General features: G+C 66.7%; 45 protein-coding genes and 1 tRNA gene. 24 read left to right on the top strand and 22 right to left on the bottom strand.

The window, feature by feature from the left end:
- The first annotated feature begins 26 nt into the window (after nucleotides 1-26).
- Complete coding sequence (locus LL06_RS24940; protein ID WP_280114142.1) at nucleotides 27-12140, top strand: tandem-95 repeat protein; 12114 nt, start codon at nucleotides 27-29, stop codon at nucleotides 12138-12140.
- A 158-nt stretch (nucleotides 12141-12298) separates the two neighbouring features.
- Here LL06_RS24940 and LL06_RS24935 read toward each other — a convergent pair whose 3' ends face one another.
- Complete coding sequence (locus LL06_RS24935; protein ID WP_035533442.1) at nucleotides 12299-13051, bottom strand: NYN domain-containing protein; 753 nt, start codon at nucleotides 13049-13051, stop codon at nucleotides 12299-12301.
- 328 nt (nucleotides 13052-13379) lie between these two features.
- On the opposite strand from LL06_RS24935, the gene LL06_RS24930 reads away from it, so the two are divergent.
- Nucleotides 13380-14273, top strand: a complete 894-nt coding sequence (locus tag LL06_RS24930) for a DMT family transporter (RefSeq protein ID WP_035533441.1) — start codon at nucleotides 13380-13382, stop codon at nucleotides 14271-14273.
- 66 nt (nucleotides 14274-14339) lie between these two features.
- Here the strand turns inward: LL06_RS24930 and LL06_RS24925 are convergent, their stop codons facing one another.
- Entirely contained in the window at nucleotides 14340-15275 is a 936-nt protein-coding gene (locus tag LL06_RS24925) for a LysR family transcriptional regulator (RefSeq protein WP_052161899.1), read from the bottom strand.
- A gap of 147 nt (nucleotides 15276-15422) precedes the next feature.
- Here LL06_RS24925 and LL06_RS24920 point away from each other — a divergent pair, with 147 nt between their 5' ends.
- Together LL06_RS24920 and LL06_RS24915 are read left to right on the top strand one after the other, a co-directional pair.
- The gene (locus LL06_RS24920) at nucleotides 15423-15830 is read left to right on the top strand and encodes a cupin domain-containing protein (protein ID WP_345775694.1); all 408 of its coding nucleotides are present in this window, start codon (nucleotides 15423-15425) and stop codon (nucleotides 15828-15830) included.
- A gap of 62 nt (nucleotides 15831-15892) precedes the next feature.
- Nucleotides 15893-16309, top strand: a complete 417-nt coding sequence (locus tag LL06_RS24915; protein ID WP_035533437.1) for a hypothetical protein — start codon at nucleotides 15893-15895, stop codon at nucleotides 16307-16309.
- Between the two features lie 108 nt (nucleotides 16310-16417).
- On the opposite strand, the gene LL06_RS24910 is transcribed toward LL06_RS24915, so the two are convergent.
- A tRNA-Ser gene (locus LL06_RS24910) sits at nucleotides 16418-16507 on the bottom strand.
- A gap of 368 nt (nucleotides 16508-16875) precedes the next feature.
- Here LL06_RS24910 and LL06_RS24905 point away from each other — a divergent pair.
- The 9 genes from LL06_RS24905 to LL06_RS24865 all read left to right on the top strand — a co-directional run bounded on the left by LL06_RS24905 (nucleotide 16876) and on the right by LL06_RS24865 (nucleotide 25362).
- Nucleotides 16876-17271: a hypothetical protein gene (locus LL06_RS24905; RefSeq protein WP_035533454.1), complete on the top strand. Its 396-nt coding sequence runs from the start codon at nucleotides 16876-16878 to the stop codon at nucleotides 17269-17271.
- Between the two features lie 189 nt (nucleotides 17272-17460).
- Entirely contained in the window at nucleotides 17461-18480 is a 1020-nt protein-coding gene (locus LL06_RS24900) for a septal ring lytic transglycosylase RlpA family protein (protein ID WP_244447220.1), read from the top strand.
- A gap of 138 nt (nucleotides 18481-18618) precedes the next feature.
- A complete protein-coding gene (locus tag LL06_RS24895) occupies nucleotides 18619-19776 on the top strand; it encodes a D-alanyl-D-alanine carboxypeptidase family protein (protein WP_081964186.1) in 1158 nt (385 codons plus the stop codon).
- Nucleotides 19777-19901: 125 nt separating this feature from the next.
- Nucleotides 19902-20582, top strand: coding sequence for a dTMP kinase (tmk, locus tag LL06_RS24890; protein ID WP_035533435.1), 681 nt, complete (start codon nucleotides 19902-19904; stop codon nucleotides 20580-20582).
- Nucleotides 20579-21598 carry a DNA polymerase III subunit delta' gene (locus tag LL06_RS24885; protein WP_035533433.1) on the top strand — a complete coding sequence of 340 codons (1020 nt, stop codon included), beginning with the start codon at nucleotides 20579-20581 and terminating at the stop codon, nucleotides 21596-21598. The genes tmk and LL06_RS24885 overlap by 4 nt, the downstream gene beginning before the upstream one ends.
- A gap of 97 nt (nucleotides 21599-21695) precedes the next feature.
- Nucleotides 21696-23240, top strand: coding sequence for a methionine--tRNA ligase (metG, locus tag LL06_RS24880; RefSeq protein WP_035533431.1), 1545 nt, complete (start codon nucleotides 21696-21698; stop codon nucleotides 23238-23240).
- Between the two features lie 3 nt (nucleotides 23241-23243).
- Nucleotides 23244-24026 (top strand): TatD family hydrolase, encoded by a 783-nt coding sequence (locus LL06_RS27535; RefSeq protein ID WP_035533429.1) that lies wholly within the window; start codon nucleotides 23244-23246, stop codon nucleotides 24024-24026.
- Nucleotides 24023-24847 (top strand): MBL fold metallo-hydrolase, encoded by an 825-nt coding sequence (locus LL06_RS24870; protein ID WP_035533427.1) that lies wholly within the window; start codon nucleotides 24023-24025, stop codon nucleotides 24845-24847. Before LL06_RS27535 ends, LL06_RS24870 begins: the two co-directional genes overlap by 4 nt.
- Nucleotides 24844-25362: a YbaK/EbsC family protein gene (locus tag LL06_RS24865; protein WP_035533425.1), complete on the top strand. Its 519-nt coding sequence runs from the start codon at nucleotides 24844-24846 to the stop codon at nucleotides 25360-25362. Before LL06_RS24870 ends, LL06_RS24865 begins: the two co-directional genes overlap by 4 nt.
- Nucleotides 25363-25470: 108 nt before the next feature.
- On the opposite strand, the gene LL06_RS24860 is transcribed toward LL06_RS24865, so the two are convergent.
- Nucleotides 25471-26562: a CaiB/BaiF CoA-transferase family protein gene (locus LL06_RS24860; protein WP_035533423.1), complete on the bottom strand. Its 1092-nt coding sequence runs from the start codon at nucleotides 26560-26562 to the stop codon at nucleotides 25471-25473.
- 370 nt (nucleotides 26563-26932) lie between these two features.
- On the opposite strand from LL06_RS24860, the gene LL06_RS24855 reads away from it, so the two are divergent.
- The gene (locus tag LL06_RS24855; RefSeq protein WP_035533420.1) at nucleotides 26933-28420 is read left to right on the top strand and encodes a carboxypeptidase M32; all 1488 of its coding nucleotides are present in this window, start codon (nucleotides 26933-26935) and stop codon (nucleotides 28418-28420) included.
- Nucleotides 28421-28463: 43 nt separating this feature from the next.
- Here LL06_RS24855 and LL06_RS24850 read toward each other — a convergent pair whose 3' ends face one another.
- Together LL06_RS24850 and LL06_RS24845 are read right to left on the bottom strand one after the other, a co-directional pair.
- Nucleotides 28464-29372 (bottom strand): DMT family transporter, encoded by a 909-nt coding sequence (locus tag LL06_RS24850; protein ID WP_035533418.1) that lies wholly within the window; start codon nucleotides 29370-29372, stop codon nucleotides 28464-28466.
- 124 nt (nucleotides 29373-29496) lie between these two features.
- Complete coding sequence (locus tag LL06_RS24845) at nucleotides 29497-29946, bottom strand: MarR family transcriptional regulator (RefSeq protein ID WP_035533416.1); 450 nt, start codon at nucleotides 29944-29946, stop codon at nucleotides 29497-29499.
- 239 nt (nucleotides 29947-30185) lie between these two features.
- Between LL06_RS24845 and LL06_RS24840 the strand changes: the two genes are divergently transcribed.
- From LL06_RS24840 to LL06_RS24825, 4 genes are all read left to right on the top strand, one after another.
- A complete protein-coding gene (locus LL06_RS24840; protein ID WP_035533414.1) occupies nucleotides 30186-30503 on the top strand; it encodes a helix-turn-helix domain-containing protein in 318 nt (105 codons plus the stop codon).
- Nucleotide 30504: 1 nt separating this feature from the next.
- Complete coding sequence (locus LL06_RS24835) at nucleotides 30505-30969, top strand: SRPBCC family protein (RefSeq protein ID WP_035533412.1); 465 nt, start codon at nucleotides 30505-30507, stop codon at nucleotides 30967-30969.
- 39 nt (nucleotides 30970-31008) lie between these two features.
- Nucleotides 31009-31422, top strand: a complete 414-nt coding sequence (locus LL06_RS24830) for a GFA family protein (protein WP_035533410.1) — start codon at nucleotides 31009-31011, stop codon at nucleotides 31420-31422.
- A 105-nt stretch (nucleotides 31423-31527) separates the two neighbouring features.
- Nucleotides 31528-31965 carry a YqaA family protein gene (locus tag LL06_RS24825; protein WP_035533408.1) on the top strand — a complete coding sequence of 146 codons (438 nt, stop codon included), beginning with the start codon at nucleotides 31528-31530 and terminating at the stop codon, nucleotides 31963-31965.
- Nucleotides 31966-32009: 44 nt separating this feature from the next.
- Here the strand turns inward: LL06_RS24825 and LL06_RS24820 are convergent, their stop codons facing one another.
- Nucleotides 32010-32639 carry a DUF1062 domain-containing protein gene (locus tag LL06_RS24820; RefSeq protein ID WP_035533406.1) on the bottom strand — a complete coding sequence of 210 codons (630 nt, stop codon included), beginning with the start codon at nucleotides 32637-32639 and terminating at the stop codon, nucleotides 32010-32012.
- A 511-nt stretch (nucleotides 32640-33150) separates the two neighbouring features.
- Between LL06_RS24820 and LL06_RS24815 the strand changes: the two genes are divergently transcribed.
- The 3 genes from LL06_RS24815 to tmpT are packed head-to-tail and all read left to right on the top strand — an operon-like array spanning nucleotide 33151 to nucleotide 34875.
- Nucleotides 33151-33519 carry a CidA/LrgA family protein gene (locus LL06_RS24815; protein WP_035533404.1) on the top strand — a complete coding sequence of 123 codons (369 nt, stop codon included), beginning with the start codon at nucleotides 33151-33153 and terminating at the stop codon, nucleotides 33517-33519.
- Nucleotides 33512-34228, top strand: coding sequence for an LrgB family protein (locus LL06_RS24810; RefSeq protein ID WP_035533402.1), 717 nt, complete (start codon nucleotides 33512-33514; stop codon nucleotides 34226-34228). Before LL06_RS24815 ends, LL06_RS24810 begins: the two co-directional genes overlap by 8 nt.
- A gap of 11 nt (nucleotides 34229-34239) precedes the next feature.
- Nucleotides 34240-34875 carry a thiopurine S-methyltransferase gene (gene tmpT / locus LL06_RS24805; RefSeq protein ID WP_035533400.1) on the top strand — a complete coding sequence of 212 codons (636 nt, stop codon included), beginning with the start codon at nucleotides 34240-34242 and terminating at the stop codon, nucleotides 34873-34875.
- A 101-nt stretch (nucleotides 34876-34976) separates the two neighbouring features.
- Here the strand turns inward: tmpT and bdcA are convergent, their stop codons facing one another.
- The gene (gene bdcA / locus LL06_RS24800; protein WP_035533398.1) at nucleotides 34977-35690 is read right to left on the bottom strand and encodes an SDR family oxidoreductase; all 714 of its coding nucleotides are present in this window, start codon (nucleotides 35688-35690) and stop codon (nucleotides 34977-34979) included.
- Nucleotides 35691-35764: 74 nt separating this feature from the next.
- On the opposite strand from bdcA, the gene LL06_RS24795 reads away from it, so the two are divergent.
- Nucleotides 35765-36358, top strand: coding sequence for a TetR/AcrR family transcriptional regulator (locus tag LL06_RS24795; protein WP_035533396.1), 594 nt, complete (start codon nucleotides 35765-35767; stop codon nucleotides 36356-36358).
- 24 nt (nucleotides 36359-36382) lie between these two features.
- On the opposite strand, the gene LL06_RS24790 is transcribed toward LL06_RS24795, so the two are convergent.
- From LL06_RS24790 to cysG, 12 genes are all read right to left on the bottom strand, one after another.
- Entirely contained in the window at nucleotides 36383-36610 is a 228-nt protein-coding gene (locus tag LL06_RS24790) for a formate dehydrogenase subunit delta (RefSeq protein WP_035533394.1), read from the bottom strand.
- Nucleotides 36600-37430: a formate dehydrogenase accessory sulfurtransferase FdhD gene (gene fdhD, locus LL06_RS24785; RefSeq protein WP_052161897.1), complete on the bottom strand. Its 831-nt coding sequence runs from the start codon at nucleotides 37428-37430 to the stop codon at nucleotides 36600-36602. The genes LL06_RS24790 and fdhD overlap by 11 nt, the downstream gene beginning before the upstream one ends.
- Before the next feature lie 25 nt (nucleotides 37431-37455).
- The gene (gene fdhF / locus LL06_RS24780; protein WP_035533392.1) at nucleotides 37456-40341 is read right to left on the bottom strand and encodes a formate dehydrogenase subunit alpha; all 2886 of its coding nucleotides are present in this window, start codon (nucleotides 40339-40341) and stop codon (nucleotides 37456-37458) included.
- 62 nt (nucleotides 40342-40403) lie between these two features.
- Nucleotides 40404-40619 (bottom strand): DUF4287 domain-containing protein, encoded by a 216-nt coding sequence (locus tag LL06_RS24775; RefSeq protein ID WP_035533390.1) that lies wholly within the window; start codon nucleotides 40617-40619, stop codon nucleotides 40404-40406.
- Nucleotides 40616-42172 carry an NADH-quinone oxidoreductase subunit NuoF gene (locus LL06_RS24770; protein ID WP_035533388.1) on the bottom strand — a complete coding sequence of 519 codons (1557 nt, stop codon included), beginning with the start codon at nucleotides 42170-42172 and terminating at the stop codon, nucleotides 40616-40618. The genes LL06_RS24775 and LL06_RS24770 overlap by 4 nt, the downstream gene beginning before the upstream one ends.
- Complete coding sequence (locus LL06_RS24765; RefSeq protein WP_035533449.1) at nucleotides 42169-42648, bottom strand: formate dehydrogenase subunit gamma; 480 nt, start codon at nucleotides 42646-42648, stop codon at nucleotides 42169-42171. The genes LL06_RS24770 and LL06_RS24765 overlap by 4 nt, the downstream gene beginning before the upstream one ends.
- Before the next feature lie 93 nt (nucleotides 42649-42741).
- Nucleotides 42742-43638, bottom strand: a complete 897-nt coding sequence (locus LL06_RS24760) for a LysR family transcriptional regulator (protein WP_035533386.1) — start codon at nucleotides 43636-43638, stop codon at nucleotides 42742-42744.
- An 85-nt stretch (nucleotides 43639-43723) separates the two neighbouring features.
- On the bottom strand, nucleotides 43724-44059 hold the full coding sequence (locus LL06_RS24755; RefSeq protein WP_035533384.1) for a 2Fe-2S iron-sulfur cluster-binding protein: 336 nt from the start codon (nucleotides 44057-44059) through the stop codon (nucleotides 43724-43726).
- A 16-nt stretch (nucleotides 44060-44075) separates the two neighbouring features.
- Nucleotides 44076-44567: a DUF934 domain-containing protein gene (locus tag LL06_RS24750; protein WP_035533382.1), complete on the bottom strand. Its 492-nt coding sequence runs from the start codon at nucleotides 44565-44567 to the stop codon at nucleotides 44076-44078.
- 24 nt (nucleotides 44568-44591) lie between these two features.
- Nucleotides 44592-46262: a nitrite/sulfite reductase gene (locus tag LL06_RS24745; protein WP_035533380.1), complete on the bottom strand. Its 1671-nt coding sequence runs from the start codon at nucleotides 46260-46262 to the stop codon at nucleotides 44592-44594.
- A gap of 10 nt (nucleotides 46263-46272) precedes the next feature.
- Nucleotides 46273-46596 carry a DUF2849 domain-containing protein gene (locus LL06_RS24740; RefSeq protein ID WP_035533378.1) on the bottom strand — a complete coding sequence of 108 codons (324 nt, stop codon included), beginning with the start codon at nucleotides 46594-46596 and terminating at the stop codon, nucleotides 46273-46275.
- Between the two features lie 10 nt (nucleotides 46597-46606).
- Nucleotides 46607-48064, bottom strand: coding sequence for a siroheme synthase CysG (cysG, locus tag LL06_RS24735; RefSeq protein WP_035533376.1), 1458 nt, complete (start codon nucleotides 48062-48064; stop codon nucleotides 46607-46609).
- Between the two features lie 180 nt (nucleotides 48065-48244).
- On the opposite strand from cysG, the gene LL06_RS24730 reads away from it, so the two are divergent.
- Nucleotides 48245-48847, top strand: a complete 603-nt coding sequence (locus LL06_RS24730) for a nucleoside deaminase (protein WP_035533447.1) — start codon at nucleotides 48245-48247, stop codon at nucleotides 48845-48847.
- 30 nt (nucleotides 48848-48877) lie between these two features.
- On the opposite strand, the gene LL06_RS24725 is transcribed toward LL06_RS24730, so the two are convergent.
- Nucleotides 48878-49204 (bottom strand): hypothetical protein, encoded by a 327-nt coding sequence (locus LL06_RS24725; protein WP_035533374.1) that lies wholly within the window; start codon nucleotides 49202-49204, stop codon nucleotides 48878-48880.
- 196 nt (nucleotides 49205-49400) lie between these two features.
- Between LL06_RS24725 and mazG the strand changes: the two genes are divergently transcribed.
- The gene (mazG, locus tag LL06_RS24720) at nucleotides 49401-50231 is read left to right on the top strand and encodes a nucleoside triphosphate pyrophosphohydrolase (RefSeq protein ID WP_035533372.1); all 831 of its coding nucleotides are present in this window, start codon (nucleotides 49401-49403) and stop codon (nucleotides 50229-50231) included.
- A gap of 14 nt (nucleotides 50232-50245) precedes the next feature.
- Here mazG and LL06_RS24715 read toward each other — a convergent pair whose 3' ends face one another.
- Nucleotides 50246-50914 (bottom strand): NnrU family protein, encoded by a 669-nt coding sequence (locus LL06_RS24715; RefSeq protein ID WP_035533370.1) that lies wholly within the window; start codon nucleotides 50912-50914, stop codon nucleotides 50246-50248.
- Between the last annotated feature and the right edge of the window lie 151 nt (nucleotides 50915-51065).

The raw sequence follows: 51065 nt of genomic DNA, 5'->3' as shown, positions 1-51065 counted from the left end.
CGGGCAATCTCACCGACAGCGGCACGATCGCCTTCACCGATGTCGACCTCCTCGACATCCATACCGTCCTCCCGGGTATCGTCGCCTCGAATGGCGCACTCGGCGCGTTGACGGCAAACGTCACAACGGACACCACCGGCACGGGCACGGGCGGCGTGATCAGCTGGAGCTACGGTGTCGCGGCTTCGGCCGTGGAATACCTGGCCCTCAATGAGACCAAGGTCGAGACCTTCACGATCACCCTGAGCGACGGCCGCGGCGGCACCGTCGAGCGCACCATCTCGGTGACCATCACCGGCACCAATGACGTGCCGGTCGTTGCCTCAGATGACGTCACCGGCGCGGTCACGGAACAGGTGACGCCGGCGGGCAACCTCACCGACAGCGGCACGATCGCCTTCACCGACGTCGATCTTCTCGATATCCACACCGTCTTGCCTGGCATCGTAGCCTCGAACGGCGCTTTGGGGACACTCACGGCCAATGTCACCACGGACACCACCGGCACCGGCACGGGCGGCGTGATCGGCTGGAGCTATCGCGTGGCGGCCTCGGCCGTGGAATATCTCGCCGAAGGCGAAACCAGGGTCGAGACCTTCACGATTACGCTGAGCGACGGCCGCGGCGGCACCGTCGAGCGCACCATCTCGGTCACCATCACCGGCACCAACGATGCGCCCGTGCTGGCCATCACCCAGCCGCTGGCGGTCACCGAGGCCGCCGATGCCCGCGCCCAGGACATCGCGCCCGTCTCCGGCAGCCTGTCGGTGACCGATGCGGACATCGGCGACACGCTGACGGCCTCGGTCAACGGGTCTCCGACGCTGGTCTGGAGCGGCGGGACGCTGTCGCCGCAGCAGGTGATCGACCTGACCGCGGCCCTTGCGGCCGGCAGGCTGACGCTGACGCCCAACACCTCCAATGGCGGCCTGCAAACGCTGGCCTATTCCTGGGATCCGTCCGCCTCCAATCTCGATTTCCTGGCCGCGGGCCAGACCCTGACCGTGAGCTACGCGATCTCCGTCTCCGACGGCAGGGCCAACTCCGCCGTGCAGCCGCTCACCTTCACCATCACCGGCACCAATGACGCGCCGGTGGCGGTCATGGACAGCGGCGGCATGACCGAGGACGACGGCTTCCGCATCTTCGATGTCAGGGCCAACGACACGCTCGACCCCGACGCGGGCGCCAGCAATGCGGTGACGATCGGAAGCCTCAGCTTCTCCGGGCTTCCCGCCGGCATCGACGCCAGCGACGTCGCTGTCACAGTGACGGCGGACAACCAGATCAGGGTGGAGCTGCTCGGCTCCGAATGGAACCAGATGTTCAACGGCCAGACCGGCCACATCTTCATCAACTACCGGCTTTACGGAGACAACGGCCAGTTCTCGAGCAACCAGCTGCTGGTGCAGGTCTCCGGGACCAACGACGCGCCGGTGCTCAATACGGTCATCGATCCGGCGATCACCATCGCCGAGGATTCGGTTCTGCCCGGCGCGGGCGGCGGCACGCTGGTCTCGGCGCTCGTCGGCCGGGTCGGCGGCGGCGGGCTCGACAACGTCACCGACGACAGTTTCCTGACCGGCATCGCCATTACCGGCCAGAACACCGCCAACGGCGTCTGGTACTATTCGGTCGACAACGGGGCGCACTGGAGCGTGATCGGCGCGGTCTCCGACAGCAACGCGCTGACGCTGCGGCCGGAGGCGCGCGTCGTCTTCGTGTCCAATGCCAATTACAACGGCGTCATCGCCGACGCGCTGACGATCCGGGCCTGGGACGGCACCGGCGGCGCCAACGGCTCCTACTTCAACACCACCGTCAATGGCGGCACGACCGGCTATTCGACCGCCACCGACACCGTCAGCCTGACGGTCACACCGGTCAATGACAACCCGACGATCACCTCCAACGGGGGCGGGGCGGTTGCCGCGGTCACGGTCGCGGAGAACACCACGGCGGTGACCACGGTTGCGTCCTCCGACATAGACGGCGGCGCGGCGCAGTATTCGATCCTGTCGACTTCGGGCACGGACTTCGCCCGCTTCACCATCGATGCGGTGACCGGCGTGCTGAGTTTCATCGCCGCGCCCAATTTCGAGGCGCCGGCCGATGCCGACCTCGACAATGTCTACACGATCGACGTGCAGGTGTCCGACGGCCTGGGCGGCACGGACATCCAGCGCATCCATGTCACGGTCACCGACGTTCCCGAAGCACCCACGGCGGCCAACGATTCCTTCGCGATCAATGAAGACGACGTGCGGATCTTCACGATCGCGGATCTCACAGGCAACGACACGAATCCGGCCGGCGGGCTGCCGCTGACGATCACCGGCGTCTCGAATGCGGTGAACGGCACGGTCTCGCTCAACGCAGGCGTGATCACCTTCACTCCGGCCGCCAATTTCTCCGGCCAGGCGAGCTTCACCTACACGATCAGCAACGGCGCGGGCACCGACACGGGCACCGTCACCATCGACGTGGCGCCGGTGGCGGACGCGCCGGTGATCACCGTTGTCCCCGCCGATCCGGCATCTACGCCCGAAGACACCGTGGTTCCGCTGAGATCCTTTTCGGTCGAGCTCGCCGATACAGACGGCTCGGAATCCCTGGTCTCGGTGGTGCTCGCGGGTTATCCGGCCGGCGCAACCTTCTCGCTTGGCCACCAGGTCGGCGCGACCTGGGTGTTCGACCAGGCGGCCGACATCGCCGCGCTCAACGCCGGCACCGTGACAATGACGCCGCCTGCCGACTACAACGGCGCCTTCGACCTGACCGTCACCGCCACATCGGAGGAAACCGTGGGCGGCAGCACCGCCAGCAGAACCGTGATCATCCAAATGACGATCAGCCCGGTCGCCGACGCGGCCGTCATCTCCGGCGATGTCGCGCGCGAAGTGCTGGAAGGCGTGGGGACTGCCGGCGACGTGGTGGCATCGGGAACGCTGCAGGTCAACGACGCCGATGGTCCCGCGTCCTTCATTGCCCAGGACATCGTCACCGCCTCCGGCGGGCGCTTCGTGCTCGGCACCGACGGCAACTGGACCTACACCATCTCCAATGCCAATCCGCTGGTCCACGGCCTCGGCGCCGGCGACAGCCTGGTCGAGCATCTGACCGTCACCAGCAATGACGGGACCCAGAGCCAGGTCACCGTCACCGTGCGCGGCGTCGACGATCTGCCGCCGTCGGTGACTTCGCTGTCCCTGACCCCGAGCGTGATCACCGATGCAATTGCAGGTGGAGCGGACCCGGTCGCCACGCTGACCATCACGTTCAGCGAAGCGATGGACCAGAGCGTCGCGCCGACCGTCACCTCGAACGCGGCCAGCACCCTGACCAATGCATCCGGGCGATGGACCTCGGCCACCACCTATGTGGTGAGCTACCTGATCGCCGACGCCAATGTCGAACTCGGCGCGGTGACCTTCACTGTCTCCGGCGCCAGGGACCTTGCCGGCAATCTGCAGGTGCCTGCCTCGGCGATGACGACCACCGGCGGAGCCACCATCGACACGCTGGCTCCGGTGATCGGCGCGCCGGTCATCGAAGGCGTCTCGGGCGGCGACACGACCGTCAACATCTCCGAAGCCGCGGGCGGCGTGACCGTCTCGGTCTCCATCACCGGCGCCGCCAGCGTCACCATCGGCGGCGTCGCCGCCACCCTTTCGGGCGGCAATATCTGGACGGCGTCGCTGACCGCAGTCCACGGGCTGAACAGCTTCGTCATCACGGCGGTCGACGCGGCCGGCAACATTTCGACGGCGAATGGTGGCTTCACCGCCGATCTTGCCGCGCCGGCGGCGCCCTTGCTCGACCTCGTCTCCGGCTCGGACTCGGGCGTCAGCGACACCGACGATATCACCAACGACACGACGCCGACGCTGACCGTCGCCGGCGAGATCGGCGCGCTGGTGGCGATCTATGACGGCGCTACCCTGGTGGGATCCGGCACCGTGGGGGCAGACGGGACCGTGGCGATCACCCTCTCGGCGCTTGCCCACGGCGTGCACTCCCTCGTGGCCTATGCCACCGATCAGGCCGGCAACACCAGCGCCGCCTCGGGGCCCCTGGCGGTGACGATCGATACGCAACTGCTGGCCGTCGATAGTTTTTCCAATCAGGTCCGCGTCAACCAGACGATTAACAACCGGCAGGAAAACCCGGGCGTGGTCAGCCTCAACGACGGCGGCTATTTCGTCTATTGGGAAAGCCAGCAGGGCGTGGCGGACTCCTGGGAGATCGTCGGGCGTCTCTACAATGCCGACGGCACGGCCCGCGGCAACGAATTCCAGATCAACGACGTGACCGCGATCCACCAGTGGACGGCCTCGGCGAGCGTGCTGAGCAATGGCAACATCGCCGTCGCCTGGTACAACTGGAACGGCGGCGGCGTCACCGGCATCAAGATCCTCAACCCGGCCACCGGCGCGACGGTCGTCTCCGAGTTCTCGATTCCCGGAGTGACCGGCGTCGGCTCCGTCTCGATTGCCGCCCTCGACGGCGGCGGCTTCGTGGTCTCGGCGCAAAGCGGCAGCAACGTCGTTGCCCAGAGATACACAAACGCCGGGGTGGCGGACGGCTCGCTGGTCACCATCGCGACCAGTTTCGGGGGAGGCATGGAAACCGACGCCTTGCCAGGCGGCGGTTGGGTTACCGCCTGGGTGGACCAGACCTCCTCCGTGCAGATGAAAATCTTCGGCGCCAACGGTGCTTTGGTCGCCACCGCGACCGTCGATGCGCAGGGGCTCACCGGCAATGAGACGTCAGGCCTCGACGTCACGATCCTCAACAACGGCAACTTCATCGTCGCCTGGGGCGGAAACCTCACCAGCGGCGGCAATGGAACGTCCGAAATCTTCGTCCAGATGTTTGCAAGCGACGGCACGGCGATCGGCACGGCCCGGCAGGTGAACACCACCACAGCCAATGCTCAAGGATCGCCTCAGGCGGTTGCCCTTGGCGATGGCGGCTACCTGATCGCCTGGTCTTCGAGCGGGCAGGACGGCAACGGCTGGGGCACCTACGCCCAGCGTTTCGACGCGGCCGGTAATCCGGTCAATGGCGAATTCCGGGTCAGCGATGCGACGACGGGGAACCAGGTTGTTGGCGGCACCGGCCGTGACGGCCTCGCGCTTCTGCCCGACGGCTCCGTGGTCGCGGTCTATACCGACACGTCCTCGGGAACGAACGACATCGCCTCCCGTCATTTCTCGCTGTCGGGCGGGGTCCTGGCCACGATCACCGATGGCGACGGGCGTCTCGTTCCGGCGGAACTCGCCGCGGTCGGCTTCACCATCGCTGGCCTGCCCGCCGATCTGGCCAGCGCCACAGCCACCTTCTCGGACGGCACGACCAGCGTCCAGGTCGCGGTCACCGGCAATGGCTCGTTCACTGCCGATCTGACCGGCCTCACCGGCACGACGATCACCCTGTCGCTATCGGCCACCGACCGGGCCGGGAATTCCGGCACGTTCACCGGCCTGGATTCGTCCATTGTCGTTCACAATGTCGGGCCGGTCGCCGTGGCGGACAGCTATACGACCACTGAAGACACCCCGCTGGTGGTGGCGCCCGCACAGGGCGTGCTGGCCAACGACACCGACGGCAACAACGATCCGCTGCGTGCGGTGCTTGTCACCAACGCGGCCCATGGCCTGGTGGTGCTCAACGACGACGGCAGCTTCACCTACACGCCCACGGCAAACTATGCCGGCCTGGACAGCTTCACCTACACCGTCAACGATGGCACGCTGGACGGCAACACGGTGACCGTCTCCCTCACTGTTGCCGCCGCCAACGATGCGCCGACGACGCCTGTCGACATCAATCCTGCCGCCAACAGTGTCGTGGAGAATGCACCCGTCGGGACCGTCGTCGGCATCACGGTGAACGCGTCCGATGTCGACAGCGCCAACATCACCTACACGCTGGTCAACGACGCCGGCGGCAGGTTCGCCATCGACGCGGTGACCGGCATCGTCACCGTGGCCGGCGCGATCGACTACGAGCAGGCGACATCGCACACGATCCGGGTCCGCGCCAGCGACGGAACTCTCGGCAGCGAGCAGGACTTCGTCATCGCGGTGCGCAACGTCCACAACGGTCTGGGCGACGGCGGCTTTGAAACGACGAATGTCGGGGCTCCCGGTTACGTCTATGCGCCGTCCAATCCGTACTGGATTTTCACCGGTGCTCCGGGAAGCGGCAGCGGCCTTCAGAACAACGGCAGTGGCTTCATTGCGCCGACAACCACAAATGGTGGGCGGACGGCCTTCATCCAAGGCACTTCGTCGATGACCCAGACCATGGAGCTGGATGCCGGCGCGTACTCGCTGACGTTTCAGGCTGCCGGCCGCAATGCCTATCTCGGCTCGAACCCGATCAAGGTGTTTGTCGACAACGTCGAGGTTGGCAGTTTCACGCCGACGGTCAATGTCTGGGGCGACGTCACCGTCAGCTTCACGATAGCGACGGCGGGCACCCACACGCTGCATTTTGCCGGCCAGACCTCCGGCGACGCCACGACCTTCATCGACCGCGTCGGCGTATTCTCCGGCGACCGGACGGCCGTGCTGACGGAGGACGCAGGCGTCAATGGCAGCGGCAACCTCGTTGCGTCCGGCACCGTGGTGGTCAACGACGCCGAGCCTGCGGATGTGGCATTCGTTGCGCAGACGACGACCACGGCTCAGGGCGGCACCTTTACGCTCGGCACCAACGGCGCCTGGACCTACAGCATCCCGAACGGCGCGGCGAACGTTCAGGCACTTGGCACCGGTGCAAATTTGATCGACACGGTGACCGCCGTCACCGTTGATGGCTCGCGCATACCGGTCCGGATTGAGGTGCATGGCATCAACGACAACCCGACGCTGACGGGCCTCAACGGCGTCACCTTCCTCGAGAATACCGTCAACGCCGCGCCGCAGATCATCGACGCCAATGTCGTCTTCGCCGATGTCGACAGCGCCAATCTGGCCGGCGGGACGCTGACCGTCTCCGGCTTCATCGCCGGGCAGGACACGATCGGCATCCGCAACCAGGGCGCGGGCGCCGGCAACATCACGCTCAGCGGCGCCAATGTGCTTTACGGCGGCACGGTGATCGGAACCTTCGCCGGCGGCAGCGGGGCGAACAGTCTGGTTGTCACGTTCAACGCCAACGCCACGCCCGGGGCGGTCGACGCGCTGATCCAGAACCTGACCTATGCCAATTCGTCGGACACGCCGACGGCGTCGCGCACCCTGACCATCACCGTGACCGACGGCGATGGCGGCACGGTGTCGGCCACCAGCGTGGTCAACGTGACGGCGGAAAGCGACAACGCAACGCCGGTCGCGCTGGCCAATCTCTACACCATCAATGAAGATACCCCGCTCAGCGGCGCGGTCACGGGCACGGACGGCAATTCCGATCCGCTGACCTACGCGCTGGTCGCCAACTCGGTGGTCGGCGGCACGGTGACCAGCTTTGACGCCAATACCGGCGCCTTCACCTTCGTCCCGCACGCCAACTTTGCGGGCACGGCCTCGTTCCAGTTCGTCGCCAGTGACGGCACCCTCGACTCAGCCGCCGCCACCATCTCCATCGACGTGGCGCCCGTGGCCGATGCGCCCGCGCTGACGGTGCCGGCGGCGGGCGCCGTCGACCCCGAGGCGCTCTCGGGCGATGTCGTCGTCAACGCCACGACGGCAGGAACGCAGCGATTCGCGTCCGTAGCGGCGATCGACGGCGGCTATGTCGTGACCTGGTCGTCCCTGGGTCAGGACGGCGACGACTTCGGCATCTATGCGCAGCGCTACGCGAGCGACGGCACGCCGCAAGGCGGAGAGACGCGGGTCAACACCACGACGGCAGGACTGCAGCAATATTCCTCCGTGGCGGCGATCGACGGCGGCTATGTCGTGACCTGGATGTCGGACGCCGGGAGCATCAGCAGCTACAATATCCATTCGCAGCGCTATGCGACTGACGGCACGCCCCTCGGCGGTGAGACGCAGGTCAACACTGTAACGGACAACAGCCAGGCCTATTCCGCCGTGGCGTCGATCGCCGGCGGCTATGTCGTGACCTGGTCGTCCTCCGGTCAGGACAGCAGCACCTGGGGCATCTATGCGCAGCGCTACGCGAACGACGGCACGCCGCAAGGCGTTGAGACACAGGTCAACACCACGACGGCCAGCGCGCAGACCTACTCCTCGGTGGCGGGGATCGCCGGCGGCTATGTCGTGACCTGGTCGTCCCTGGGTCAGGACGGCGACAGCTATGGCATCTATGCGCAGCGCTATGACAGCAACGGCGTCGCCCAGGGTGTTGAGACGAGGGTCAACACCACGACGGCGGGCAGTCAGGACTACTCCGCTGTGGCGGGGATCGACGGCGGCTATGTCGTGACCTGGTCGTCCTTCGATCTAAACGGCAGCGGCTACGACATCTTTCAGCAACGCTATACGAGCGACGGCGTCGCCCTGGGCGGCGAGACGCGGGTCAACACCGAGACGGCGTCCCATCAGCAACACTCCTCCGTGGTGGCGGTCGATGGCGGCTATGTCGTGACCTGGTCGTCGCTCAATCAGGACGGCGACGATTTCGGCATCTATGCGCAGCGCTATACGAGCGACGGCGTCCGCCTCGGCGGCGAGTTCAGGATCAACGCCGACATTGCAGGAGAACAATTCACCTATGGGTTCTTTGGTGGCTCGCAGGTCGCGGTCATGAACGACGGAACGCTCGTGGCGGTCTGGGACCAGGATGGGGCCGATATCGAGCACCGCCGCTTCCAGCTTCCTGCGGGAGCGAGCGGCAATGAAGATGCCGCGATCGGCATTCCCGTCTCGGCGGTGTTGACCGACACCGACGGCTCGGAGACGCTGACTGCGCTGACGCTCTCCGGCGTGCCCGCCGGAGCGACGATCTCGGACGGGACCAACAGCGTGGTCTCGATCGGCGCGGCGATCTCGGTGCTCGGCTGGAACCTCGCGACCCTGACCTTCCAGGCGGCGGCCAATGCGAACGGCGCCTTCAACCTGACGCTGACTGCGACCGTCACGGACACGGCGACGTTGTCGACCGGCGCGGTAAGCGACGTCGCGAGCTTCAGCCGGGAGTTTGCGGTGACGGTGACACCGGTCAACGACAACCCGACGCTCACCGGCCTCGACGGCGTCACCTTCCTCGAGAATACCGTCAACGCCGCGCCGCAGATCATCGACGCCAATGTCGTCTTCGCCGATGTCGACAGCGCCAATCTGGCCGGCGGGACGCTCACCGTCTCGGGTTTTGTCGCGGGCGAGGATACGATCGGGCTCAATCTGGGCGGTGTCTTCACCATGGCGGGCAGCCAGGTCAGCTACAACGGTCAGTATATCGGAAACCTGTCGGGCGGCTCAGGAGCGAACCCGCTCACCATCTCGTTCAATGCCTTCGCCACGCCCGCGGTGGTCGATGCGCTGATCCAGAACCTGACCTACGCCAACGCCTCGAACACGCCCACTGCGTCACGCACGCTGACGATCACGGTGGCCGACGGCGACGGCGGCACGGTCTCGGCCACGAGCGTGGTCAACGTGACGGCGCAATCCGAGACGCCGCTGGCGGTCGCCGGCAACGACGTCATCGATCCGGTGCCCAATGGCTGGACCTGGTTCGCGAATAACGGCCATATCTACAAATATGTGGCGACCGACACGGTCTGGTCCGGCGCCGTCACCAGCGCCGCCGGCCAGATCGTCGGGCAGTCCTACCTGGCGACCAGCACCAGCGGCGCGGAGGACGCGTTGATCGACTCGCTGGCGGGCGGCCGCATCCATCTCGGCGGTTCGGACGAGGCCAGCGAAGGCACCTGGCGCTGGGTGACCGGGCCGGAGGCCGGGCAGGTGTTCTGGATCGGCGGCCCCGGCGGCGCGGCCCAGAACGGCGCGTTCACCAACTGGTCTTCCGCCAATCCGGGCAATGTGTCCGGCTATGGCGGGGCGGAGAACTACCTCGCCACCGATGCCAACAACAACTGGAACGACATCGACGCAAGCAACAGCGGATTGCCGGCGATCGGCTACATGGCCGAAGCCGGCGGCTTGGATGGCCGGACCTACGCCGCCATCACCGAGGATGCGCCGTTCACCTTCGCGGAAAGCTGGCTGCTCGCCAATGATGCGAACGCGCCCGCGCACATTCTCTCGGTTTCCGCGACCAGCACCGCGGGCGCCACGGTCTCCCTGAATGCGGGACAGATCACCTATGACGCAAGGACCTCGGCGTCCCTGCAGTTGCTGAGCACGGGCCAGGCGCAGACCGACACCTTCACCTACACGATCAGCGACGGCAACGGCGGAACCTCGACGGCCACCGTGACCGTCAATGTGCAGGGCGTCAGCACCGCGCCGGCAGTGTCCAATCTCAAGGTGACGGCGACATCGATCGGCTTCACCATCACCGCTTCGGATTCCGGCGGTATCACAATTTCGCCCTCGATCGCCGCGGATGCCCTGGGCACGAGTTTCGGCCTCGGCCAGCACACGGTGACCATGACTGCAGCAACTTCCTCCACCTCGGTGCCGGTGAATTTCACCGATGGCGTGGGAGGCTCCGTCGTGCCGTTTTCCCTGTCTCGCGGATCGAACATCAGCGATATGCTCAATGCAACCACGCTGCCCACCGCAGCCGTCATTTTTGGATTTGGCGGCACCGATTCGATCACCGGCACCGGCATGAACGACTACATAATCGGAGGAGCGGAGGCAGACTTTATCACCGGGGGCCAAGGTGCCGATCGCTTCCTCTATGGTGCAGGGGACACCGCACTTACCTTGACCTCTGCGAGTGGTAACCAGGGCTCCATTTCAGGCTACGACATCATCACCGATTTCGACGGGAGCGTCGACCGGCTCGATTTCGCGGTCGCGCCCCAGGTGGCGACGGTCAACGGGCCGATCGTCAACGGCACCGATTCCGTAATCCGCTACGTCAACGGATCCGGCAATGAAGTCGGCGCCCACAGGATCCTGAGCGGCGGCGCCATCGAGTTTTCCGATGCAGCTTCGCCCTTCATCGCCCTGACGCTCGACAGCGGCCAAGCGGTCGCCGCCGTGGTCGACTATCTCGGTCGCAACGATATCGGCGCCGCAGGAACGCTCGTAGCCTTTACGGCGAACTATTTGGGCTTCAACCGCACCTTCGTCTACCAGCAGGTCGGAGAAACACCGAATGCGGCGAACGACATCCTGATCGAGCTCCGGGGTGTGACCGGCCTTGGCAATCTGGCGACCGTGATTGCGGCCGCGATGGACCCGATCGTCCTCGATCTGAATGGCGACGGGCTTCACTTCACCGGGGCGAGTTTCGATCTCGATCACGACGGCGTGGCGGATTCGATCGCCTGGCCTTCCGGCGGCGATGGTCTGCTGGTGGCCGACCTGGACCGGTCCGGCGCCATCGAAGGCGGCAACGAGGTCTTCTCGCTCGATTTCAACGGCGGGGATTTCGCCACGTCGCTCGAAGCGCTGGCATCGCTCGACAGCAACCGCGACGCCCGGTTCGACGCCCATGACGCGCGGTTCGGCGATGTGCAGCTCTGGATCGACGCCAATGGCGACGGCGTCAGCGGCGCCGGCGAACTCATCGGGCTCGCCGAAGCGGGCGTTGCCGCGATCCGTCTCGACGCCCATGCCACGAGTTACGGTGTCGACGGGCAGCGCGTGTTCGCCGAGGGCGTTTACGAGACGGCCGACGGGTCGACCGGAGACTTCTTCGGGCTCGATCTCGGACCCTTCACCGGCACGGATGGACCGGCGGTGGCTGGCGGCGCGGGCGGGGCAGGGGCCGATACCTTTGTCTTCGACGCCTCGGCCCTGTCGGACGCCCTCGGGGCCGGCGGAATCAGGGACCTGATCGCCGACTACAGCTTCGGCGAGGACAACATGGTCGATCTCTCGGCGCTCCTGGCCTCCAAGACGGCCAGCGGATCCGATGCGGCCACTTATGTCCATATCGGCCAGGGCTTCCTGGAAGTCGACATCGACGGGGCAGCCGGTGCGGCCGATTTCGTGCGCATCGCCGAACTCCCCCCGGTGCACGGCATGGATGCGCTCAGGATCCTGGTCGACGACGAGCCGACGTCGTCGGGCCATCCCGTCTGACCGCGGCAGGGCCGCGCCCGGCGCATCCCGCCGGGCGGGACCACCGCCGCCGTGGGGCAGGGCGGCGCAAGGCAACGGGTGAGTTGGGAACGGCGCGATGTCGACCCGCCACTCCGGCATAGAGCCGGGGTGGCGACGGACGGGAAGGCCGGGAGCGGTTATTTCTGCTTGGACGCCGCTTTCGACGAGGCCGGCTTTTTGCGGATGCGCACGGCGCGGCCGTCGGAATGGTCGATCTCGAAGGCATTGGTCTTGCGGATCAGGTCGCTGAGCTTCCGGAAGCCGAAATTGCGCGGATCGAAATCGGACGACAGGTTGGCGAGCTGGGTTCCGACCGCGCCCAGCGGCGCCCAGCCGTCCTCCGTCTCCATCTGGTCGAGCACGCGCCTGATGATCGGCGTGGCCGCGCTGGGCGCCTGAAGCGGCTTGGCCTTGCCGTCTTCGGCCTCCGCATTGGCCGGCGCGTCGGGAAGCAGGTTCTCGGTGTAGGTGAAGCGCCGGCATGCCTGGCGGAAGCTCTCCGGGGTCTTCTGCTCGCCGAACCCGAACACGTCGACGCCCTGTTCGCGGATGCGGGCGGCGAGCCGGGTGAAGTCGCTGTCGGACGAGACCAGGCAGAAGCCGTCGAAGCGGCCGCTGTGCAACAGGTCCATCGCATCGATCACCAGGGTGATGTCGGAGGCGTTCTTGCCGGTCGTGTAGGCGAACTGCTGCTGCGGGATGATGGCATGACGCGCCAGGACATCGATCCAGGCCTTCGATCTCGAACTGGAGAAATCGCCATAGATGCGCCGTACGCTGGCTTCGCCGATCTTGGCGATCTCGTCGAACAGGCCGTCGACGATCCTGGCCGAGGCATTGTCGGCGTCGATGAGCACGGCGAGGCGGGGAGCGCGCGGTTCGTTGGCCATGGAGAAACCCTTCCGGACATCTGGGGTGGGACTCACCCTAGCACAGCTCCCGTCGCGCCGCGATGACCGGTGCGGCCTCCCGCCGGACCCCGGTCGCAGCGTCAGTCGTGCCGCTTGAGCGGGGCCGTGGCGCGGCTCTGTGTTTGTTTTGTCCCGGGGCCAGATCGACTTTTGCCCGCAAAGTTCTTATGCAGGGGTCGCTCTCCAGGCGAGGTCCCAAGCGGGGTTGCCCGAAAAGACCGGACTGCCGCCGGCCCCTCTTCAGGGCTGCCGGCTCGCTGGTGGCCACCGCATGACATGGTCCCGTTTCCGGCAGTCCGAGGATGTGATGCTGATCTACGAAGTCGCGGCCGTGGCTGCCGCCGCCTGCTGGGCGCTTACCGGCATCCTCGCGGCCGCCCCGGCCGGGCATCTCGGCGCGCTCGCGTTCAACCGGACGCGGCAGATCTTCGTGGCCTGCCTGCTCGGCGTCTATGTTGTTGCGTCGGGCACATGGCGGGAGCTGCAGCCCGAGGTGCTGTGGCCGCTGATGCTCTCGGGGTTCATCGGCATCTTCGTGGGCGACACCATGCTGTTCACCTGCCTCAACCGGCTCGGACCGAGGCGCGCGGGCATTCTGTTCGCGCTCAACGCGCCCATCGCCGCCGTGCTTGGATGGGTCGTGCTCGGCGAGCGTCTGTCGGGAATCGCCGTCATCGGTATCGCGTTCACGGTCGGCGGGGTTCTCTTGGCGATCCTCTTCGGACAGCGCAAGTCGCAGTCCCACCAGTGGGAGGCGGTGAAGGGGCCGCTTTGGCTCGGCATCCTCGTCGGCCTGCTGGCGGCCGTGAGCCAGGCCGTGGGCTCGCTGATCGCGCGACCGGTGATGGCGACCGGGATCGACCCCCTGGCAGCCTCGATGCTCCGGGTGACGGTCGCCGCCGTGGGCCTGACCGCGCTCACCCGGCTGCCGCTGGCGGCGGTCCGGCCAAAGGGGCCGTTGACGAGGACGGTGTTCCTCCAGACCGCCCTGACGGGCATCATTGCCCTGGCTTTCGGCATGACCCTGCTGCTCTTCGCGCTTTCCGGCGGGAAGGTCGGCATCGTCTCGACGCTGTCGGCGACGACGCCGGTGATCATCCTGCCCATGCTGTGGCTGAAGACGGCCCAGGCGCCCGCCCCGGGCGCCTGGGCGGGCGCCGCTTTGGTCGTGACCGGCATGGCGTTGATCTTCTTGAGGTAGACAGGATCTTCAGCGCCGGCTCCTGCCGGCGCCGCCGGACTACGATCAAGCTGCGCCGCTGCAGAACTAACTCTTTCCCCCGATCGGATCACTGCCGCCGAGGTCGACATCGCGCCGGAACTCCGCAGCCAGGAAGGACACGAATTTCTTCACCTTCTGCGCAATCAGCCGGTTGTCGGGATAGACCGCGTGCAATGGAACTTCGGTGACTTTCCAATCCTCCAGCACCGGTACAAGCCGACCCGACCGCAGATGAGGACCGACGATGAACGCAGGAAGGAGCGTGATTCCCATGCCCTGCACGGCCGCCATGCCCAGACTTTGCCCGTCGTTCACCTCGAAGCAGGGCGCAATGCGGACCTGACGGACCTCTTCACCCCTGTGCAAGCGCCAATGGCGCCCCCACCTCAGGCCCGCGAAATGCAGGCAACGGTGAGTTTCCAACTCTTCGGGAAGCTCCGGCGCACCATGGCGTGCGATGTAGTCGGGCGACGCGCAAAGGAAGATCGGCGACGCTCCGAGCTTGCGGGTGATCAGGCTCTCGTCGACCTCGATCCTTCCGCGAATGGCAAGATCGACCTTCTGCTCGATCAGGTTGATCGCCTCGTTTGCCAGGTGAAGCCGGATGTCGATCTCCGGGTTCTCGGCCAGAAACCGGGCGATCATCGGGGTCAGATGCGTGACGCCGAGATCTGGCGGCGCCGCGAGGTTGATCGTGCCGGCGGGGGCCTCCTGATGATGGATGGCGGCGCGTTCAGCGGTCGCCACGATCTCGTCGATGTCCGAGAGCCCTCCGAAGAAGGCCTGCCCGGCTTCCGTCAGAGTGAGATGGCGGGTCGACCGGTGCAGGAGCCGCACCCCGATCCGGCGCTCCAGTTGATCGACCTGTGCACTGACTGTCGGGCGCGACATCCCGAGGATCTCGGCGGCGCGGCTGAAGCTCAGGTGCCGGGCGACCGCAAGAAAGACCGCAATGCCGCTCAGCGGGTCACTCGTTTTCATCTGTCAAATGATCCGAACAGTGATGTCGGATGGCCTGAATTATCGCCACCAGGGTTCGATGATATCTCACGGCCATCAAATCACAAAGGAGATCAAGTCATGCAAACCTTCACAAATGCCGTCGTTTCCGAAGCTGGAGCAGGCCAGATGGCCTTCGGTTTCGGCCCTCACCTGATCCGAATGACCGCCGATGACACCGGCGGGACCTACGGTGTGCTCGAAGTCGACATGCCTGCGGGCGAAGGGCCTCCGCTCCATGTTCACGAGCGCGAGGAAGAGTTCTTCCGCGTTCTTTCGGGCCGCTTTCTCTTCGTATGTGGCGACACGTCGAGCGAACTCAGCGAAGGCGGCTGCATCCTGCTCCCGCGCGGCGTCCCGCACCGCTTCCAGAACGTCGGCAGCACCACCGGGCGTCTGATGGTGATCGTCACGCCGGGCGGCTTCGAAGGCTTCTTCGCCGCGGCTCAGGATGCCGCCATGTCGGATGTGGACGAGATCGCAGCCCGGTTCGGTCTGCGGTTCGTGCCCGCGATATCCGCCGCAAGGGCGGCCTGAGACATGCGCCCGGCCCCGACCCTGGGCCGGGCGTCCCATTCCCCACACACAGGAGACGCGACATGCGCGGTTTGTCCTACTGGTTCTTTCTCTCGGCCACCATCTACGTCACCGCCGGCATGTTCCTCGGGATCGGAATGGCGGCCTCCGGCGATCATACGCTCGCCTCTGCCCACGCCCACCTGAACCTGGTCGGATGGGTCTCGATGGGGCTCTATGCCCTGTTCTACCATGCGCGCGCAGACGTCGCGGAATGGCGCGCGGGGAAGGTTCACTTTGTCCTGGCGACGCTGGGCCTATGGACAATGGTGCCGGGCATCGCCCTTGCGGTCCGCGGCCGCGGCGAGGGCCTCGCCGTGGCAGGCTCCCTGGCGACGCTGGCGTCCATGCTGCTCTTCGTCGGGATCGTGATTTCAGCGGGACTATCCAGCCGAACCTTGTCCCTTGAACGGGCCACCGCCGTTCCGGACGCAGGCTGAACACCGCGTCATCGTCGAGCTGCGACAGGGCGCGAGCTGCCAGCGCCGCCCGACCCGGCAGAGCGTCAGTCCCACGCTGGCGGTTCGATCTGAGGTCCATTCGGATCGTGGCGGAGGGGGTGGGATTCGAACCCACGGTACGGTCTCCCGCACGCCGGTTTTCAAGACCGGTGCCTTAAACCGCTCGGCCACCCCTCCGGGTGATCGGGACATGTCATGGTCCGGTCCTCCGGTCCGGCGCGAGGCGCGGAGGAGGGGGTCCCGATGCGGCTGGCGCGCTTTTAGCGCCGCGGGCTGCGTGGCGTCAACTTGTTTCGCCCCGGCAGGCCCTGGCGCGGCGGGCCTCAGCCACCCGCTCCGCCTGCCGGCGGCCGCACCCTCGCGCAGGCCCTGGAGCCGGGCCGCGGAACTGTCGGACGCCGCGGCTCCCGGGGCGGCGTTTGGACCATTCCCGGGGCGGGGACGGCAGGGAGAACGGCGGCGCCGACGGAAAATCGGCCCCCGATGAAACCAAATGGCAGGTGAAAGCGTATCACCCAGGCATGATCGCCAACCGGAGACGCCCGATGTTTGCCAAGATCCCCTCCGCCGCCACCGCCGCCCTTTTGCTCGCCTTCGGCCTTCCCCTGCCGGCCAGCGCCGAACAGCTCACCGGCAGCGAGCTCAAGCAGTTCGTCAACGGCAAGCGCGTCTATCTCGCCACGCCCTTCGGCGGCGAGTTTCCCTTGAGCTACAAGCGCTCGGGCGCGGTCACCGGCGACGGCACGGCGCTGGGCCTGGGCAAGTTCCTGCAGCCCAAGGAGACCGGGCGCTGGTGGGTCGAGGGCGAGAACCTGTGCCAGCAATGGCCGACCTGGTATGACGGAAAGCCCAGTTGCTTCCGAATCAAGAAGACCGGCGAACGGTCGCTCGACTGGGTGCGCGACGACGGCCGCAGCGGCACGGCGCGGATCGAAGGCTGAGAATTCACTGTTTTTTCACCATAAAGTCGGGTTGGCGGCCCGATCGGGACAGGCTATCGCAATTTCGCCATGTTGCGGGCCGATTTAAACCCGCGATTAGGACATCGAACGCATAGATCGAAGGGGACGGCTTTGCAGGGGACATACTGCCAGGCCACATTGGCGACCGCCAGAGTATCGAGTAGCGGTGTGGGACACGGAACTATCAAGCAAACCGGGGCAGGGCTTCGCCTTGCGCTCAGGCTGTCGGCGGCGCTCGTCCTTGCGGCGGCTGTGACAGGCTGCGGATCCACGTCCGGCTCCAAATCGGACACCTCGCACATCAACACCAAGACCAAGTTTTCCGTCGCCGAATACGGCGTGGCGGCGAGCCCGCGGATCACCACCGCCAAGCGCCCGAAAAAGGGCGGCGGCCGCGACATGGTCGGCAAGCCCTACCGGGTCCGGGGCAAATGGTACACGCCCAAGGAAGACCCCAATTACGACAAGGCCGGGCTTGCTTCCTGGTATGGCCCCAATTTCCATGGCCGCCTGACCGCCAATGGCGAGATCTACGACCAGTTCCACCTCTCCGCCGCCCATCCGACCTTTCCGCTGCCGAGCTATGCCCGCGTCACCAACAAGAAGAACGGCAATTCGGTCGTCGTCCGCGTCAATGACCGCGGCCCCTACGCCCATGGCCGCATCATCGACGTCTCCAACCAGGCGGCAGCACTCCTGGACATGAAGAAGGAAGGCGTCGCCGCGGTTCGGGTCGAATATATCGGCCGTGCGCCGGTCGAGGGCGACGACACCAGTTTCCTGATGGCGAGCTACCGTCCCGGCGGCGGTGCCGAACCGGCCGGCGGAGTGATCGCCACCGGCGTCATGATGGCCATGAATACGGTCGACGAGGCCCTGCCGGGGGTGAGTCCCGCCCCGGCCGGCATGGCTCCGCCCGCCGCCGTCGCCACCGTGGCGTTCCAGCCGTCGGCCTCCGGCACGGCCAATGCCTTCGCGTCCGACGTTCCGCCCGGTTTCACGCTGCCCGAGATCGGCCCGGTGCTGCAGGACCGTCCGTCCTTCGGCGTTCCGATGGCGGCGCTCAAGGATGCCGGGACCGACCCGGACACAGGCCTCTACGACGTCGGACTGGCGTTCTGGGGCGGCAGGGTGATCAAGACCGAGCCCTTCGCGGCCGTTCTCGGGACGGGCGCCGAGCGCCGCTGACCGGCTGGCCCGGGCATCCGCGCCCCCGCCGCCGCTCCGGCAGGGCCGCCGGCGATCAGTTCTTGCACGGCATTGATCCTGCCCGGCTAGATTGCTAGGTTCGGCGCAGTCCGGTTTCCTCTTCAATGGATGACATCAATGGCCCGGTTGGTCCTCACCCGCCTGTTCTTCGCCTTTGCGCTCCTGGCGTGCGGCGCCGCCGGCGCCGCGCGGGCGCAGCTTTTCGAGACCCGGGCGCAGCAGGCCTACATGATCGACGCCGAGACCGGCACCGTGCTGTTCGCCAAGAACGAGAACGATCTGGTGCCGCCGGCGTCGCTGGCCAAGCTGATGACCATGGAGGTGGTGTTCAACGCCATCAGCACCGGCCGGCTCAGTCTCGACGACACGTTCCAGGTCTCCGAAAACGCCTGGCGCACTGGCGGCGCCGCGTCGCGGACCTCGACCATGTTCGCCGAGCTCAATTCCTCCATCCGGCTCGAGGACCTGATCCAGGGCGTGGTGGTGCAATCGGCCAATGACGGCTGCATCATCATCGCCGAGGGCATGGCCGGGTCGGAGGAGAATTTTGCCCGGCTGATGACCGAGCGCGCCCGCGAGATCGGCCTGACCCAGTCCGTGTTCGGCAATTCCAACGGCTTGCCGCATCCCGATTCCAAGGGGACGATGAAGGACCTGGTGATACTCGCCCGCCACATCCAGACCACCTATCCGGAGTTCTACCGCTACTATTCGCAGAAGGATTTCACCTGGAACAAGATCCTGCAGCGCAACCGCAATCCGCTGCTGGGGCTCGATATCGGCGTCGACGGCATGAAGACCGGCTTCACCGAGGAATCGGGCTACGGCATCGTCGCCTCCATCAAGCGCGACGGGCGGCGGCTGTTCCTGGCGATGAGCGGACTGGCGAGCGAGGCCGAGCGCGCCGAGGAATCGCGCAAGATGCTCGAATGGGGCATCCGCGCCTTCGAGACCAAGACCCTGTTCGCCAAGGACGAGACGATCGGCGACCTCAGCGTCTATGGCGGCGCGACGAGTGCCATCGTCAAGGCCCGCGGCGCCGTCGACATTCTCGTGCCGATCACCAATCCGGACCGGCTCACGGCGCGAATCACCTACCGCTGGCCGCTGCGCGCGCCGCTCGAGGCCGGAACCCAGGTCGGCGTCCTCAAGGTCTTCATCGGCGAGACGCTGTCGCAGGAAACGCCGCTCTATGTTGTCGACAGCGTCGACAAGGGGCCTTTGTACAGCCAGGCGCTCGATGCATTCATCGAACTTGCGCAATTCTGGCTATAACTTGCCGGGCAAGCGTTCAATTGTCATCTGAAATGTTCTAGTTAGGTGGACACCGGATCATCCGGGGCAACGGACCAACAGGCTTCCGGGCGCGGATAGCGGCCGAGGAGGCCGGGAAACACGGCGTGACGAAAAGCACAGGGCGCTTCATAACATTCGAGGGCGGGGAGGGGGTCGGCAAATCGACCCAGATCCACCGGCTGGCCGGCGTCCTGCGCCGCCGCGGATTTGATGTGCTGGTCACCCGCGAGCCCGGCGGGTCGGTCGGCGCCGAGGCGGTGCGGCATGTGCTGCTGTCGGGCGCCGCGGAGGAATTCGGCGTGCGCATGGAGGCGGTCCTGTTCGCCGCCGCGCGCAGCGACCACGTGGAAGAGGTCATCCGTCCCGCGGTTCAGGAAGGCGCGATCGTGCTGTGCGACCGGTTCATGGATTCAAGCCGCGTCTACCAGGGCGTGACCGGCAATCTCGAGCCGCAATTCGTCCGCAATCTCGAGCGCATCGCCGTCAACGGCATGGTTCCGGACCTCACGCTGGTGCTCGACCTGCCGGCCGAAGCCGGCCTGCGCCGCGCCAAGGCGCGCGAAGGCAAGCATGCCGCGCCCGACCGGTTCGAGAAGGAAGAACTCGCCACCCACGAGAAGCGCCGCCAGGCCTTCATCGACCTGACCCGGACCGAGCCCGATCGCTGCCTGCTGATCGATGCCAGCCAGTCTCAGGACGCCGTGGCGCTGGCGGTCCTGGCCGCGGTGGAGCCGTTGCTGGAGGGCCAGGCGGCCGGCCGCTCGGCGCAGGACGGAAAGGCATGAATGGCGAGCAGCCGGGCTTGCTGGAAGGCGCGATCCCGCCCGAAACCAACACCGCGCTCTTTGGCCATGACGCCGCCCAGGAATTCCTCGCCACCGCCTACCGCTCCGGGCGCATGCACCATGCGATCCTGATCGAGGGCGCCGAGGGAATCGGCAAGGCGACGCTCGCCTTCCGCTTCGCCCATCACGTGCTCACCCATCCCGATCCGCTGAGCGCGCCCGAACGTATCGCCGATCCCGATCCCAATGATACGGTGAGCCGGCAGATGGCCAGCGGCGCCTCGCACAATGTGCTGCACCTGTCGCGGCCGGTGGACGAGAAGACCGGCAAGGCCAAGTCGGTCATCACCGTCGACGAGGTGCGCCGCGCCGGCAAGTTCTTCAACCAGACCTCTGGCACCGGCAACTGGCGCATCGCCATCATCGACCCGGCCGACGATCTGAACCGCAATGCCGCCAACGCCATCCTCAAGATCCTCGAGGAGCCGCCGAAGCGTTCGCTGTTCCTGGTGCTGTCGCACACACCGGGCCGGCTTCTGCCCACCATCCGCTCGCGCTGCCTGTCGTTGAGGCTCGAGCCGCTGTCGCCCGAGGATCTCGACCTGGCGCTCGCCCATCTCGGCGCCGCCTCCGGCCGCTCCGATTCCATCGTCGCGCTGTCCGAAGGCAGTGTCGCGCGCGCCCTGCTTCTCAGGAACTATGGCGGCGTCGACATCGCCGAGGCCTTTGTCGACATCATCGAGCGCGGCAGGCTCGGCAACCGCGAGCCGATCTATGCGCTCGCGGAAACGCTCGCCGCCCGCGACCGCGACGTGGCCTACCAGTTCTTCACCGAATTCGCCGTCGACCGGGTCCAGGCCATGGCCCGGGACGCGGGCGCTTCGGGCGATCTTGCCCAGGCCGACCGGCTGGCCCGGCTGTCCGTCGCGCTCAGGGATCATTTCGCCACCGCCGCGGCCTATAATCTCGACCGCAAGCAGACGGTGCTGCACGCCTTTTCCCTGTTTTTTGGCTAGAGGAAGGCATGGCATCGCGCGGCTTTATCGCTTATGACGGCTGCGGACAGGGATCAGATTGGCGGTCCTGACCTCGATACTGCAGTTGAAGGCTATCATGAGCACCGAGCGCTATTACATCACCACACCGATCTTCTATCCCAACGGGGTGCCGCATATCGGCCACGCCTACACGGCGATCGCCACCGATGTGATGGCCCGGTTCCAGCGGCTGGACGGCAAGGACGTGTTCTTCCTTTCCGGCACCGACGAGCACGGCCAGAAGATGCAGCAGACCGCCGAGCAGGAGGGGATCACGCCCATACAGCTCGCCGACAAGAATTCGGCCGTCTTTCGCGACATGCTGGCGCGGCTCGACTGCTCCAACGACGATTTCATCCGCACGACCGAAGAGCGCCACAAGCGCTCCGTGCAGGAATTGTGGCGGCGGATGGAGGCCAATGGCGACATCTATCTCGGCAATTACGGCGGCTGGTATTCGGTCCGCCAGGAGGCCTATTTCGACGAGGCCGAGACGACGCTCGGCGAAGACGGCATCCGCCGCGAGCCGCTCGGCTCGCCGGTCGAATGGGTGGAGGAGGAAAGCTACTATTTCCGCCTCTCGGCCTATGGCGACAAGCTTCTGGAGCTCTATGAAACCAATCCGGATTTCGTGGCGCCCACCGAGCGACGCAACGAGGTGGCGAGCTTCGTCAAGTCCGGTCTCAGGGACCTGTCGATTTCGCGCACCACCTTCGACTGGGGCGTTCCGGTGCCCGGAAACGACAAGCATGTGATGTATGTCTGGGTCGACGCGCTCACCAACTACATCACCGCAGCGGGCTTTCCCGACGAGACGGCGGCGAAATGGAACTACTGGCCCGCCATCCACATGATCGGCAAGGACATCGTCCGCTTCCACGCCGTCTACTGGCCGGCCTTCCTGATGTCGGCGGGCCTTGCGCTCCCGGCCAAGGTGTTTGCCCACGGCTTCCTGCTGGTCAAGGGCGAGAAAATGTCCAAATCGATCGGCAACGTGGTCGATCCCTTCGCGCTGATCGACGCCTACGGGCTCGATCAGGTGCGCTATTTCTTCATGCGCGAAGTGCCGTTCGGGCAGGATGGCAGCTACAGCCCGGAGACCATCGCCACACGGATCAATTCGGATCTCGCCAACGGCATCGGCAATCTCGCCAGCCGCTCGCTGTCGATGATCAACAAGAACTGCGACGGCAAGATGCCGGCTCCCGGCCCGCTGAGCGATGAGGACAGGGCGCTGTTGGCCACCGTGGACGCCGTGATCGACACCGCGCGCGCCGACATGGCGAATTTCCAGATCCATAAGGCGCTGGCCGCGATCATCGACGTCGTCGCCGACGGCGACCGCTATTTCGCCGGCCAGGAGCCCTGGTCGCTGAAGAGGACCGACCCGGCGCGCATGGAAACCGTGCTCTACGTGACGGCGGAAACCGTGCGCCAGATCGCCATTCTGCTGCTGCCGTTCATGCCGCAATCGGCGGGCAAGCTGCTCAACCTGATGGCCGTTCCCGCGGACCGCCGGGACTTCAAGGCGCTGGGCGAGGGCGGGCGGCTCGCCGCAGGCACGCCGATCGACAAGCCCGAGCCGGTGTTCCCGCGTTACGTGGCGCCCGAGGAAGCCTGACGCATGCTGATCGACACCCATTGCCATCTGGATTTCCCCGATTTCGACGCGGAACGCGACGAACTGGTGGCGCGCGCCCATGCGGCGGGCGTCAGGCAGATGGTGACGATCTCGACCCGGGTGCGCAATCTCGACAGGCTTCTGGCCCTGACGGAACGTTATCCGAGCGTGTTCTGCTCGGTCGGCACCCATCCCAACAATGCCGGCGACGAACTCGACGTGACGGCGGACGAACTGGTGGCGCTTGCCGAAGCCAATGCCAAGGTGGTGGCGATCGGCGAGGCCGGGCTCGACTATTTCTACGACACGCAGAAGCCCGAGGACCAGCAGACCGGATTCCGCCGCCATATTGACGCCGCACGGCGGACCGGGCTGCCGCTGGTCATTCACAGCCGCAGCGCCGACGCGGACATGGCCGCGATCCTCACCGAGGAAACGGGGAAGGGGGCCTTCCCCTTCATCCTGCACTGCTTTTCCGCGGGCCAGGCGCTCGCCGATACCGGCGTGGCGCTCGGCGGCTATGTCTCGTTTTCGGGCATCCTGACCTTCCCCAAATCGACCGAGTTGCGCGACATCGCCGCGACCGTGCCGATGGACCGGCTGCTGGTGGAGACCGACGCGCCCTATCTGGCGCCCAAGCGCTGGCGCGGCAAGCGCAACGAGCCGTCCTATGTGGTCAACACCGCGGAAGTCCTGGCCGAGGTCAAGGGCGTCTCCTATGAGGAGATGGCCCGCATCACGACCGAGAACGCCTTCCGCTGCTTCTCCAAGATGCCGGCGCTGTGACCGAGCCGGTTCGCCGCCAGTTCACCATCCTGGGCTGCGCCTCGTCGCCGGGCGTTCCGCGCGTCAATGGCGACTGGGGCGCCTGCGATCCGGCCAACCCGAAGAACCGGCGCAGCCGCGCCGCCTTGCTGATCCGGCAGATCGGCGCCGACGGCGGCGAGACCGTGATCGCCGTCGACACCGGCCCGGATTTCCGCGAGCAGATGATCGCCAACCGCGTCAGCAGGATCGACGCGGTGCTCTACACCCATTCCCACGCCGACCATGTCCACGGCATCGACGATCTGCGCGGCTTCGCCTTGTCGCAGCGCATGCGCATTCCGATCCATGCCGATCCCGAGACCATGGCGCGCATCCGCGCCGGCTTCGGCTATTGCCTGGAGACGCCCGCGGGCAGCGAATACCCGCCGATCACCCGGCCGATGCTGATCAACGGCTTCGACGAGCCGATCCGGGTAACCGGCGCCGGCGGAACCGTCGAGGTGCAGCCGCTCGAGCAGATCCACGGCTCGATCCGATCGCTCGGCTTCAGGATCGGCGGCGTGGCCTATTGCTGCGACGTGAGCGACTTTCCGCGCGCGACCATCGACCGGTTGCAGGATCTCGACGTGCTGATCATCGACTCGCTGCAGTACAAGCCGCACCCGAGCCATCTGTCGATCGACCAGGCGCTGTGGTGGATCGACAAGCTCAATCCCGGGCGCGCGATCCTGACCCATATGCATGTGCCGCTCGATTACGACACCGTGCTTGCGGAGACGCCGGATCGGGTCGAGCCTGGCTATGACGGATTGACCTTTGACGTGGAGCTGACATCATGAGCGAGAGTGTGACCGAAATGACGCCGGACCTCATTCCGGCCGGGTCCAGCATGGCGCGGGTGAAGGATGCCGCGGCCGGGGCGGGCCTCGACATCCGCATCCTCAAGATGGCGCAATCGACCCGCACCGCCGAGGAAGCGGCCGAAGCCGCGGGCTGCGACGTGAGCCAGATCGTCAAGTCGCTGGTGTTCGAGAACAGCGCCACCGGACAGCTCAACCTGATGCTGGTCTCCGGCGCGCACAATGCCGATATGGATTACATATCAGCCACCTACAATCTTTCCTTCACGCGCTGCGACGCGCGCCGGGTGCGCGACGAGACCGGCTTCGCCATCGGCGGCGTGGCGCCGATCGGCCATCTCAAGCCGATTGCCGTCTACATGGACCGGATGCTTCTGTCGCATGGCGAAGTCTGGGCCGCCGCCGGCCGCCCCGACAGCGTCTTCCGCGTCGACCCGCAGGCGCTGGCCAGTGCGATCCAGGCCGAGATCATCGACGTGCGGGCACAGGGCTGAGGCTGTCCTTCGTCAACCGCCGACCGGTGCGGGCCGCAAGTCAAGCCATCGACCGGGGTCCTGAATCCGGCCGCACAGGAGGCGCGGCATAGCAGACACCATCCAGCCTCATGCATCAGCCTCGAGCCACGCCAGGATCGCCTCCGTGTGCTCGCCGCGTGCGGGAAACGGCCGTGGAGAAGAGACCGGCTCGGTCGAAAACCGCGGCGCGGGCGCAGCCTGCAGCACGCCGTCGTCCATCCGCCAGACGCCGCGTGCGGCCATGTGCGGCTCGGCCGCGGACTGGAGCGGATCAAGGGCAGGGGCCACGCAGGCATCCGATCCGGCAAACAGCGTCTCCCAGTGGGCGCGCGGCTCGCGCGCGAAGATCCCCGCCATCAGCGCCGTCTGCCGCGGCCAGGCCTTCGCATCGAACTGCGCGGTGAAATTCTCGTCGTCGTCCAGCCCTAGGCGGGCGAGGAACTCGGCGTAGAATTTCGGCTCCAGGCATTGCACCGAGAGGAAGCCGCCGTCGGCACAGGCATAGCAGCGGCTCCAGGGCGGGCCGTCGAGCAGGCTTTTCCCGCGCGCCATCGAAAGCCCGCCGGTCTGCCTCAGCGCCATCAACAGGTTCATCATGTGCGCCGATCCGTCGACGATGGCCGCATCCACCACCGTGCCGCCGCGGCCCGCGCGCGCCGCCATCACGCCGGCGAGGATTCCCGCCACCAGGTAGAGCGCGCCGCCGCCGATGTCGCCCACCAACGTTGGCGGCGTGAACGGCGGCTCGCCCGGATTGCTGGCATACCAGGCGGCGCCCGACAGCGAGACGTAATTGAGGTCATGGCCGGCGGTGAGCGCGCGCGGGCCGCTCTGGCCCCAGCCGGTCATCCGTCCATAGACCAGGTCCGGGTTGATCTGTGCGAGATCGGCCGGCCCGAGACCGAGCCGCTCCATGACGCCCGGACGGAAACCCTCGACCAGCGCCTCGGACCGGCGCACGAGTTTCCGGAGCACTGCGATGTCATCGGGCGATTTCAGATCGAGTTCTATCGAGCGCTTGCCGCGGTCGATCACCGAGCGCTCCGGCATGCCCGGTGCCGGGCGGCCGTTCCTGCGGTGCACGACGATCACTTCGGCGCCGAGATCGGCCAGCATCATGCAGGCGAACGGCGCCGGGCCCAGCGCCTCGATCTCGACAATCCGCAATCCTTCGAGCATGTCATCCTCATCTCTCACGCGTCGGTGCGCCGCCGGCCGATCTCCGCGCAGCGCGTCCCGACGGACTAAATCACATTCCGCGCGGCAATACACTTGCCAGCGATCGATGGTCCGGCGCAATCTCGCGCTGCGCTAGCACAAAGGCCAGCAGAGCCATAATTCGCTTGAACTTCTCAGGGTTTGGGAAGATCCTTATGGTGCATGGAATTTTTATCCATCAGTTCCATAATCCATCTTATGCAATCTTTGGATTGACCATTCCTGACGGCGCCAGGACGCACGCGCGACCGCCGGCGCGGCTTCGCCCTTGCGGCCCCCGGCTGCTTGGCCTATCTCGGAACTGGTGCATCTTCCCCCGGAGTCTTCCCGCATGTCCTTCGCCAAGCTAGACGATCACTGCCGCGCGCTCGGCGCGCTCGATCACGCGCTGTCGATCCTCGGCACCGATGAGGCAACCAACATGGCGCCGGGCGGCGGCGAAGCCCGCGCCGAGGCGATGGCGACGCTGTCGGGCATGTATCACCGCCAGGCGACCGACCCCAGGGTGCGCGACTGGATCGAGGCCGCCAAGGCCGAGGCGCTGAGCGCCGAACAGGCGATCGCCGTCGGCGAGCTCGAGCGCAGCTACATCAACATGACCTGCCTGCCCTCCGATTTCGTCGAGCGCAAGATGCGCACCTCGATGCGCTCCGAGCAATTGTGGCGCGCCACGCGGCCCCAGGGCGACTGGACGACCTTCCTGCCGGCGCTCGAAGGCGTGGTCGCGCAGATGCGCGAGGAAGCGGCGATGCGCGCAGACGTGCTCGGGCTTGCGCCCTATGACGCGCTGATGGAGCAGTACGACCCGGGCAACCGCACCGCCACCATCACGCCGGTCTTCGCCGAGCTCAAGGCGTTCCTGGTCGATTTCGTGCCCAGGGCGCTCGACGTTCAGGAGCAGCGTCAGGCGCTGCGACCGCTCAGGCCCCTGTCGGGCGACTATCCGGTGGAGCGGCAGAAGGCGCTCGGGCTCGAGATGATGAAGGCGGTGGGCTTCGACATGAACCACGGCAGCCTGTCGGTGTCCGACCACCCGTTCTGCGGCGGCGTGCCCACCGACGTGCGCATGACCACGCGCTACCGCACCGACGAATTCCTGCCCGCGCTGATGGGCATCCTGCACGAGACCGGCCACGGGCTCTACGAGCAGAACCTGCCCAAGGACTGGGGCCACTGGCCCTCGGGCAAGGCGCGCGGCATGTCGCTGCACGAAAGCCAGAGCCTGTTCGTCGAAAAGCAGATCGGCCGCAACCCGGCCTTCTGGCGCTTCGCGCTGCCGCTGGTCGACGCCCATCTCAGGGAAAGCTGGACCATCGAGGACCTGCTGCCGCATGTGCACCAGGTCCGGCGCGGCAAGATCCGGGTCGACGCCGACGAGGTCACCTACCCGCTGCATGTCATCCTGCGTTACGAGCTGGAACAGGACCTGCTGTCCGGCCGGCTCGAGGTCAAGGAGCTTCCGGAAGCCTGGGACGCGCGCATGCAGGCGTCGCTCGGCATCTCCACGCTCGACGATCCGAAGAACGGCCCGATGCAGGATGTGCACTGGCCCTCGGGCGCCTTCGGCTATTTCCCGTCCTATACGCTGGGCGCGCTGATGGCGGCGCAGCAATGGGCGGCGATCCTGAAGGTCAACCCGGATGTCGACGCTGAGATCGCGGCCGGCGATTTCGGCGCGGTCAACGCCTGGCGGCGCGACAATATCTGGACGAAGGCCTCGACCGGATCGACGCCTGAGATCCTGAAGGATGCCACCGGCGAGGAGCTCAACCCGGCCTTCTTCATCGCCCATCTGGAAGCCCGCTACGGGCAGCCCTAGCCGCCGACGGACCGGCCGGCGCCGGCTGTCCGCGCCCTGCCCGTCAGAGCACGGTTCCGGCGGCGGAGGCGGCGCGAACCTCGGCCGCGGCCAGCCTCCGGCGCTTGCGCTCCCGCATGATCGTGTAGACGCCGGTGGCGATGATGATGCAGGCGCCCAGGAGCGTGAAGCCGTCGGGGAATTCAGCGAAGACCAGCATGCCGATGAAGGTGGAGAACACCAGCCGCGAATAGCGGAACGGGGTCACCACGCCGATGTCGCCGATGCGCGTGGCCTCCGTCAGCGCCCAGTAGGCGCCCACGCCCACCGAAATCGCGCCGGCGAGATAGCCCGCCTCGCGCAGGCTCGGAACCGCGGCGCCGCCGGTGACGCCGAGCAGCACGGCGCCCGAGACGCCGACGGCAAAGAAGCCCCAGGCGGAGAGCTGCAGCGAGGAGATGGATTTGGGCACCTTGCGGCTTGCCAGGTCCCGCACCGCCAGGCCGATAACGGCCGCCACGCCCCACAACGCCGCCGGCTCGAACCCCTCGAAGCCCGGCCGGATGACCAGCAGCACCCCGCCGAAGCCGATCAGGATCGCCGTCCACCGCCGCCAGCCGACGGCCTCGCCCAGCACCAGCGCCGCGCCCATGGTCACCAGCAGCGGCGTCGCCTGCAGGATCGTCGTCAGCGTCGCCAGCGGGATCAGCGTGAGCCCGGTGACGAAGCACAGCCCGCCAACCATTTCGGTGATGTTCCGCACCACCACCGCGGGATGAAAGAACCCGCGCGAGATCACGCTGGTGCCGTTGAGGCGGGCATAGAGGGTGAAGATCAGGGCGCCGCAAAATCCGAGAACCACAAGGATCTGCCCCACCGGCAATCCGGACGCGGCGAGCTTGATGAACATGTCCTCGGCGGCAAACCCGGCCATTCCGAGCACCATCAGAATGATGCCGCGCATATTGTCCATGAAAACGGCTCCTGACAGGCTTCAGACGAGACGTGGCGCGAGACTCGCGCGCGCCACCAGGCACAAGGCGTCCCTACCCCGTTTTTCGGGCCGGTGAAACCCTTGATGGCGCGGGATCGGGCAATTACGCCTCAGCCTTTCCATCGCCCCCGCGCATCGCCTGGACGATGCGTCCCAGCATGCTCAGGAACAGCTCCCGTTCGGCCGCGGGCAGCCCCTCGATCACCGCCCGATTGACGTCGGAGGCGGCCGCGACGGCCGCGGCCTCGAGCGCCCGCGCCGCATCCGTCAGCGTCACGATCTGCGAGCGCCGGTCATCGGGATGCGGCGTGCGCATGATCAGCCGGTCGCGCTCCATCCGCGCAAGCGTGTTGGCCATGGTCGCCTGCTCGACGCCGACCCGTTCGGTGAGCCGGCGCTGGGTCTGGCCGTCCTCGGCCCACAATTCGCTCAGCACCAGGAACTGCGCCGCCGACAGGCCGAGCGGCGTCAGCCGGCGCTGCAGCCCGGCACCGTAAAGCCGGGCAAGCTCGCTGGCGAGAACGCCGGCCGATCGGGTTTTGTCAAAGCTCATGGCACCTTGTAGCATTAGATAGCAGGCTATTCAATAACAAATAGCATGCTATGTAAATGCATGAAAGGCGAACCGCCCTGCCCTGTTAACCTGCTGAAACTGCATGCAAAACGGTCCGCTCCCTGGCCTCGCGCCCTTGGCGGGAAACCGCCCCGGCCGGTGAACTTTCGGTGCGCATGAAGGCTGGGCTTAACATGCAGGTAAATGCCTGCATATTACTCTCGGCAAGGGATGACCGGATGGATGACGCGGACAAGGTGTTCAAGGCGCTGGCCGATCCGACGCGGCGCAAGCTGCTCGATCTGTTGTGCGAGAAAAACGGCCAGACGCTGGGGCAGCTCTGCGAGGGCCTCGCCATGGCGCGGCAGTCGGCGACGCAGCATCTGGGGCTCCTCGAGGACGCCAACCTGATCAGCACGGTCAGGCGCGGCCGCGAGAAACTGCATTTCATCAACCCCGTGCCGCTGCACGACGTCTACGAGCGCTGGGTGCGCAAGTTCGAGCATCAGCGCCTCACCCTGCTGCACGACCTCAAACAGGAACTCGAAGGAGACTGACATGCCCAGAGAGACCACCAGCTTCGTCTATGTGACCTATATCCGCTCGACGCCCGAGAAAGTGTTCGAGGCCATCACAAGGCCCGACATCGCCCGGCGCTACTGGGGCCACGAGAACGTCTCCGACTGGCAGACGGGTTCCCAATGGCAGCATGTCCGCGCCAATGACGCGCGCACGGTCGAACTGGTGGGCGAAGTCCTCGAGATCTCGCCGCCGTCGCGCCTCGTCATAAGCTGGGCCAACGCCTCCCAGGCCGCCGATCCGGACGCCCGCAGCCGCGTCACCTTCGACATCGTCGACTATGACGACATGGTCCGCCTCACCGTCAGCCATGACGAGCTCGAAGCCGGCAGCGGCATGGCCAACGGCATTTCCAAGGGCTGGCCGGTGGTGCTGTCGAGCCTCAAGTCCTTCCTCGAAACCGGCACGCCGATCGACGTCTTCGCCAAGCCGAAGGCGGCCTGAGCCTCTGCCCCAACCCGCACCGTCCTTGTGAGGCCCACCATGAGCACATCTTTGAGCGGCGGCTGCGCCTGCGGCGCGATCCGCTATGAAACCCGCGCCGCGCCTGTCTTCCAGAACCACTGCCAGTGCCGCGATTGCCAGCGGCGCAGCGGCACCGGCCACGGCTCCTATCTCACCTTTCCCCGGCGCGCAGACGTGACCGTGACCGGGGAAGCGGCGACCTGGCGCGTCGCCGCCGACAGCGGCAACGACAAGATCCACGCCTTCTGCCCCACCTGCGGAACGCCGGTCTACCTCACCTTTGCCGCCATGCCGGAGCTGTTTTCGGTGACAGCCGCCAGCCTCGACGATCCCGCCCTTTTCAATCCGCAAGCGCTCACTTACGCAAGCCGCGGCCAGGCCTGGGACCGGATCGATCCCGCGCTGCCGTCCTTCGCGCGCATGCCGGGTTAAGCCGGCGGCGCAGGCATCGGCCCAAGCCGTGTTCCCTTCCCGGCCGTAGCCCTGTAGGCAGGACCGGCGGGAAATGCCGCGCCGTCTTTCTGGGGTGTCCGGAACATGATCGATCTTGCCGCCTATGGCAGCCTGTTCCTTGCGGCCCTGCTGGCCGCGACGCTGATCCCGGCGCAGTCGGAAAGCGTGCTCACCGGGCTGATCCTCGCCGGCGGCCAGCCGGTGGCGGCACTCGTCGCTGTGGCGAGCCTCGGCAATATACTGGGCTCCGTCGTCAACTGGCTGATCGGCCGAGGCGTCGAGCGGTTCCGGACGAAAAAATGGTTCCCGGCAAGCGAGGCGCAGCTTGCGCGCGCGCAGGCGAGCTACCGGCGCTTCGGCTACTGGTCGCTGCTGCTTGCCTGGGTGCCGATCATCGGCGATCCGCTGACGCTCGCCGCCGGCATCATGCGCGAGCCGCTGTGGCGGTTCCTGGCCCTCGTCTCGATCGGCAAGATCGGCCGCTATCTCGTGCTCGCCGCCGGCATCGGCGCGCTGTCGTGACCGGGAAATCGTGAAGGCCGGGATCCCGGGCCTTCACGGTTCGCCTAAGTCGGATCGACCGTCGCCCATTCCCTCCAGCAGGGCATCCGTCGATCCTCGGCGGAGAGGTCGACCACCACAAGAGTGCCGCTCCTGATCCGCCGCCGCAGCATGCCCTCGGGCTCTGTCCGCAGACTGCCGCTTTCGTGCAGCGCCTTGAGCCGCGCCCGCGGGATCTTCAGTTCTGCCGCCATGAGGCGGTCAAGCCGCAGGTCGACCGGCGACGGCGCCGCGAGCTCGATCCGCAGGCTGGTCCAGCCGGGCGGCTCCTCGAGGATCTCCTTGTCGATCGCACAGTCGGGAAATTCATCGACGCGGTGCGCCTTGCGCCTCAGCGCCTCGACATCGAAGGCCAGGGTCCGGATCCAGTCCGGATCGTTGGACTGAAGCGCCTCGAGCAAGCGCGGATCGATGGCGCGGACGTTCTGCCGCTCGAACACCGGCCGGTTCCAGGTCTTGTCGCAGGCCAGGCATCTGTAGATGAGCCAGGCGTCGAGCCTGCGGCCGTTGGCATTGAGCCGGATCTTGCCGCTGCAGCGGAAGGGCCTGGGTCCGCCGCAGCCGCTGCAGGCGATCCAGGGTTGGGGCGCAGTCTGGGGAATGAGGGTCCAGCGGACCCGAAGTGTCTTGCACATGATGGCTTGGTCTTCCGTTCGGAAGTCCACCAGGATGGTGCAGGAGAAAGCCCGTGCGGGCGCGGCGTGGCGAGGGCGGAGGGGCAGCGGATCCGTTCACGGCCCATCAGAGGGTGAAAGAGACCGGGCGCGCAGGGGACATTGCCAAGCCGGTCTCTTGCCGCCACCCGATGAACACAATGAAAGCGCCGGCAGCGGGGTGCTGACGGGCAATTGCGGGTTAAGCTGGACTGAGACCGGCGATTACTTAGGCAAAATCAACCTCGAGGGAGCACTGCGATCGAGCCGCTTCGATAGCAACCGCCGCGGCCGGAAGGGAGCATCTTGCCCGTCCCCCGGCTCATCCGGACGCCGGAATCTTCAATGCCGTGGCTTTTGCGCCACTCAGCCCGGATCGCGGGCGGGACCGGGTCTGTCCGGCCCGGGCGCGTTTCGCGCAAACAGGCTGGGGCGGGCGTCCAGAATCTGCCACACTCGCCTCACCCGATGTCTCTTGGTCCACAGGTCGCCCATGCTCTCCGCCCTCACCCTGATCCTGAGCTGCCAACTCGCCGGCGAACTGGTCACCCGGTTCCTGGGTCTTCCCGTTCCGGGCCCGGTGGCCGGCATGGTGATCCTCTTCGCTCTGCTGGTCGTCAAGGGCTCCGTTCCCGACCAGATCGGCGCCGTGGCCGACGCGCTGCTCCGAAACCTGGCGCTGCTGTTCGTGCCCGCCGGCGTCGGCGTGATGGCGCATCTGGGGCTGATCGGCCAGGACTGGCTGCCGATTTCGGTGGCGGTCATCGGCTCGACGCTGGCGACCATCGCCGTGACCGCCCTGGTGATGAACCGGCTGGCCCGCCCCGGTGCCGACGCCGGCGGGAGCGCGGACAATGGCTGACATTTCCGAAGTCTGGGTCTATCTCAGCGCCAGCCCGCTGCTGTTCCTCACGCTCACGCTGGCGGCGTTCCAGGCCGGAACCTGGGCCTACAGCCGTTCCGGTCACAAGCCGTTTCTCAATCCGGTGCTTACCGCGGTGATCCTCGTGGTGGGATTGCTGATGCTGAGCGGCACCAGCTACGAGACCTATTTCGAAGGCGCGCAGTTCGTGCATTTCCTGCTCGGCCCCGCCACCGTGGCGCTGGCCGTGCCGCTCTACCGCCAGTTCGACCGCGTCCGCCGCTCGGCCCTGGCGCTGGTCGCGAGCCTGCTCTGTGGCTCGCTCACCGCGATGATCACCGCGGTCGGCCTCGGCTGGCTGCTGGGCGCCAGCCGCGAGACGCTGATGTCGCTCGCGCCCAAATCCGTGACCGCGCCGGTCGCCATGGGCATCACCGAGCAACTCGGCGGCCTGCCCTCGCTCACCGCCGTGATGGTGATCCTGACCGGGATACTCGGCGCCGTCCTCGGCCCTCCGCTGCTGACGCTGATCGGCGTGAAAGATGGGCGCGCCCGGGGCCTGGCCATGGGAACGGCAAGCCACGGCATCGGCACGGCGCGGGCGCTGGAAGCGAGCGAACTCTCAGGCGCGTTCTCGGGGCTGGCGATGGGGCTGAATGCGCTGGCGACGGCGGTGCTGCTGCCGCTGCTGTGGCGGCTGTTTATGTGAGAGGGGAGCGAATGGAACACAGTTTCTGGCACGAGCGCTGGGAAACCGGCCGGATCGGGTTTCACGCGAGCGAACCCAATCCGCTGCTGGTGGCACATTTCCCCGCCCTTGGCGTTCCGGAGGGTGGCCGCGTGTTCGTTCCCCTGTGCGGCAAGACGCTCGACATCGACTGGCTGCTCTACCACGGCCACCGTGTCGCCGGCGCGGAACTGAGTGAACTCGCGATCCGGGACCTGTTCGCCCGGCTTGGGGTGGAGCCGGTCGTCACCGATCTGAGAGACCTCACCCGCTACAGCGCCCCGGACATCGACATTTTCGTGGGCGATATCTTCGCGCTCACCCCGGATATCCTCGGCCCCATCGATGCGGTGTATGACCGCGCGGCCCTGGTCGCGCTGCCGGACTCGATGCGAGGCAGATACGCCTCGCATGTTGCCTGGATCACCGGATCCGCGCCGCAACTTCTCGTCACCTTCGAATATGAGCAGACGCTTTTTGATGGCCCGCCATTTTCGGTCGACAGCGTGGAAGTTCACCGCAATTACGGCGCCCACCATGACCCGGTATCCCTGGCGAGCGTCGCCGTAGCCGGTGGAATGAAGGGCGAGCCTGCACGGGAGAGCGTCTGGTTGTTGAGGCCGCGCTGAGTAAAGTGGCGATCCGGCGGGCCGGGTCGCGCAAGTGCTCAGGCCTGTCGGATTAATATGGCCGGGCCGCCGGATAACCAGCGGCCCGGATGTTCCTATGGTCAGGCGCCGAAGGCGCCGTCGATCGTGTGCATCGCGCCGGTGACGAAGCCGGCCTCGGGACCGGCCAGCCAGGCGACCATGCCTGCCACTTCCTCCGGCCGTCCATGGCGCTTGATGGCCATGAAGCCGTGCATCAGATCCTTCATCGGCCCCTCCGCCGGATTTGCATCCGTGTCGATCGGCCCGGGCTGCACGACATTGATGGTGATCCCGCGCGGACCGAAATCGCGCGCCAGTCCCCGCGCGAGCCCCTGCAGCGCCGACTTGCTCAGCGCATAGGACGCCATCCCCGGGACCGGCATCCGGTCGCCGTTCACCGAGCCGATGATGACGATCCGTCCGCCCTCGGGCATCTGCCGCGCCGCCTCGACGGAGGCGTGGTAGGGCGCGTGGACATTGATCCGGAACAGCCGGTCGATCGCGTCGGGATCCTGCTCCAGCGCGTCGCCGAACAGGGCGATCCCGGCATTCACCACCAGCACGTCCAGCGGCCCGCTGTCGCGCACCCGCGCGATCACCGCGTCGCGGTCGGCGCTGTCGGCCTGAACCGCGGTGCCGCCGGTTTCTTCCGCCAGGTGCTCGGCGGCCTCCCGCGAACCGCCATAGCTGAAGGCGACGTTCGCCCCCTCCGCCGCAAAGCGCCGGACGATGGCCGCCCCTATGCCCCGGCTGCCGCCGAGAACCAGTACCGATTTTCCTTCAAACGCGGCCATCACAGGCCCTCCTTGAGTTATTATGTAATATGCGCTACATAACACTTCCCGGAGGACCGTCAAGGCAATATGTAATGACTACTACAAAAAACATCCGGCCGCGCGGCCGGCCCCGTCGTTTCGATGCGGACGAGGCCGTCGCGACCGCCCAGGACCTGTTTCACGCGCGCGGCTACGACGCCGTCGGCGTCGCCGACGTCACCGAGGCGCTCGGCATCAATCCGCCCAGCTTCTACGCCGCCTTCGGCAACAAGGCGGGCCTCTACGCCCGCGTGCTCGACCGGTACGCCTGCACCGGCGCGATTGCGCTTGAGGAAGTGCTGCTGCCCGACCGACCGGTGGCCGAATGCCTGGCGGCCCTGCTCGAGGAGGCCGCACGCCATTACGCCGCCGACCCGGTCGCGACGGGCTGTCTGGTGATCGAAGGCAGCCGTTCGACCGATCCCGACGCGCGGCAGGCCGCCTGCGCATACCAGGTCGCCGCCGAGGCCGCGATCCGCGACTACATCGCCGCCCGTCACCCGCAGCAGGCCGACGCTTTGACGGACTTTGTCAGCACCACCATGGCCGGGCTCTCGGCCAAGGCCCGCAACGGATACGGCCTCGACCGCCTGCTCGCCTCCGCCCGCCTCGCCGGCGCGGCCGTGGCGCAGGCGCTGGAGGCCTGAAGCGGGGTTCCGACCGGCCGGGCCTCAGCCGGCCACGGACTCCGGCCGGCGGATCTTCGCCAGCGCCGCCACCACCATCGGCTTGAAGCCCTCGGTGCTCTGATCCGCGATTTCGAACAATTGCCGCCGCATGCGCGGATCCCAGAACTTGTTGATGTGGTCGGCCACGCCCTCGACCTGCTCTTCCTCCGGCTGGGAGGCGAAGAAGGTGGCGATCTGGTTGGCCTGGTATCTGAGCTTGTCAGGCGACATCGCTTGTCCGTCCTTGGTTGATCCGGTCCGCCCGGGTGAAAATCTCGAAATCCGCGCCGCGGGCGATGCCCACCAGCGTGAGCCCGGCGGCTTCCGCGGTCCTCACCGCCAGTGCCGTGGGCGCCGAGACCGAGATCAGCAGCCCGGTGCCGGCGATCACCGCCTTCTGCACCATGTCGACCGACACCCGGCTGGTGATGACGAGGGCGCCGTCTGCTGCATCAAGCCCGGCCCGCGCGATGGCGCCGATCAGCTTGTCGAGCGCATTGTGACGGCCGACATCCTCGCGCACGAGGACGATGCCCTCGCCCGGCCTGTAGAACCCGGCGGCATGCACCGCCCCGGTCTCGGCCCTCAGCTTCTGATGCACCGACAGCGAGCGAACCGCCTCGCGCACGTCCTCGGCGCTGAAGCCGAGCGTCACGTGCGCGCGTCCGGGCAGATCCCGAAGCGCTTCCTCGATCGATTCGATGCCGCAAAGCCCGCAGCCCACCGGGCCCGCCATTTTGCGGCGGCGGGCGGAGAACGCCGTCTGCACGTCGCCCGCAAGCTGCATCTGCACGTCATAGCCCTGGTCCGCCTCGACAATCTCGAGCGAGACAATGTCGGCGGACGAGCGCGCGATGGCCTCCGACAGCGCAAATCCGATGCCGAAATCCTCGAGATCCGCGGGCGTCGCCATCATCACCGCCTGCGTGGTGCCGCCGAAGGACAGCGCCACCGGCACCTCCTCGGGCAGCGCCCGGTGCCCGGGCGTGGCCACCCCGCCCCGGACCGCGATCCGGGAGGCCATGGCCAGGCGGGGATTGACGTGCGCCATCGGGGCCCTCTCCGCTTTCCGCCGCCTATTCGGCCGGCTCGAGCGCCGCTTCAGTGGCGATCCGGCGGGATTGGGCGGCCTGCGCGTCATACTCGCGCTGCCAGACGGTCGGCCCGTTCGACGGGGACACCTGCACCGCGGTCACCTTGTATTCCGGGCAGTTGGTGGCCCAGTCGGTGTAGTCGGTGGTGATCACATTGGCCTGGGTGCCGGGATGATGGAACGTGGTGTAGACCACGCCCGGCGCCACCCGCTCGGTGATCTTCGCCCTCAGCGCCGTCTCGCCCGAGCGGCTGGCGAGCTTGACCAGGTCGCCGTCGCGGATGCCGCGCTGCTCGGCGTCGTGCGGATGGATCTCGAGCAGGTCCTCGGCGTGCCAGGCAACGTTGTCGGTGCGCCGCGTCTGCGCGCCGACATTGTACTGGCTCAGGATCCGGCCGGTGGTGAGCAGCAGCGGGAAGCGCGGGCCGGAGCGCTCGTCGGTCGCCACATATTCGGTGCGGATGAACTTGCCCTTGCCGCGCACGAAGCCGTCGAGATGCATCACCGGCGTGCCGTCGGGGCGCGCCTCGTTGCAGGGCCACTGCACCGAGCCCTTCTCTTCCAGCAGCTTGTAGCTGACGCTGGCGAAGCTCGGCGTGGTGAGCGCGATCTCGTCCATGATCTGGGACGGATGGCTATAGGCCCAGTTGAGCCCCATCGCCTGCGCGAGCTTCAGCGTCACTTCCCAGTCGGCGAGCCCATTCTTGGGGCTCATCACCTTGCGCACGCGGTTGATGCGGCGTTCGGCATTGGTGAAGGTGCCGTCCTTCTCGAGGAAGGTCGAGCCCGGCAGGAACACATGGGCGTAATTGGCGGTCTCGTTGAGGAACAGGTCGTGCACGACGACGCATTCCATCGCCGCGAGCCCCGCCTGCACATGCCTGGTGTCGGGATCGGACTGGAGGATGTCCTCGCCCTGGATGTAGATGCCGCGGAAGGTGCCGTCGACGGCGGCGTCGAGCATGTTGGGGATGCGCAGGCCCGGTTCCGGGTTCAGCTCCACGCCCCAGAGCTTCTCGAACACGTCGCGGACTTCGGCGCCGGAAATGTGCCGGTAGCCGGGCAGTTCGTGCGGGAACGAGCCCATGTCGCAGGCGCCCTGCACATTGTTCTGGCCGCGCAGCGGGTTCACGCCGACGCCGGGACGGCCGATATTGCCGGTGACCATGGCGAGGTTGGCGATCGCCATCACCGTGGTCGAGCCCTGGCTGTGCTCGGTCACGCCAAGCCCGTAATAGATCGCGCCATTGCCGCCGCGGGCGTAGAGACGGGCGGCGCCGCGCACCTCTTCCGCCGGCACGCCGGTGAATTGCTCCGTGGCTTCCGGCGAATGCGCCGGTTCGGCGACGAAGCTCGCCCAGTCCTCGAATTCCGACCAGTCGCAGCGCTCGCGGATGAAGGCCTCGTCGAACAGGCCCTCGGTGACGATCACATGGGCGAGCGCCGTCAGCACCGCGACATTGGTGCCGGGCTTGAGCGGCAGATGATGGCTCGCCTCCACATGGGCCGAGCGCACCAGGTCGATGCGGCGCGGATCGATGACGATCAGCTTGGCGCCCTGGCGCAGCCGTTTCTTCAGCCGCGAGGCGAACACCGGATGGCCGTCCGTCGGGTTGGCGCCGATCAGGATGACGACGTCGGTGTGCTCGACGGAATCGAAATCCTGGGTGCCGGCCGAGGTGCCGAAGGCCTTGCCGAGACCGTAGCCGGTCGGCGAATGGCAGACGCGGGCGCAGGTGTCGACATTGTTGTTGCCGAAGCCGGCGCGCACCAGCTTCTGCACCAGGAAGGTCTCCTCATTGGTGCAGCGCGACGAGGTGATGCCGCCGATGGCGCCCTTGCCGTACTGGTATTGGATGCGGCGGAATTCCTTGGCGACATGGGCGAAGGCCTCGTCCCACGTGACTTCCCGCCAGGGATCGGTGATCTTCTCGCGCACCATCGGGTTGAGGATCCGGTCCTTGTGGGTGGCGTAGCCCCAGGCGAAGCGGCCCTTGACGCAGGAGTGGCCGCGATTGGCCTTGCCGTCCTTCCACGGCACCATGCGCACCACTTCCTCGCCGCGCATCTCCGCCTTGAACGAGCAGCCGACGCCGCAATAGGCGCAGGTGGTGACCACCGAATGCTCGGGCTGGCCGATGGCGATCACCGACTTTTCGGTGAGCGTCGCCGTCGGGCAGGCCTGCACGCAGGCGCCGCAGGACACGCATTCGGAATTCATGAAGCTCTCATGCATGCCGGGCGAGACGCGGCTGTCAAAACCCCTGCCCTCGATGGTGAGCGCGAAGGTCCCCTGCACTTCCTCGCAGGCGCGCACGCAGCGCGAGCAGACGATGCACTTGGCCGGGTCATAGGTGAAATAGGGGTTCGATTCATCCTTGGCCATGTAGCGCGGATTGGCCTCGCCATTGTCGCGGGCCTTGACGTGATTGTGGCCCTCGTAACCGTAGCGCACGTCGCGCAGGCCCACCGCGCCGGCCATGTCCTGCAGCTCGCAGTCGCCATTGGCGGCGCAGGTCAGGCAGTCGAGCGGATGGTCTGAAATGTAGAGCTCCATCACGCCGCGGCGGATGTCCTTGAGCCGCCCGGTCTGGGTGTGGACCACCATGCCTTCCGCCACCGGCGTGGTGCAGGAGGCAGGTGTGCCGTTGCGGCCTTCGATCTCGACCAGACAGAGCCGGCAGGAGCCGAAGGCGTCGACCATGTCGGTGGCGCAGAGTTTCGGCACCTTGATGCCGGCCTCCATCGAGGCGCGCATCACCGAGGTGCCCTCGGGCACGTCGATCGTCGTGCCGTCGATGACGAGGCGCACGGTCTTCTCGGCCCTGGAGGCCGGCGTGCCGTAGTCGATTTCCTGGATCAGGGACATGGTTTCCTCCAAAAACTCGTTCCGCCGCGGCCCGAGGCCGGACGGTGAATGCTCAACTCGGCCTATGGCTTGCGCTCGGCCAGCGTCGCCGCCACCAGCGCATTGGCGTGGCCATGGCCCAACTGGTGGGTGGCCTTGAGAAAATTGACGATCTGCATGTGCGTCATGCCGTCCTGGGCGCGGATGATCTCCTGCCAGTGCTCGATCGGCTTTCCGTAGGTCTTGATGATCGACGGAAAATAGGAGGCCGGTCCCTTGACCTTGCCGGTGTCGCTCATTCGGCCGCCTCCGCCAGGTGTTTCGGCTGGAAGTCGTCGGGGAAATGCGTGAGCGCGCTCATCACCGGGTAGGAGGTGAAGCCGCCCAGCGCGCAGAGCGAGCCGAACTTCATCGTGTTGCACAGATCGGTGACCAGGTCCTTCTGCTTCTCGGGCTCGATGCCGGCTGCGATCCGGTCGATCACCTCGACGCCGCGGGTCGAGCCGATGCGGCAGGGCGTGCACTTGCCGCAGCTCTCGATGGCGCAGAATTCGAAGGCGAAACGCGCCTGCTTGAGCATGTCGGCGGTGTCGTCGAAGACGACGATGCCGGCATGGCCTATCAGCCCGTGTTTCGCGGTGAAGGCCTCGTAGTCGAACGGCGTGTCGAACAGCGCGCGCGGGAAATAGGCGCCGAGCGGGCCGCCGACCTGCACCGCCTTGACCGGGCGACCGCTCGCGGTGCCGCCGCCGATGTCGTCGACCAGTTCGCCGAGCGTCATGCCGAAGGCCGCCTCGAACAGGCCGCCATGTCTGACATTGCCGGTGATCTGCACCGGAATCGTGCCGCGCGAGCGGCCCATGCCGAAATCGCGGTAATATTCGCCGCCCCGGTCCAGGATCACCGGCACGGTGGCGAGCGAGATCAGGTTGTTGACCACCGTCGGCCGCCCGAGGAAGCCCTTGTGCGCGGGCAGCGGCGGCTTGGCGCGAACCACGCCGCGGCGGCCTTCGAGGCTTTCCAAGAGCGCCGTTTCCTCGCCGCAGACATAGGCGCCCGCGCCGACGCGGACTTCCATGTCGAAGGCGTGGCCGGAGCCGAGAACAGATGCTCCCAGAATGGCGTTCTTTCTGGCGATTTCGATCGCCCGCGTCATCACCCGGATGGCGTGGGGATATTCCGACCTTGTGTAGACATAGCCTTTGGTCGCGCCGGTGGCGAGGCCGGCGATCACCATGCCCTCGATCAGCACGAAGGGATCGCCCTCCATGATCATGCGGTCGGAGAAGGTGCCCGAATCGCCCTCGTCGGCGTTGCAGACGATGTATTTCTGCGCACCTTCGGCCTCGAGCACCGTCTTCCACTTGATGCCGGTCGGGAAGCCGGCGCCGCCGCGGCCGCGCAGGCCGGATAGCGTGACCTGCGCCACGATCGCCTCGGGCGTCATGGCGACCGCCTTTTCCAGTCCCTTGAGCCCGCCATGGGCACGGTAGTCGTCGAGCGACAGCGGATCGATGACGCCGCAGCGGGCGAAGGTGAGCCGGGTCTGGCGCTTGAGGAACGGAATCTCTTCGGTCAGGCCGAGCGACAGCGGGTGGGCGCCGCCTTCAAGAAGCCCGGCGTTGAGCAGGCCATCGACGTCCGACGTCTTGACCGGGCCGTAGGCGACCCTGCCGCCCGCCGCTTCGACTTCAATCATCGGTTCGAGCCAGTAGAGCCCGCGCGACCCGTTGCGCACGATCTCTGCGCTGAGACCGCGCTCCGCGAGCGCAACGGCCATGCGCGTGGCCAGCCTGTCGGCGCCCACTGCGATCGCGCCGGAATCGCCGGGAATGAAAATCTTCACGCTCATGCCCGCACCGCCTGCGCCAGATCCCTGACCGCGTCCTCGTCCAGCCGGCCGATGAGCTCGCCGTCGACCATCGCCGCCGGCGCGCAGGCGCACAGGCCGAGGCAATAGACAGGCTCTATGGTCACCGCGCCGTCGGCGCTGGTCTCATGCCAGTCGAGCCCGAGCAGGCCGAGCAGCCGGTCGGCCAGCGCTTCGCCGCCCATCGACTGGCAGGCCTCTGAACGGCAGACCTTGATCACATGGCGTCCGGCCGGCGTCTCGCGGAAGTCGTGATAGAAGCTCACGACGCCATGCACTTCGGCCCGCGACAGGTTGAGCCCCTGCGCGATCGCCGGAAGCGCCGCCTGCGGCACATAGCCGAATTCGGCCTGGATATCGTGCAGGATCGGCAGAAGCGGGCCTTCGAGCGGCTTCAACCGCCCGACGATGGCTTCGGTGCGGGCCGCAATCTCGGCGTCCAGGTGGCGTGAATCCATGCGATGCTCCTCCAGCGGCATGACGGCAGCCTCCATTGACAGGCAACAAGCCCTTGAATCAATGCAGCACATTCGTTGTGCGATAGAAAAAATCTATCGTTGCGCGAGCGTCTGGGCGAACACCCGGGCCTCGTGCAGCATCGCCGAGACGATCGGCGTGTGCGGCTCGCGGGGTGCTGCGATCATCCCGACGATGTGGGACGCGTCGGGCTCGACGATGGGGATGGACTTGATGTCCTCGCCGAAGCCCAGGGTTTCGGCCAGGTTGACCGGCATGATCGAGGCCCATTTGCCGGTGCGGATGTGGGAGAACAGCACGATCATCGAATTGGATTCGAGCGTCGGCTTGGCGGTGGCGCCGGCTTCGGCCAGGTGATGGTTGATGATCCGCCGGTTCTGCATGTCGGGCGTGAGCAGGCAGAGCGGCAGGGTGGCGACCTCGGCCCAGGTCACCTTGTCCCGGTCGGCGAAAGTCTGTCCGGCCGAGGTGATGAGCTGGTAGCGCTCGGCATAGAGCGGCACCGTGGCGACGCGGCCCGTGGGCTCGTTCTCGAGATAGCTGATGCCGACGTCGATCTCGAAGTTCTCGAGTTGCGACAGCACCTGGTAGCTGGTGCAGGAGGTCACCGACAGCGTCACGGCCGGGTGTTTCTCGGTGAAGGCGACGGTCAGGTCGGTGACCATGTAGGTGGCCGTGGGAATCACCGCGATGCGGGCGTGGCCCGACAGGCCGCGGCGCGCGGCCTTCATTTCCTCGCGCATGGTGCGGGCGTCGCCGACGATGCGCCGCGCCCATTCCAGCACCCGCTGGCCTTCCGGCGTCAAGCCCTGGAAGCGCGAGCCGCGCTGCACCAGAACCACGCCCAGTTGCTCCTCGAGCTGCTTGAGCGAGGCCGACAGCGTCGGCTGGGTGACGCCGCATTCCTCGGCCGCCCGGCCGAAATGCCGTTCCCGCGCCAGCACAATGAAGAATTCGAGCTTGTCGATCATGACGGGCAGGCTCGCACAGGCGGCCCGCCTCGCGCAAGCAGCGCCAGCGACGCCGCGATGTCGGGTTTGCGCCGAGAGGGCGGCGTCAGGCCGCGTCGCGGTCCCGGCGTTCGGTTCCGGGCGCCAGCGTCACTTCGAGACCGTCGAGCTCCTCGCTCATCAGGAGCTGGCAGGAGAGCCGCGAATTGTCGCGCACGTCGAAGGCCTGGTCGAGCATGTCCTCTTCCTCGGCCTCGATCGGATAGAGCTTGCCGGTCCAGTCCGGTGCGACATGGACATGGCAGGTGGCGCAGGCGCAGGCGCCGCCGCACTCGGCCTTGATGTCGAGGCCCCAGTCGCGAATGATCTCCATCACCCGGAAGCCTTCGAGCGCTTCGAGCGTGTGGCGGGTTCCCGACTGGTCGGTGACATGAATGTGCATGAAAGAGGCTCCCCGGTCAGCCGTTGACGATGGCGGCGCGGCGCCAGCTATAGCCCTGCCCGGCTTCCGTCCGGTCGACGGAGGGCTGGTAGTGCAGGTCGATGCCCGGCAGGCGGTTCTGCTTGAGCCGCTCGATGGTGGGCGCATGGCTGACCTCGAAACTGTCGAAGCCGGTCCTGAGCATCAGCGGGATCTGGTCGAGCAGCACGGCGCCCACAGCGCGCAGCTCGCCCTCATAGCCCAGCCGCTGACGGATCAACGCGGCCTGGGAGAAGCCGCGCCCGTCACCGAAAGCGGGAAAGGTGAGCGCGATGATCGCCACCCGGCCGAGGATCGGCGCCAATGTCGCGACATCGTCGGCGGGCTGCAGCACCACGCCGAAGGGCGCGTTGTCCTGGGCATGCTCCAGGGCTTCGGAGAGCGGCAGCAGCTTCGGCCCCTGCTCCGCGCCGTCGGCGGTCCAGGGGTCGTTATCGACGATCCCGTTCTTCGTCCAGATTACGGTCATGAAAATCAGTCTCCGGGTCTTGGCTCAGGCGGCCTGGGCTTCGCCGCCATAGAGCGCCGCCTTGAACGGGTCGGCGCCGATGCGGCGGTAGCACGCGATGAAGGTCTCTTCGGCGCCGGTCCTCAGGGCCAGATAGGTGTCGACAATGGTCTCGATCGCGTCGGTGACCTGGTCGGGCTCGAAGCCGCGGCCGGTGATCTGGCCGATCGAGGCGTTCTCGTCTCCCGATCCGCCGAGCGAGATCTGGTAGAGTTCCGCGCCCTTCTTCTCGACACCCAGAATGCCGATATGGCCGACATGGTGGTGGCCGCAGGCATTGATGCAGCCCGAGATCTTGATCTTGAGATCGCCGATCTCGGCCTGCCGCGCCGCGTCGCCGAAGCGCTTGGAAATCTCCTGCGCGACGGGGATCGAGCGCGCGTTCGCCAGCGCGCAATAATCCAGCCCCGGGCAGGCGATGATGTCGGTGATGAGCCCCGCATTGGCGGTGGCCAGTCCCTCGGCCACCAGGGCCCGGTAGAGCGGCTCGAGATCGGCCAGCGCCACATGCGGCAGAACCAGGTTCTGCTCGTGGGTGACGCGGATCTCGTCATGGCCGAATTCGACCGCCAGCCGCGCCACGGCGTCCATCTGGTCGGCCGAGGCGTCGCCGGGAATGCCGCCGATCGGCTTGAGCGAAATCGTCACCATGCCGTAGTCGGGATGCCGGTGCGGCGCCACGTTGCGCCCGACCCAGGAGGCGAAATCCGGATCCGACTTCTTCCAGGCGGCCAGCTCTCCCCAGCCCTCGGCGCGCGCACCGAGTGCGGGCGGGGCGAAATAGGCGTTGATCGCGGCGATGTCGGCTTCGGGCAGCGTCAGTTCGCCGTCCTTGAGGTGCATCCATTCGGCTTCGATCTCGGCGCTGAGCTTCTCGACGCCGGTCTCGTGCACCAGGATCTTGATGCGCGCCTTGTACTTGTTGTCGCGGCGGCCGTGCAGATTGTAGACCCGCATGATCGCCGTCACATAAGACAGAAGATCAGCTTCCGGCAGGAAGTCATTGACCTTCTTGGCCAAAATGGGCGTACGCCCCTGCCCGCCGCCGATCCAGACGGCAAACCCCAGCCGGCCTTCGCCGTCTTTCTTGAGCTGCAGGCCGATGTCGTGCACCTGGATCGCGGCGCGGTCGCGCTCGGATGCGGTGACCGCGATCTTGAACTTGCGCGGCAGGAACGAGAATTCCGGATGCACCGACGACCACTGCCGCAGGATCTCGGCATAGGGCCTGGGATCGGCGACCTCGTCGGCGGCAGCACCCGCGAAATGATCGGCGGTCACATTGCGGATGCAGTTGCCCGAGGTCTGGATCGCATGCATCTCGACTTCGGCCAGCTCCTCGAGGATCGCCGGCATGTCCTTGAGCGCCGGCCAGTTGTACTGGATGTTCTGGCGCGTGGTGAAATGGCCGTAGCCGCGGTCATAAGTCCGGGCGATATGGGCGAGCTTGTGCATCTGCCGGCTGTTCAGCGTGCCGTAGGGCACGGCCACGCGCAGCATGTAGGCATGGAGCTGCAGATAGACGCCGTTCATCAGCCTGAGCGGCTTGAACGCATCCTCGGAGATCTCGCCCTTGAGCCTGCGCGCGACCTGGTCGCTGAACTGGCTGACGCGCTGGGCCACGAAGGCGTGGTCGAATTCATCGTAACGGTACATCGTTCAATCCTTATGCGGCCTGGGAGACCCGGGCGGAGGCAACCGGCGCGTAGTCGATGGAGGGACCCTCCGCGCGGATACGCTCGCGCAGCCGGTAGGGCCGCGGGCCTGTGGGCGTTTCCTCGACCTCGATGACATTGACGTCGACGACGCGGTTGTCGGCCAGCGCCTGCGCGCCGGCGGCTTCGATCGCCGAGACGGCCTCGTCATGGCGCGCGAGAAACGCGTCCCTGATCGACAGCACCCACTCGCCACTGGCGCCGAGCCAGACGGAGACGCCGTCGGAGAGGCGGTTTGCGGTGAGAACCCTGGTCTTGAACGGGGCGGTTTTCATGATGGCCTCCTCAGGCGGCTTGGGTCTGGGTGGATCGGGTGCGGGCGGGGGCAGCGTCGCTCTGTCCCTCGGCGATCGGGGTCGAGTGGTCGAAATTTGCGCCGGCGACGGCGTCGCCGATCACCACCATCACCGGTCCCGACAGTTCGGTGCGGTGCTCGAGCGCCGGCAGGTCGGCGAGCGTGCCGTGGAACAGGCGTCGGTCAGCCCGCGAGGCGTTCTCGACGATGGCGACCGTCATGTCGGCGGGCAGCCCCGCCTCGATCAGCCGCGTGGCGACGCTGGCGGCGACCGTCCGGCCCATATAGACGCACAGCGTCGCGCCGGAGACGGCGAGCCGCGCCCAGTCGGGCAGTGCCGCGCCGGTCAGGTCATGCCCCGTGGTGAACACCAGCGACGAGGCCACGCCGCGCAGCGTCAGCGGCAGTTCGAAATCGGCGGCGGCGGCGAGCGCCGAGGTGATGCCCGGCACGATCTCGAAGGAGACGCCTGCGTCCCTGAGTGCGGCCATTTCCTCGCCGGCGCGGCCGAACACCAGCGGATCGCCGGATTTGAGCCGGACGACGCGCTTGCCCTCGCGGCCGAGCTGGACCAGCAACTGGTTGATGTCGGCCTGGCTCTTGGAATGGCAGCCCTTGCGCTTGCCGACCGAAATCCGCTCGGCGTCGCGGCGGCCGAGCGCCACCACGGTTTCGGGCACCAGCGCGTCATAGACGATCGCGTCGGCTTCCATCATCGCGCGCTGCGCGCGCAGGGTCAGCAGGTCCTCGGCGCCGGGGCCGGCGCCCACCAGCCAGATGTGGCCGGGCACCGGCTCGCGACCGCGCAGCATGCGGGTGGCGGCGCGGCGGGCGAGCGAGATCTCGTTATGTGCGACATGGGTGGCGACATCGGCCTCGAAAAAGCGGCGCCAGAACACCCGACGCGCCACGCCGCGCGGCAGCAGCCGGTCGACGGCGACGCGGTAGTCCTGGGCAAGCCGTGCGAGCGTGCCGAGCGAGGGCGAGAGCATCTGGTCGATGCGGGCGCGGATCATCTGCGCCAGGACCGGCCCTGCCCCTTCGGTGCCGATGGCGATCGCCACGGGCGCGCGGTTGACCAGCGCCGGCGTAAGGAAATCGCAGAACTCGGGCTGGTCGACGGCGTTCGCCGGAATGCGGCGGGCGCGGGCATCGGCGACGATCTTCCGGTCCAGCGCCGCGTCGCCGGTGGCGGCGAACACCAGCGTCGCGCCGTCCATCTGCGCAGCGGAATAGGCGCCCGGCAAGGGCTCAAGCCCCAGGCGCGACAGGCTGTCGGTGAGTTCGGCTTCGGGCGCATCGGCATAGACCGAGATGTCGGCCGTCGTGTTGGCGACAAGCCGCGCCTTGGCCGCGGCTTCCGCGCCGTTTCCGAAAATCGCGACCTTTCTCGCGTCGACCCGCACGAAAGCGGGAAATGTGGTTAGCTGCGCATTTCGCGTAGACATGAAGATGCAACTCCTGAGTTGGCGCCATTTTCAGGAGAAAGACGAAACAAATGAAGGAACAAAGATTTGCCAAACCGGGCAGACGGATATTCTTTTACCCCTGAAAGCCGGATATGGAGAATGCGCAACCGCGACGCGCTCCCCGCTCATGCGGGCGGACTGGACTGGACTGGAACGGACATGACGATCACCGAAAACGCGGAACTGGCCGGACGACTGCTCGACGTGATGGAGCACGACATCCTGCCCTTGACCGACAAGGGCGTGGCAGAAGGCAACAAGGTGTTCGGCGCAGCACTCCTGCGCAAGTCGGACCTGTCCCTGGTGATGGCGCAGACCAACCGCGAGACCGAGAACCCGCTGTGGCACGGCGAGGTGCATCTTCTCAAATGCTTCTACGAAGCACCGGTCTCCAGTCAGGAGCGGACCCGGGACATGATCTTCCTGTCGACGCACGAGCCCTGCACCATGTGCATGTCGGCGATCGCCTGGGCCGGGTTCGACAATTTCTTCTATTTCTTCAGCCACCAGGATTCGCGCGACAGCTTTGCCATTCCGCACGATCTCAAGATGCTCAAGGAGGTTTTTGGGCTCGAGCCGGGTGGCTACAACCACGACAACGCCTTCTGGCGCGGCCGCGGCATCTTCGACATCATGGCAGGTCTTGCTGAGGATGAGGCCCGGACCTTGCTCGACCAGGCCAACCGCATCCGCGCCCGCTACGCCGACCTGTCCAATGCCTATCAGGCGGGCAAGGACGACAACGCCATCCCGCTCAACTGATCCGCCCCTCGATCAGGCACCCACCGCCGATTAGTGTCCGAGCAGGTCAAGCAAGCCGTCGAACGGCTTGATCCCGGCGTCTTTCTTGGTGCGTGGCTCTCTTGGGGCGCTTTTTACTTCGACCGGAACGGTGCCGTTGTAGGACAGGGCGTATGTTCCGTCTTCCCCGAAAGTAAGATTGCCCTGAACGCTGGGTTTTCCCGGCTCAGTCCCTGATGGCGCCTTGGGGGAATCATAATAGACAGTCACCTGTTGAAAGACGCGCAACGAGGAGTCGTCCGCGGACCTGGCCTGGTCCGGAGAGCGGATGCCATTGTTGTAGAAATAGTCTGAATAAATTTCAGAGCGTATTTCCAATTCGCAGTCTCCAAGGTTAACAAAGGGTTAAATATCAAATTTATGATATATGTACCATGGTTCATAAGGTCCATGGCTTGCGTCAGGCTGGACTCCGCGCCGCGACGCCTACGGCTCCCGCGATAGAGCTGTGGACAACCCGCCCGCCCTGGGCGAACCGGTCGCAGGCCCCGCGCGGCTCGGCTAAGCTCGACGGATGAAACCATCACGCGACATTTCCGGCCTCATCGAGATCATGGCGGCGCTCCGGCACCCGCAAACCGGCTGCCCCTGGGACATCAAGCAGGATTTCGCCTCGATCAAGCCCTACACGATCGAGGAGGCCTACGAGGTCGCCGACGCCATCGAGCGCAACGATCCCGAGGATCTCTGCGACGAACTGGGCGATTTGCTGCTGCAGGTGGTGTTCCATGCCCGCATGGCCGAGGAGCAGGATCTGTTCAGCTTCGAGGACGTGGTCGAGGCGATCACCCGCAAGATGATCCGCCGCCACCCGCATGTGTTCGAGCGTTCCGACGCCGACACGCCCGACAAGGTCAAGGCGCAATGGGCCGAGATCAAGGCCGGGGAAAAGGCCGACCGTGCGGCCCGCCGTGCCGCGCGCGGGTTGCCCGAGGCTGAAACGCCCGGACAGCTCACCGGCGTGCCGCGCGCGCTGCCCGCGCTGATGGAGGCGTTGAAACTGCAGGAGGCGGCCAGCCGGGTCGGCTTCGACTGGGGCGCCGCCGGCCCCGTGCTCGACAAGATCGAGGAAGAAATCGCCGAACTGCGCGCGGAGATCGCCAGCGGCGAGACCGAAAAGGCGGCGGGAGAACTGGGCGACGTCATCTTCGCCGTCGCCAATCTCGCCCGGCACCTGAAGACCGACCCCGAGGACGCGCTGCGCGCGACCAACACAAAGTTCCGCACCCGCTTCGCGGCGGTGGAGGCCGGATTGGCAGACCAGGGCAAGACGCCCGCCGGCGCCACGCTCGACGAGATGGAAGCGCTGTGGCAGGCGGCCAAGCTCAAGCCCGAGCAAGACTGAGGCGAGGCGCGGCTCTACCAGGCCAGCGGATCGAGCCCGATGACGTGCGGGTGCAGCCAGATCAGCACGCATAGCAGAACCAGGCCCGCCGTGAGACGGGCGATTGCCGCGGCATCCGGAGCAAGGCTTCGTCCCTCGCGCGCCGCCTGCCGGAGCTCCAGCCAGCGATCGGCGCCCATCTCGCGCTTGCGCCGCCGGTCGATGAGCCGCATGTCGAGAAGCGCGAACAGCGCGAAGCCGCCGAACAGGATCCCATGGGCGAGATCGCCATTGGGCGCGGCATGGCCGGCCGCCCAGAGCGCCAGCGCCGCCAGAAACGGATGCCTGAGCCAGCCAACGATCCCCGGCCGCGCCGGATCGAAATCCGCGTTGCGCCGGCCGCCGAAGGAAAACGGATTGGGCCGGAACGCAGCCAGCGCCAGGATCATGCAGGCGGCGATCATCGCGACCAGCGTCACAAGCGCCTGCCAAGGCGCGCGCGGCGAGATCTCGACATAGGGCGCGCGGCCCGCGGCCATGATCAGCCAGACCAGCACCGCGATCGACAGGACCGAATAGGCCAGCGAGAATCCCGCCTTGCCCAGCCGCGCGGTGAGATAGGGCTTGACCGGCGGCCTCACCGGGATGGCGTGCGAGGCGAGGAACAGGCCATAGGCGGCGATGAACTCGCCCCAGCCGTTCATCGCGCCGCCACCTGCCCGGTGGCGAGCTTGGGGCCGAGCTTCGGACGCGCCAGGATCGGGAAATAGATCACGGCGAAGCCGCCGAAGGCCAGGATCCAGCCGCCCGCGGCCAGGTGCAGCGGCCAGTCCTGCCCGGGCGCGAGGCCGGCGA

Source organism: Hoeflea sp. BAL378 (assembly GCF_000759435.1).
Classification (GTDB): Bacteria; Pseudomonadota; Alphaproteobacteria; order Rhizobiales; family Rhizobiaceae; genus Hoeflea.
The sequence above is the reverse complement of the archived record's forward strand: the minus strand, read 5'-3'. Positions and strand labels throughout refer to the sequence as shown.

Bases quoted from the DNA above. Each gene is read 5' to 3' on its own strand.
- LL06_RS24935 (WP_035533442.1), bottom strand. From the start codon at position 13,051: ATGGCCAACGAACCGCGCGCTCCCCGCCTCGCCGTGCTCATCGACGCC.
- LL06_RS24930 (WP_035533441.1), top strand. From the start codon at position 13,380: ATGCTGATCTACGAAGTCGCGGCCGTGGCTGCCGCCGCCTGCTGGGCG.
- LL06_RS24925 (WP_052161899.1), bottom strand. From the start codon at position 15,275: ATGAAAACGAGTGACCCGCTGAGCGGCATTGCGGTCTTTCTTGCGGTC.
- LL06_RS24920 (WP_345775694.1), top strand. From the start codon at position 15,423: ATGGCCTTCGGTTTCGGCCCTCACCTGATCCGAATGACCGCCGATGAC.
- LL06_RS24915 (WP_035533437.1), top strand. From the start codon at position 15,893: ATGCGCGGTTTGTCCTACTGGTTCTTTCTCTCGGCCACCATCTACGTC.
- LL06_RS24905 (WP_035533454.1), top strand. From the start codon at position 16,876: ATGTTTGCCAAGATCCCCTCCGCCGCCACCGCCGCCCTTTTGCTCGCC.
- LL06_RS24895 (WP_081964186.1), top strand. From the start codon at position 18,619: ATGGCCCGGTTGGTCCTCACCCGCCTGTTCTTCGCCTTTGCGCTCCTG.
- LL06_RS24885 (WP_035533433.1), top strand. From the start codon at position 20,579: ATGAATGGCGAGCAGCCGGGCTTGCTGGAAGGCGCGATCCCGCCCGAA.
- metG (WP_035533431.1), top strand. From the start codon at position 21,696: ATGAGCACCGAGCGCTATTACATCACCACACCGATCTTCTATCCCAAC.
- LL06_RS27535 (WP_035533429.1), top strand. From the start codon at position 23,244: ATGCTGATCGACACCCATTGCCATCTGGATTTCCCCGATTTCGACGCG.
- LL06_RS24865 (WP_035533425.1), top strand. From the start codon at position 24,844: ATGAGCGAGAGTGTGACCGAAATGACGCCGGACCTCATTCCGGCCGGG.
- LL06_RS24860 (WP_035533423.1), bottom strand. From the start codon at position 26,562: ATGCTCGAAGGATTGCGGATTGTCGAGATCGAGGCGCTGGGCCCGGCG.
- LL06_RS24855 (WP_035533420.1), top strand. From the start codon at position 26,933: ATGTCCTTCGCCAAGCTAGACGATCACTGCCGCGCGCTCGGCGCGCTC.
- LL06_RS24850 (WP_035533418.1), bottom strand. From the start codon at position 29,372: ATGGACAATATGCGCGGCATCATTCTGATGGTGCTCGGAATGGCCGGG.
- LL06_RS24845 (WP_035533416.1), bottom strand. From the start codon at position 29,946: ATGAGCTTTGACAAAACCCGATCGGCCGGCGTTCTCGCCAGCGAGCTT.
- LL06_RS24840 (WP_035533414.1), top strand. From the start codon at position 30,186: ATGGATGACGCGGACAAGGTGTTCAAGGCGCTGGCCGATCCGACGCGG.
- LL06_RS24835 (WP_035533412.1), top strand. From the start codon at position 30,505: ATGCCCAGAGAGACCACCAGCTTCGTCTATGTGACCTATATCCGCTCG.
- LL06_RS24830 (WP_035533410.1), top strand. From the start codon at position 31,009: ATGAGCACATCTTTGAGCGGCGGCTGCGCCTGCGGCGCGATCCGCTAT.
- LL06_RS24825 (WP_035533408.1), top strand. From the start codon at position 31,528: ATGATCGATCTTGCCGCCTATGGCAGCCTGTTCCTTGCGGCCCTGCTG.
- LL06_RS24820 (WP_035533406.1), bottom strand. From the start codon at position 32,639: ATGTGCAAGACACTTCGGGTCCGCTGGACCCTCATTCCCCAGACTGCG.
- LL06_RS24815 (WP_035533404.1), top strand. From the start codon at position 33,151: ATGCTCTCCGCCCTCACCCTGATCCTGAGCTGCCAACTCGCCGGCGAA.
- LL06_RS24810 (WP_035533402.1), top strand. From the start codon at position 33,512: ATGGCTGACATTTCCGAAGTCTGGGTCTATCTCAGCGCCAGCCCGCTG.
- tmpT (WP_035533400.1), top strand. From the start codon at position 34,240: ATGGAACACAGTTTCTGGCACGAGCGCTGGGAAACCGGCCGGATCGGG.
- bdcA (WP_035533398.1), bottom strand. From the start codon at position 35,690: ATGGCCGCGTTTGAAGGAAAATCGGTACTGGTTCTCGGCGGCAGCCGG.
- LL06_RS24795 (WP_035533396.1), top strand. From the start codon at position 35,765: ATGACTACTACAAAAAACATCCGGCCGCGCGGCCGGCCCCGTCGTTTC.
- LL06_RS24790 (WP_035533394.1), bottom strand. From the start codon at position 36,610: ATGTCGCCTGACAAGCTCAGATACCAGGCCAACCAGATCGCCACCTTC.
- fdhD (WP_052161897.1), bottom strand. From the start codon at position 37,430: ATGGCGCACGTCAATCCCCGCCTGGCCATGGCCTCCCGGATCGCGGTC.
- fdhF (WP_035533392.1), bottom strand. From the start codon at position 40,341: ATGTCCCTGATCCAGGAAATCGACTACGGCACGCCGGCCTCCAGGGCC.
- LL06_RS24775 (WP_035533390.1), bottom strand. From the start codon at position 40,619: ATGAGCGACACCGGCAAGGTCAAGGGACCGGCCTCCTATTTTCCGTCG.
- LL06_RS24770 (WP_035533388.1), bottom strand. From the start codon at position 42,172: ATGAGCGTGAAGATTTTCATTCCCGGCGATTCCGGCGCGATCGCAGTG.
- LL06_RS24765 (WP_035533449.1), bottom strand. From the start codon at position 42,648: ATGGATTCACGCCACCTGGACGCCGAGATTGCGGCCCGCACCGAAGCC.
- LL06_RS24760 (WP_035533386.1), bottom strand. From the start codon at position 43,638: ATGATCGACAAGCTCGAATTCTTCATTGTGCTGGCGCGGGAACGGCAT.
- LL06_RS24755 (WP_035533384.1), bottom strand. From the start codon at position 44,059: ATGCACATTCATGTCACCGACCAGTCGGGAACCCGCCACACGCTCGAA.
- LL06_RS24750 (WP_035533382.1), bottom strand. From the start codon at position 44,567: ATGACCGTAATCTGGACGAAGAACGGGATCGTCGATAACGACCCCTGG.
- LL06_RS24745 (WP_035533380.1), bottom strand. From the start codon at position 46,262: ATGTACCGTTACGATGAATTCGACCACGCCTTCGTGGCCCAGCGCGTC.
- LL06_RS24740 (WP_035533378.1), bottom strand. From the start codon at position 46,596: ATGAAAACCGCCCCGTTCAAGACCAGGGTTCTCACCGCAAACCGCCTC.
- cysG (WP_035533376.1), bottom strand. From the start codon at position 48,064: ATGTCTACGCGAAATGCGCAGCTAACCACATTTCCCGCTTTCGTGCGG.
- LL06_RS24730 (WP_035533447.1), top strand. From the start codon at position 48,245: ATGACGATCACCGAAAACGCGGAACTGGCCGGACGACTGCTCGACGTG.
- mazG (WP_035533372.1), top strand. From the start codon at position 49,401: ATGAAACCATCACGCGACATTTCCGGCCTCATCGAGATCATGGCGGCG.
- LL06_RS24715 (WP_035533370.1), bottom strand. From the start codon at position 50,914: ATGAACGGCTGGGGCGAGTTCATCGCCGCCTATGGCCTGTTCCTCGCC.